General features: G+C 61.8%; 54 protein-coding genes (2 of these 54 running past the window's edge). 25 read left to right on the top strand and 29 right to left on the bottom strand.

What is annotated here, in order from left to right; all coding sequences use genetic code 11:
* From ruvC to aspS, 3 genes are all read right to left on the bottom strand, one after another.
* Positions 1 to 446, bottom strand: partial view of a crossover junction endodeoxyribonuclease RuvC gene (ruvC, locus tag C7A17_RS18160; protein ID WP_106739332.1) — the 5' portion only. 79 nt of this gene lie to the left of the window's left edge; the window shows 446 of its 525 coding nt (coding positions 1-446); it begins with the start codon at positions 444 to 446; the stop codon falls past the left edge of the window.
* Positions 447 to 640: 194 nt separating this feature from the next.
* Positions 641 to 1,387: a YebC/PmpR family DNA-binding transcriptional regulator gene (locus C7A17_RS18155; RefSeq protein WP_106739331.1), complete on the bottom strand. Its 747-nt coding sequence runs from the start codon at positions 1,385 to 1,387 to the stop codon at positions 641 to 643.
* A 94-nt stretch (positions 1,388 to 1,481) separates the two neighbouring features.
* The gene (gene aspS / locus C7A17_RS18150; protein WP_106739330.1) at positions 1,482 to 3,257 is read right to left on the bottom strand and encodes an aspartate--tRNA ligase; all 1,776 of its coding nucleotides are present in this window, start codon (positions 3,255 to 3,257) and stop codon (positions 1,482 to 1,484) included.
* A 198-nt stretch (positions 3,258 to 3,455) separates the two neighbouring features.
* Here aspS and C7A17_RS18145 point away from each other — a divergent pair, with 198 nt between their 5' ends.
* The 4 genes from C7A17_RS18145 (at position 3,456) to C7A17_RS27355 (ending at position 7,211) form a co-directional block, all read left to right on the top strand.
* Positions 3,456 to 4,643 (top strand): HD domain-containing phosphohydrolase, encoded by a 1,188-nt coding sequence (locus C7A17_RS18145; RefSeq protein WP_106739329.1) that lies wholly within the window; start codon positions 3,456 to 3,458, stop codon positions 4,641 to 4,643.
* Positions 4,644 to 4,782: 139 nt separating this feature from the next.
* Complete coding sequence (locus tag C7A17_RS18140) at positions 4,783 to 5,253, top strand: Dps family protein (protein WP_106739328.1); 471 nt, start codon at positions 4,783 to 4,785, stop codon at positions 5,251 to 5,253.
* 96 nt (positions 5,254 to 5,349) lie between these two features.
* Positions 5,350 to 6,417, top strand: coding sequence for a GGDEF domain-containing protein (locus tag C7A17_RS18135; protein ID WP_106743022.1), 1,068 nt, complete (start codon positions 5,350 to 5,352; stop codon positions 6,415 to 6,417).
* A gap of 170 nt (positions 6,418 to 6,587) precedes the next feature.
* The gene (locus tag C7A17_RS27355; RefSeq protein WP_106739327.1) at positions 6,588 to 7,211 is read left to right on the top strand and encodes a cold-shock protein; all 624 of its coding nucleotides are present in this window, start codon (positions 6,588 to 6,590) and stop codon (positions 7,209 to 7,211) included.
* Between the two features lie 112 nt (positions 7,212 to 7,323).
* Here C7A17_RS27355 and C7A17_RS18125 read toward each other — a convergent pair whose 3' ends face one another.
* Together C7A17_RS18125 and C7A17_RS18120 are read right to left on the bottom strand one after the other, a co-directional pair.
* Positions 7,324 to 7,530 carry a SlyX family protein gene (locus C7A17_RS18125; RefSeq protein WP_106739326.1) on the bottom strand — a complete coding sequence of 69 codons (207 nt, stop codon included), beginning with the start codon at positions 7,528 to 7,530 and terminating at the stop codon, positions 7,324 to 7,326.
* Complete coding sequence (locus C7A17_RS18120) at positions 7,527 to 7,958, bottom strand: HIT family protein (RefSeq protein ID WP_106739325.1); 432 nt, start codon at positions 7,956 to 7,958, stop codon at positions 7,527 to 7,529. Before C7A17_RS18120 ends, C7A17_RS18125 begins: the two co-directional genes overlap by 4 nt.
* Positions 7,959 to 8,086: 128 nt before the next feature.
* Here C7A17_RS18120 and C7A17_RS26805 point away from each other — a divergent pair, with 128 nt between their 5' ends.
* Positions 8,087 to 8,371 carry a hypothetical protein gene (locus C7A17_RS26805; protein ID WP_158704681.1) on the top strand — a complete coding sequence of 95 codons (285 nt, stop codon included), beginning with the start codon at positions 8,087 to 8,089 and terminating at the stop codon, positions 8,369 to 8,371.
* A gap of 249 nt (positions 8,372 to 8,620) precedes the next feature.
* Positions 8,621 to 9,922, top strand: a complete 1,302-nt coding sequence (locus C7A17_RS18115; RefSeq protein WP_106739324.1) for an OprD family porin — start codon at positions 8,621 to 8,623, stop codon at positions 9,920 to 9,922.
* Positions 9,923 to 9,995: 73 nt separating this feature from the next.
* Here the strand turns inward: C7A17_RS18115 and C7A17_RS18110 are convergent, their stop codons facing one another.
* Positions 9,996 to 10,403, bottom strand: coding sequence for a PaaI family thioesterase (locus C7A17_RS18110; RefSeq protein ID WP_106743020.1), 408 nt, complete (start codon positions 10,401 to 10,403; stop codon positions 9,996 to 9,998).
* A 162-nt stretch (positions 10,404 to 10,565) separates the two neighbouring features.
* On the opposite strand from C7A17_RS18110, the gene C7A17_RS18105 reads away from it, so the two are divergent.
* Positions 10,566 to 12,281, top strand: a complete 1,716-nt coding sequence (locus tag C7A17_RS18105) for a proline--tRNA ligase (protein WP_106739323.1) — start codon at positions 10,566 to 10,568, stop codon at positions 12,279 to 12,281.
* Between the two features lie 20 nt (positions 12,282 to 12,301).
* Positions 12,302 to 13,258 (top strand): hypothetical protein, encoded by a 957-nt coding sequence (locus tag C7A17_RS18100; protein WP_106739322.1) that lies wholly within the window; start codon positions 12,302 to 12,304, stop codon positions 13,256 to 13,258.
* A gap of 72 nt (positions 13,259 to 13,330) precedes the next feature.
* On the opposite strand, the gene C7A17_RS18095 is transcribed toward C7A17_RS18100, so the two are convergent.
* Genes C7A17_RS18095 through C7A17_RS18085 form a run of 3 tightly spaced genes read right to left on the bottom strand, consistent with a single transcriptional unit; the run spans position 13,331 to position 15,255 of the window.
* Positions 13,331 to 14,152 carry an aldo/keto reductase gene (locus tag C7A17_RS18095; RefSeq protein ID WP_106739321.1) on the bottom strand — a complete coding sequence of 274 codons (822 nt, stop codon included), beginning with the start codon at positions 14,150 to 14,152 and terminating at the stop codon, positions 13,331 to 13,333.
* The gene (locus C7A17_RS18090; RefSeq protein WP_106739320.1) at positions 14,139 to 14,573 is read right to left on the bottom strand and encodes a VOC family protein; all 435 of its coding nucleotides are present in this window, start codon (positions 14,571 to 14,573) and stop codon (positions 14,139 to 14,141) included. Before C7A17_RS18090 ends, C7A17_RS18095 begins: the two co-directional genes overlap by 14 nt.
* A gap of 1 nt (position 14,574) precedes the next feature.
* The gene (locus C7A17_RS18085; RefSeq protein ID WP_106739319.1) at positions 14,575 to 15,255 is read right to left on the bottom strand and encodes a class I SAM-dependent methyltransferase; all 681 of its coding nucleotides are present in this window, start codon (positions 15,253 to 15,255) and stop codon (positions 14,575 to 14,577) included.
* Between the two features lie 196 nt (positions 15,256 to 15,451).
* On the opposite strand from C7A17_RS18085, the gene C7A17_RS18080 reads away from it, so the two are divergent.
* Positions 15,452 to 18,550, top strand: a complete 3,099-nt coding sequence (locus C7A17_RS18080; protein ID WP_106739318.1) for a transglycosylase domain-containing protein — start codon at positions 15,452 to 15,454, stop codon at positions 18,548 to 18,550.
* A 115-nt stretch (positions 18,551 to 18,665) separates the two neighbouring features.
* A complete protein-coding gene (locus tag C7A17_RS18075; RefSeq protein ID WP_106739317.1) occupies positions 18,666 to 19,550 on the top strand; it encodes an alpha/beta hydrolase in 885 nt (294 codons plus the stop codon).
* Between the two features lie 170 nt (positions 19,551 to 19,720).
* On the opposite strand, the gene putP is transcribed toward C7A17_RS18075, so the two are convergent.
* A complete protein-coding gene (gene putP / locus C7A17_RS18070; protein WP_106739316.1) occupies positions 19,721 to 21,205 on the bottom strand; it encodes a sodium/proline symporter PutP in 1,485 nt (494 codons plus the stop codon).
* Positions 21,206 to 21,674: 469 nt separating this feature from the next.
* On the bottom strand, positions 21,675 to 22,799 hold the full coding sequence (locus C7A17_RS18065; RefSeq protein WP_106739315.1) for a GNAT family N-acetyltransferase: 1,125 nt from the start codon (positions 22,797 to 22,799) through the stop codon (positions 21,675 to 21,677).
* A gap of 124 nt (positions 22,800 to 22,923) precedes the next feature.
* Between C7A17_RS18065 and C7A17_RS18060 the strand changes: the two genes are divergently transcribed.
* Positions 22,924 to 23,529 carry an inorganic diphosphatase gene (locus C7A17_RS18060; protein WP_106739314.1) on the top strand — a complete coding sequence of 202 codons (606 nt, stop codon included), beginning with the start codon at positions 22,924 to 22,926 and terminating at the stop codon, positions 23,527 to 23,529.
* 65 nt (positions 23,530 to 23,594) lie between these two features.
* Here C7A17_RS18060 and C7A17_RS18055 read toward each other — a convergent pair whose 3' ends face one another.
* The 7 genes from C7A17_RS18055 to C7A17_RS18025 form a co-directional block, all read right to left on the bottom strand.
* Positions 23,595 to 24,524 (bottom strand): ParB/Srx family N-terminal domain-containing protein, encoded by a 930-nt coding sequence (locus C7A17_RS18055; RefSeq protein WP_106739313.1) that lies wholly within the window; start codon positions 24,522 to 24,524, stop codon positions 23,595 to 23,597.
* A gap of 82 nt (positions 24,525 to 24,606) precedes the next feature.
* Positions 24,607 to 25,911: an OprO/OprP family phosphate-selective porin gene (locus C7A17_RS18050; RefSeq protein WP_106739312.1), complete on the bottom strand. Its 1,305-nt coding sequence runs from the start codon at positions 25,909 to 25,911 to the stop codon at positions 24,607 to 24,609.
* Between the two features lie 193 nt (positions 25,912 to 26,104).
* A complete protein-coding gene (locus C7A17_RS18045) occupies positions 26,105 to 26,533 on the bottom strand; it encodes a hypothetical protein (protein WP_106739311.1) in 429 nt (142 codons plus the stop codon).
* 74 nt (positions 26,534 to 26,607) lie between these two features.
* Entirely contained in the window at positions 26,608 to 27,771 is a 1,164-nt protein-coding gene (locus tag C7A17_RS18040; RefSeq protein ID WP_106739310.1) for an MFS transporter, read from the bottom strand.
* A gap of 100 nt (positions 27,772 to 27,871) precedes the next feature.
* Positions 27,872 to 28,684, bottom strand: a complete 813-nt coding sequence (locus C7A17_RS18035; RefSeq protein ID WP_106739309.1) for an SDR family oxidoreductase — start codon at positions 28,682 to 28,684, stop codon at positions 27,872 to 27,874.
* Between the two features lie 106 nt (positions 28,685 to 28,790).
* Complete coding sequence (locus C7A17_RS18030; protein ID WP_106739308.1) at positions 28,791 to 29,159, bottom strand: DUF2784 domain-containing protein; 369 nt, start codon at positions 29,157 to 29,159, stop codon at positions 28,791 to 28,793.
* A gap of 6 nt (positions 29,160 to 29,165) precedes the next feature.
* The gene (locus tag C7A17_RS18025) at positions 29,166 to 29,495 is read right to left on the bottom strand and encodes a DHCW motif cupin fold protein (protein WP_106739307.1); all 330 of its coding nucleotides are present in this window, start codon (positions 29,493 to 29,495) and stop codon (positions 29,166 to 29,168) included.
* A gap of 192 nt (positions 29,496 to 29,687) precedes the next feature.
* Here C7A17_RS18025 and C7A17_RS18020 point away from each other — a divergent pair, with 192 nt between their 5' ends.
* From C7A17_RS18020 to C7A17_RS18005, 4 genes are all read left to right on the top strand, one after another.
* Entirely contained in the window at positions 29,688 to 29,912 is a 225-nt protein-coding gene (locus C7A17_RS18020; protein WP_106739306.1) for a DUF2061 domain-containing protein, read from the top strand.
* Positions 29,913 to 30,070: 158 nt separating this feature from the next.
* On the top strand, positions 30,071 to 31,369 hold the full coding sequence (locus C7A17_RS18015; protein ID WP_106739305.1) for an alpha/beta fold hydrolase family protein: 1,299 nt from the start codon (positions 30,071 to 30,073) through the stop codon (positions 31,367 to 31,369).
* Complete coding sequence (locus C7A17_RS18010; RefSeq protein WP_106739304.1) at positions 31,362 to 32,132, top strand: MlaA family lipoprotein; 771 nt, start codon at positions 31,362 to 31,364, stop codon at positions 32,130 to 32,132. Before C7A17_RS18015 ends, C7A17_RS18010 begins: the two co-directional genes overlap by 8 nt.
* A gap of 110 nt (positions 32,133 to 32,242) precedes the next feature.
* A complete protein-coding gene (locus C7A17_RS18005; RefSeq protein WP_106739303.1) occupies positions 32,243 to 33,097 on the top strand; it encodes a pirin family protein in 855 nt (284 codons plus the stop codon).
* 96 nt (positions 33,098 to 33,193) lie between these two features.
* Here C7A17_RS18005 and C7A17_RS18000 read toward each other — a convergent pair whose 3' ends face one another.
* Positions 33,194 to 34,375, bottom strand: a complete 1,182-nt coding sequence (locus tag C7A17_RS18000; protein WP_106739302.1) for a patatin-like phospholipase family protein — start codon at positions 34,373 to 34,375, stop codon at positions 33,194 to 33,196.
* 118 nt (positions 34,376 to 34,493) lie between these two features.
* Positions 34,494 to 35,426, bottom strand: coding sequence for a lipid A biosynthesis lauroyl acyltransferase (locus C7A17_RS17995; protein ID WP_106739301.1), 933 nt, complete (start codon positions 35,424 to 35,426; stop codon positions 34,494 to 34,496).
* Positions 35,427 to 35,653: 227 nt separating this feature from the next.
* Between C7A17_RS17995 and minC the strand changes: the two genes are divergently transcribed.
* The 6 genes from minC (at position 35,654) to lpcA (ending at position 40,491) form a co-directional block, all read left to right on the top strand.
* Positions 35,654 to 36,382, top strand: a complete 729-nt coding sequence (gene minC / locus C7A17_RS17990) for a septum site-determining protein MinC (RefSeq protein ID WP_106739300.1) — start codon at positions 35,654 to 35,656, stop codon at positions 36,380 to 36,382.
* A gap of 100 nt (positions 36,383 to 36,482) precedes the next feature.
* Positions 36,483 to 37,298 (top strand): septum site-determining protein MinD, encoded by an 816-nt coding sequence (minD, locus tag C7A17_RS17985; RefSeq protein WP_106739299.1) that lies wholly within the window; start codon positions 36,483 to 36,485, stop codon positions 37,296 to 37,298.
* Positions 37,295 to 37,549, top strand: coding sequence for a cell division topological specificity factor MinE (gene minE / locus C7A17_RS17980; RefSeq protein WP_004423407.1), 255 nt, complete (start codon positions 37,295 to 37,297; stop codon positions 37,547 to 37,549). Before minD ends, minE begins: the two co-directional genes overlap by 4 nt.
* A 211-nt stretch (positions 37,550 to 37,760) precedes the next feature.
* Complete coding sequence (locus C7A17_RS17975; RefSeq protein ID WP_106739298.1) at positions 37,761 to 38,396, top strand: RluA family pseudouridine synthase; 636 nt, start codon at positions 37,761 to 37,763, stop codon at positions 38,394 to 38,396.
* Positions 38,397 to 38,599: 203 nt separating this feature from the next.
* On the top strand, positions 38,600 to 39,889 hold the full coding sequence (locus C7A17_RS17970; RefSeq protein ID WP_106739297.1) for a M18 family aminopeptidase: 1,290 nt from the start codon (positions 38,600 to 38,602) through the stop codon (positions 39,887 to 39,889).
* 14 nt (positions 39,890 to 39,903) lie between these two features.
* Entirely contained in the window at positions 39,904 to 40,491 is a 588-nt protein-coding gene (gene lpcA, locus C7A17_RS17965) for a D-sedoheptulose 7-phosphate isomerase (protein ID WP_106739296.1), read from the top strand.
* Between the two features lie 227 nt (positions 40,492 to 40,718).
* Here the strand turns inward: lpcA and C7A17_RS17960 are convergent, their stop codons facing one another.
* Positions 40,719 to 41,468 carry a helix-turn-helix transcriptional regulator gene (locus tag C7A17_RS17960; protein WP_106739295.1) on the bottom strand — a complete coding sequence of 250 codons (750 nt, stop codon included), beginning with the start codon at positions 41,466 to 41,468 and terminating at the stop codon, positions 40,719 to 40,721.
* 243 nt (positions 41,469 to 41,711) lie between these two features.
* Between C7A17_RS17960 and C7A17_RS17955 the strand changes: the two genes are divergently transcribed.
* From C7A17_RS17955 to C7A17_RS17945, 3 genes are all read left to right on the top strand, one after another.
* A complete protein-coding gene (locus C7A17_RS17955; protein ID WP_106739294.1) occupies positions 41,712 to 42,416 on the top strand; it encodes a hypothetical protein in 705 nt (234 codons plus the stop codon).
* Positions 42,417 to 42,477: 61 nt separating this feature from the next.
* Positions 42,478 to 44,871, top strand: a complete 2,394-nt coding sequence (lon, locus tag C7A17_RS17950) for an endopeptidase La (protein WP_106739293.1) — start codon at positions 42,478 to 42,480, stop codon at positions 44,869 to 44,871.
* 87 nt (positions 44,872 to 44,958) lie between these two features.
* Complete coding sequence (locus tag C7A17_RS17945; RefSeq protein ID WP_106739292.1) at positions 44,959 to 45,351, top strand: protease inhibitor I42 family protein; 393 nt, start codon at positions 44,959 to 44,961, stop codon at positions 45,349 to 45,351.
* 45 nt (positions 45,352 to 45,396) lie between these two features.
* On the opposite strand, the gene C7A17_RS17940 is transcribed toward C7A17_RS17945, so the two are convergent.
* From C7A17_RS17940 to kdgD, 8 genes are all read right to left on the bottom strand, one after another.
* Complete coding sequence (locus C7A17_RS17940; RefSeq protein WP_106739291.1) at positions 45,397 to 46,158, bottom strand: ABC transporter permease; 762 nt, start codon at positions 46,156 to 46,158, stop codon at positions 45,397 to 45,399.
* The gene (locus C7A17_RS17935) at positions 46,155 to 47,084 is read right to left on the bottom strand and encodes an ABC transporter ATP-binding protein (protein ID WP_106743018.1); all 930 of its coding nucleotides are present in this window, start codon (positions 47,082 to 47,084) and stop codon (positions 46,155 to 46,157) included. Before C7A17_RS17935 ends, C7A17_RS17940 begins: the two co-directional genes overlap by 4 nt.
* A gap of 249 nt (positions 47,085 to 47,333) precedes the next feature.
* Positions 47,334 to 48,275, bottom strand: coding sequence for a 2-hydroxyacid dehydrogenase (locus C7A17_RS17930; RefSeq protein WP_106739290.1), 942 nt, complete (start codon positions 48,273 to 48,275; stop codon positions 47,334 to 47,336).
* Positions 48,276 to 48,287: 12 nt separating this feature from the next.
* Positions 48,288 to 49,844 carry a galactarate dehydratase gene (gene garD, locus C7A17_RS17925; protein ID WP_106739289.1) on the bottom strand — a complete coding sequence of 519 codons (1,557 nt, stop codon included), beginning with the start codon at positions 49,842 to 49,844 and terminating at the stop codon, positions 48,288 to 48,290.
* 22 nt (positions 49,845 to 49,866) lie between these two features.
* On the bottom strand, positions 49,867 to 51,225 hold the full coding sequence (locus tag C7A17_RS17920; protein WP_106739288.1) for an MFS transporter: 1,359 nt from the start codon (positions 51,223 to 51,225) through the stop codon (positions 49,867 to 49,869).
* Positions 51,226 to 51,397: 172 nt separating this feature from the next.
* Positions 51,398 to 52,747 carry a glucarate dehydratase gene (gene gudD / locus C7A17_RS17915; protein ID WP_106739287.1) on the bottom strand — a complete coding sequence of 450 codons (1,350 nt, stop codon included), beginning with the start codon at positions 52,745 to 52,747 and terminating at the stop codon, positions 51,398 to 51,400.
* Positions 52,748 to 52,834: 87 nt separating this feature from the next.
* Complete coding sequence (locus C7A17_RS17910; protein WP_106739286.1) at positions 52,835 to 54,271, bottom strand: aldehyde dehydrogenase family protein; 1,437 nt, start codon at positions 54,269 to 54,271, stop codon at positions 52,835 to 52,837.
* Between the two features lie 105 nt (positions 54,272 to 54,376).
* Entirely contained in the window at positions 54,377 to 55,288 is a 912-nt protein-coding gene (gene kdgD, locus C7A17_RS17905; protein WP_106739285.1) for a 5-dehydro-4-deoxyglucarate dehydratase, read from the bottom strand.
* 513 nt (positions 55,289 to 55,801) lie between these two features.
* Between kdgD and C7A17_RS17900 the strand changes: the two genes are divergently transcribed.
* On the top strand, positions 55,802 to 56,899 hold the 5' portion of the coding sequence (locus C7A17_RS17900; protein ID WP_106739284.1) for an enolase C-terminal domain-like protein. Its footprint extends 291 nt past the window's final position; 1,098 of the gene's 1,389 nt are visible here — the first part of the coding sequence; the start codon lies at positions 55,802 to 55,804; its stop codon lies off the right edge, out of view.

The following is a 56,899-nucleotide window of genomic DNA, read 5'->3' as shown; positions in this document are numbered from 1 at the left end:
CACAAGGCGATACCCAGGGCGTCGGAGGCATCGATCTGCGGTTTCTGCACCAACTTGAGCAGGTGCATGACCATCATCTGCACCTGTTGTTTGTCCGCCGCACCAGTACCCACTACTGCCTGCTTGACCTGCGTGGCGGTGTACTCGCTGACCTCCAGGCCCGCCTCTACTGCCGCAACGATTGCCGCGCCGCGAGCCTGGCCAAGTTTCAACGCCGAGTCAGCATTGCGTGCCATGAACACCTGCTCGATACCCATGGTTACCGGCCCATGCGCACGAATCACCTCGCTGACACCACGAAAAACGATCTGCAGGCGCTCGGCCAACGGCCCGTTGCCGGTGCGAATGCAGCCTGATGCCACGTATTCGCAGCCACGCCCGGTATCGCGCACCACACCGTAACCGGTGATGCGCGAGCCTGGGTCGATTCCGAGGATCAAGGTCATATCAGCAACTGTCTATTTATCCAGTTGGCGAGTATACGGGGCGCCCTGCACGCCGTCATCCGCCACTCATGGTTAAAAGTCGCGCCGCCCGACGAAAAAAGCCGGAAACGCTGCGCAGCGCTTCCGGCTTCTTTATTAAATAACCCGACCGCACCCGGAAAATATGTCCCGGATTGCACCCAGGCCAGGCTACCTCAGCCGAGCTGCTCCATGATCTCGTCGGAAACTTCGGCGTTGTGGTAGACGTTCTGCACGTCATCCAGATCTTCGAGCATATCGATCAGCTTGAAGACCTTTTGTGCGGTTTCCAGATCGGTGATCGGCGCACTGATTGACGGAATCATGGCGATCTCAGCCTCGCCGCTCTTGAAACCGGCTGCAGCCAGAGCCTCGATCACCGCGTGGAACTCGGTGAAGCTGGTCGACACCAGGGCAGCGCCCTCCTCGCCCATTTCCACGTCATCGGCACCCGCCTCAAGCGCCGCTTCCATCAACGCATCTTCGTCCACAGAGGTGAAGCTGATCTGCCCCTTGCGCTCGAACATGTAGGCGACCGAGCCGTCGGTACCCAAGTTGCCACCACACTTGGTGAAAGCATGACGCACTTCGGCGGCGGTACGGTTGCGGTTGTCGGTCATCACTTCGACGATGATCGCCACACCACTTGGCGCATAGCCCTCGTAGCTGAACTCGACGACGTTGTCGGCTTCGTTGTTGCCGGCACCGCGGGCGATGGCGCGGTCGATCACGTCGCGGGACATGTTGTTGGTCAGCGCCTTGTCCACAGCCAGGCGCAGACGCGGGTTGTCCGCCGGGATCGGGCCACCGTGCTTGGCGGCGACCGTCAGCTCACGAATCAGCTTGGTGAAGATCTTGCCCCGCTTGGCGTCCTGACGCCCCTTGCGGTGCTTGATGTTGGCCCATTTGGAATGACCAGCCATAACTCACTCCGTTTTTTCCACTGATAAATGCCAGGGCACGGTCGTGCATGCCCCATAACGAAGAAGCCTGGAAATCCAGGCTTCTTGTACAGGCTTATTCGGCCTTGGGTTGCTCGCGCAGGCGGATATGTAGCTCGCGCAGCGACTTGCCGTCCACCACACCCGGCGCCTGGGTCATGACGCAGGCCGCACTCTGGGTTTTCGGGAAGGCGATCACTTCGCGGATCGACTGAGCGCCCGTCATCAGCATCACCAGGCGATCCAGGCCGAAGGCCAGGCCACCATGGGGCGGCGCACCGTACTTCAGCGCGTCGAGCAGGAAGCCGAACTTCTCCTGCTGTTCATCTTCGCTGATGCCGAGCACGCGGAACACGGTCTGCTGCATGGCCTTGTCATGGATACGGATCGAACCGCCACCCAGCTCGGTGCCGTTGAGCACCATGTCGTAGGCACGCGACAGTGCGGCGGCCGGATTGGCTTCCAGCTCCTCGGGGGTGCACTTGGGCGAGGTGAACGGGTGGTGCATGGCGGTCAGGCTGCCATCGTCGTTCTCTTCGAACATCGGGAAGTCGACGACCCACAGCGGTGCCCACTCGCAGGTGAGCAGGTTCAGGTCATGACCCAGCTTGATGCGCAGCGCGCCCAGAGCCTCGCTGACGATCTTGGCCTTGTCGGCGCCGAAGAACACGATGTCGCCATCGACAGCGCCAACGCGATCGAGGATGACATTGATGTTGTCCAGCGGGATGTTCTTGACGATCGGCGACTGCAAGCCTTCGACGCCAGCGGCGCGCTCGTTGACTTTGATATAGGCCAGCCCCTTGGCACCGTAGATACCGACGAACTTGGTGTAATCGTCGATCTGCTTGCGCGGCATGCTCGCCCCGCCCGGTACGCGCAGTGCAGTGACACGGCATTTCGGGTCATTGGCTGGACCTGCGAAGACCTTGAACTCGACGTCCTTGAGCTGATCCTCGACATCCACCAGCTCCAGCGGGTTGCGCAGGTCAGGCTTGTCGGAACCGAAACGACGCATGGCTTCGGCCAGGGTCATGTGCGGAAGCTCGCCAAACTCGACATCCAGCACTTCCTTGAACAGGTTGCGCACCATGGTCTCGGTGATATCCATGATGTCTTTTTCATCGAGGAAGCTGGTCTCGATGTCGATCTGGGTGAATTCCGGCTGGCGGTCGGCACGCAGGTCTTCGTCGCGGAAGCACTTGGCGATCTGGTAGTAACGATCGAAGCCGGCGACCATCAGTAGCTGCTTGAACAACTGCGGCGACTGCGGCAGGGCGAAGAAGCTACCGGCGTGGGTGCGGCTCGGCACCAGATAGTCACGCGCGCCTTCCGGCGTGGCGCGGGTCAGGATCGGCGTTTCCACATCGAGGAAACCGTTGTCGTCCAGGTAGCGACGGATGCTCGAGGTGATGCGCGAACGCAGCTTGAGCTTCTCGGCCATTTCCGGGCGGCGCAGGTCGATGAAGCGATAGCGCAGACGGGTTTCTTCGCCGACATCGGTGTATTCGTTGAGCGGGAACGGTGGGGTTTCCGCTTCGTTGAGTACTTCCAGCTCGTAACCCAGCACCTCGATGGCGCCAGACGCCATGTTCGGGTTGACCGCCCCCGCCGGACGCAGGCGCACCTTGCCGGTGATCTTGACCACATACTCGCTGCGTACGCGGTCGGCCTTGGCGAATGTGTCGGCACGATCAGGGTCGAATACCACCTGGGCCAGACCTTCACGATCACGAATATCGAGGAAGATCACCCCGCCATGGTCGCGGCGACGGTGTACCCAGCCGCAAAGGGTGATTTCCTGGCCATCCAGGCTCTCGTTCAGTTGGCCGCAATAGTGGCTGCGCATCATGATCGTGTTTCGCTTCTCTAAAGGTCTTGGATTGGTCAGGCAGCCCCCAATGCACCGGGCAGAGGCCACACCGCGGCGTGTGTCCAACCGCGCGCCGCGCTTCGATAAAGAGCGGGATTATATAGGGTAAATCGCCGTGACGCAGCCGCCTGGCGGATGGCTTCTATAATGAAGAGGCCTCCATCAGGGAGAACCATCATGCCTTCACCCCGCGCAGCCGACCTCTCCAGCGATCTGCTGGAGGACTTCCGACTGGATGCAGCCGAGCAATTCCCACGTTGCGAACAATTATTGATCGAACTGGAGCGAGCACCGAAGAGCCGCGAGCGCCTGCGCGAACTCTTCCGCCTGGTGCACACACTCAAGGGCAACCTCGGCTACATCGATCTCAGTGTCCTGATGCCGCTACCGCAAGCCATGGAGGATGTGCTCGAAGCACTTCGCAATGAGCAGTTGGAATTCGACAGCCTGCTCGGCGATATCCTGCTATTGAGCCTGGATCACCTGCGTGCACTGATCGATCGCGCACTGGGCAGAACGAACACCCTCCCAAGCTCAATACAGACCGAACAACTGTGCCAGGCGCTGCAGGCACTCGCCATGGCACCAGCGGCGCAACAAGGGCACATTCGCCGCGAACTGCTGCAGCAGATGGATCCCACCACTCATCTGCAAGCCCCTCAAATCCCAGCTGAGAGTCGAACCGACGCGCTGCTGGCCCGACACGGCATCGCCCCACACCCGGATCTGCAATTCTTCGCAGCCCTGACCGAAGCAGCAGAACAGCGCTCAAGCTACTGGCACGGACGCAACCTACGCCTGCTCGACCTGGCACTGAGCATCAACGCCCTGGGCGGCCAGACAGAAAAGCCGGAACAGCTGGCAGCCGCCGTTTGCCTGCATGACCTAGGCATGGCCTTTCTGCCGCTGGAGCTGCTACACAAACAAACTCATCTCAGCCGTGATGAACGACGCTTGATGCAGGGGCATCCACGCCAGGCAAGCGACCTGCTAAAACGCATGCCTGACTGGGCACCGGCCATGGAGATCGTTCTACAGCATCAGGAGCACGTCGACGGTAGCGGCTACCCCAAGGGGTTACGCGAAATGGAAATCACCCCAGGAGCACTCATCCTGCACATCGTCGATACATTCGACGCACGTACCCACGAGCGCGCTCACCAGACCTTGAGCAAGCGTCCCTTGCTCCGCGCAATACTCGAAATCAACAACCTGGCCGGCCAGCAATTCAGTGTGCGCTGGGTCGAAGTATTCAATCGCGCCTTGCAACAGAACCCGGATCTGGCGCATGGCCGAATCCCACCTTACGACAATTCTCTAGAGCAAGCCGCCGGCACACTCACAGCCCGGGAGATTTCTTTGTGAAAAATGAACCGAGCACTGCTGATAGCTTCTAAACATCGCTTTCATTGATACAAGCCAGGATCATCCCGACTTCCTGCATGTTAGGCTTGCCCCAACACTGCGGGATAGACACCCCGGCTCACCTGACAGGAGAATAACCATGGAAATCAATATCGGAATCGCCGAACAGGATCGCGCCGCCATTGCCGAAGGCCTGTCGCGCCTACTGGCCGATACCTACACCCTCTATTTGAAGACCCATAACTTCCACTGGAACGTCACCGGCCCGATGTTCAACACCCTGCACCTGATGTTCGAAGGGCAGTACACCGAGTTGGCACTGGCCGTCGACGCCATTGCCGAGCGTATCCGCGCCCTCGGATTCCCGGCACCGGGCACCTACGCCGCATACGCGCGCCTGTCGTCGATCAAGGAAGAGGAAGGCGTACCCAACGCAGAAGACATGATCAAGCAGCTGGTTCAAGGCCAGGAAGCCGTAGTACGCACCGCGCGCGGCATCTTCCCGCTGCTGGACAAGGTCAGCGATGAACCCACCGCTGATCTGCTGACCCAGCGCATGCAGGTACATGAAAAAACCGCCTGGATGCTACGCAGCCTGCTCGCCTCCTGATCCCGCTCAAGGCCCGGTCATCCGGGCCTTTTCATTAGGCAGGTACGCCCAGCCTGATCTATGCTCTGGCCATTCGCCAGCGAGTTTCCGAAGCACATGAGTCAGCCACCCAAGCCCCCCAGCATCATCGAACTGTATCCAGAGGAAACCCGCGAGGCTGCGGCGCTGCTCAAACAAGCCGTGCCACTGATGATGCGCCACGACATTCCACCCAACCCGGTGCATTACGCGCTCTGGTACACCTACAGCCGAGGCAATGAGCCGGAACTCAATCGTCGCCTGGACAAGGTCGTCGAGGATTTCGATGTATTCCCCCCGGAAACCGCCAGCAAGCTGTTTCGCGATTACATCATCCGCGGCGAACTGGAAGAGGCACGCGCAGGCCAACAGCAGGTAATCGAACTGGTCGACGACATCGAGGGCGATGTCTCACGCAACATGCTCGGCAGCAAGAATTACCAGCAAAGCCTCACTCAGGGATTGAGCGCCCTGCAGGAACCGATCATCGACGACCTGCCCAGCGTGCTCAACGAACTGCAGGAGAGCACCCAGTTGATGCAGGATCAGCAGGAAAAATTCCTCTACCGCCTGCGTGCTGCCCAGGATGAAATCAAGCACCTGCGCAGCCAGCTCGAGCGCGCGCACCTGGCAGCGACACTGGATAGCCTGACGCGCGTGTTCAACCGCAATGCCTTCACCCGCCTGCTGGAGCAGGCGCTGAAAGAGTCCTACCAGGGGCTCGCCCTGGTGATTCTCGATATCGACCATTTCAAGCAGTTCAACGATCAGTACGGCCACCCGCTCGGGGATCGCGTGCTGCAGCATGTCGGGCAGCTGATGCGCGACATGCTCCCGCCTCGTGCCTTCGCCGCGCGCTACGGCGGCGAAGAGTTCTGCGTCGTGTTACGAGACTGCCACGACCTGACCGAAGTGCTCGATTTCGCCGAGCAACTGCGCAACAAGATCCAGGCCTTACGGGTCAAGGTTCGCCGTACCGACCAGGTACTGGATAGCATCACCGCCTCGTTCGGCTGCGCCCTGGCCGAAGTGGACGACACCTTCGAATCATTGCTGACCCGAGCAGATGATGCCCTCTACCAAGCCAAACGTGGCGGGCGCAATCAGGTTCACCCGATCACCAGCGAAACCATGCTAAGCGCTTGATTTGAGAAGCCTCCTGCTTTGCTGTTAAATACGTCGCGCGCCACATTCATATTCTGAGGCGCAACGACGCAACACACCGGCACGCGCCATGACCGTCCATCTGGTCAACGACAAAGCGCGCTCGCCTCGCAAAGCCGTGAGTCATCATTCAATCAGTGAGTTCATCGAAGATGTTGAAGATTGCCCATCTAGTCGCGGGGTTCGCCGCCCTGCTGCTATCTGCCGTACCCAGCCTTTCCACTTCATTGCTCAATACACCTGACGCCATCTACCTGGCCCTTGTCGGCCTGCTCAACCTGCTGCTTGCTGCACAACAACCCGCCAGCCTGAATGGCACCCGCCAGCAACTGCAGGGCCTTGCATCGGCACTGCTGATTCTCGCAGCCGTCGTTCAGGGCCTGATTCTGCTCGCCCCTCTGCCCAATATCGGCGGCCAGCCTGCCATATGGCTGACCTTGCTGATCGCAGTCATCGCCATTGCCCTGCAACTGAGCAGCCAACTGCGCCCACAAGCTGACCACTACGACGTGCGTAGCTCGAGCTCGGCCCAGACCAGCCAGCCCAGCAGCCAGGAAGACCGCGAGACCGGTACGGTCAAGTGGTTCAACACCTCCAAGGGTTTCGGCTTCATTTCCCGTGATTCGGGCGAAGACATCTTCGTGCACTTTCGCGCCATTCGCGGGGAAGGTCACCGCGTGCTGATCGAAGGACAGCGCGTGGAATTCTCGGTCATGCAGCGCGACAAGGGTCTGCAAGCCGAGGATGTGATCGCCGCAGCGCCCTCACGCCGCTGAATCACACCGAAAAACGAAAGCCCGCGATCTCTCGCGGGCTTTTTTGTTGTCTGCATCCGTAATCCTTCGGCCCTTCGCTTGCCCCAGATCACTCCCGGCGCATTGGTTTGCCTCAGTAATGCGGTGGCGGTGCTTCGTCTATAGCGATACTCGCCTGCCCCTGGGCCTCCTCCTGACGTCGCGCGAGAGCCATTACCTGCAATTGCAAGCGCTCGATGCGTTTCTGCTGCTCGATCAGCTCATCGTTCAAGGCCTGAATGGTGTCATCCTGGAAAGCCAGACGACTCTCCAGCTCCATCACACGAGCGTCGAGACTCATGCCGGCTCTCCCGCGAACTGAAAATCCTCGGTCAGTACCAGGCGCAGCTTGTCCTTGAGGCGGCGCACCTGCTCATCCGCATAGGCCTGCGCGGGGTGCCGCCCCCACACAGGAGCAGGCCAGGCAGCGTCGTCACGCCGGCGAACGATGACATGCATATGCAACTGACTGACAACGTTACCCAGCGTGGCCACGTTCATCTTGTCGGCAGCGAAGGTGTCCTTGAGCGTCTCGGCCAGCAATGTGGTTTCGTACCAGAGCTGGCGCTGATCGGCGGCATCCAGCTGAAACAACTCGCTGACCTCCTCGCGGCGCGGCACGAGGATGAACCAGGGGTAATGGGAGTCGTTCATCAACAACAAACGACACAGGGGGAAATCCCCGATCAGCAGACAGTCCTGCTGCAAACGCGAATCCAGGGCGAACATGGCGGTTCTCCTCACTCAATCCCAACACGCAAACGCAGTGCCTGACCGACACAACGCGATGGGAGCGAAGCATACGTGGCTGCAGACGACAATTCACCCAGGCCACACGCACCATGGCAAGGCAGTCCGTGCATATTCGCACCGCCGGCGTGCACCATTTTGTTTCCTCCCGTAATAGCCGCATCCAGCCGTTACCGCTGACGGTATCGCGCAAGGCGTCATCGCCGACCGTCTGGCGGGTATCAATCGCGCACAGCAACACCGGGCAAACCCTTGAAAAACCCAGCCCCGGTGACACGCGAAGCACGATCGCGCGCCGAAAAATCAAGGTTTTAGCGACGACCGATGAATTTGAGCACGACTTTTGCTACCTCCCTCGTCAATGCTCGGCACGCCGTGCAGTCGATCAATAACAGCGGTCCCAGGCACCTCAGAACCGCGAAGGCGTCGGCATTAACGGAACGCAAGTGCAGAACTACAGATTTGCGACATTCTTCATAAGGCCATGCGACAGAGCCATAAACGAAGCCGCAATGAATAGACTGCAACTATCGCCAATATTGGCTGCGTGCTATAAGTTACCGCCGACACAAAAAGAAAGAGCCGCCCATATAACAAAACAGTGGGCAGCGCAACTCTTCTAAACCAAAGGAGCAATCACGATGCAAGTGATGAAGTGGAGCGTAATCGCCCTGGCAGTAGCCGCGGGCACCAGCCAAATGGCAGTGGCTTCCAGCCAGTCCGAGTCGAACGGTTTTATCGAAGACAGCAGCTTCAACATTTTCACCCGCGCCCTGTACTTCAACCGCGACTACCGTAATGGTGGTGGCAACATTGAAGATCCCAGCAAATCTAGCGGCTACAAGAGCGGCTACCGTGAAGAAAGCGGTCTAGGCCTGCGTCTGCTGTACGAGTCCGGCTTTACTCAAGGCACCGTGGGTGTAGGTTTCGACGCTCACTCCCTGTCCAGCGTTAAACTGGACAGCGGCAAGGGCCGTACCGGCACCGACCAGTTCGCTACTGACAGCGACGGCACTCCTGAAGATACTCAGAGCGAAGTTGGCGGCGCTATCAAATTCCGCATCTCCGATACCGTTCTGAAATACGGCAACCAGTTCGTGGCCAGCCCGGTATTCTCCACCGACGACAGCCGCATCCTGCCGGAAGTTGCCACCGGTACCTATCTGGTCAGCAACGAAATCAAAGGGCTGGAGCTGAGCGCTGGTCGTTTCACCGGCCTGAGCAGCCAGGTTCAAACCGCCCGCGACTCCGTTGAACTGACCTCGACCAACCTCGTAGGTGCAAACTACCAGTTCACCGAGAACTTCAGCGCCGGCTACCACTTCGCCGACACCGAAGACTACTGGAAAAAGCACTACATCAACGCCAACTACACCATCCCATTCAGCGATGATCAGTCCCTGAACTTCGATCTGAATGCCTACCGCACCAAGAGTCAAGAGAAAGAGCTTGGCGACAAGGTCGACAACAAGCTGTGGAGCTTGGCTGGTGCTTACAGCTTCGGCGCTCACACTGTCACCCTGGCTTACCAACAATCTAGCGGTGAGACCCCCTACGCCTATGGTGTAGATGGTGCTGGTACCGTCTGGGTAGCTAACGCCGTGACCAACGAATTCTGGAGCGAAGACGAGAAGTCCGCACAGGTTCGTTACGACATCGACATGAGCAGCTACGGCGTACCTGGCCTGAGCTTCATGGCTCGTTACGTCAAAGGCTGGAACGTTACCTCCGACGCCGGCACCGACGGCAAGGAACACGAACTGGGCTTCAGCGCCAAGTACGTGATCCAAGACGGCGCCGCGAAGGATCTGTCCCTGCGTCTGGCACTCAACCGTGCCCGCGCCGACCAAGTTGCAGCCAACGGCGCAGCTAACTTCGGTGGCGCTAGCGGTGACTTCAACGAAGTTCGCTTCTTCATCGACTACCCGCTGAGCGTTCTGTAACTTCAGCGTTACTCGATAGCAGCACCAAAGAAACCCGGCCTTGGCCGGGTTTCTTTATTTCTGCTCTGCTTTATTAAAGAGGTAAGGCATAAGTCCCTGTCACATGTGCAACCAACTCGCTCTCATTACCCGCCGAATATAACGACACTTCACAAACTGCCTGACGTCGGCTCAAGCGTAATATCCGTGCATCAGCCAGCAAATCCACCGGCTTGGGTTTGACCAGAAAGTTGATATTGAGATTGGAGGTTACCGCCATCTCCACTCGGCCGAGCCGCCCCAGCACGACGGCATACATGGCTGCATCACCCAACGCCATGATGGTCGGGCCAGAGAGCGTTCCACCTGGACGCACCAATTTGGCCTGAAACGGCACCCGTGCCAGCACACCCTCGTCATCGAGCCGGTCGATCCGCAGATCGATGTCTTCGGCCATTGGTAGCCCCGCCCGAATCAGCGTCTGAACGTCAAGCGCAGTCAATCCTGCCATCTTCCACCTCCCCTACCGCGATGATCTGGCGCCCGCCCTCTGGAACCTCGGACACATCGAACTTCATCGACTGCCCCGTCCTGTACGCCACTGTATAGGCACCGTACAATGCCGGCCTATTCCAAGCCCTAGCAACCGACAGAACGGCCAAACATGCGTACCAGTCAGTTCCTGCTCTCGACCCTGAAAGAAACCCCTTCCGATGCCGTGGTGATCAGCCACCAGCTGATGCTGCGTGCCGGCATGATCCGCAAACTGGCCTCCGGCCTGTACACCTGGCTACCGATGGGCCTGCGCGTGCTGCGCAAGGTCGAGACCGTGGTGCGTGAAGAAATGAACGCCACAGGCGCGCTGGAAGTGCTGATGCCAGCCATCCAGCCTGCCGAGCTGTGGCAGGAATCTGGCCGCTGGGTGCAGTACGGCCCCGAACTGCTGCGCGTGAAGGATCGTCATGATCGCGAGTTCTGCGTCGGCCCGACCCACGAAGAAGTGATCACCGACCTGGCCCGTAACGAGCTGAACAGCTACAAGCAACTGCCGATCAACATGTACCAGATCCAGACCAAGTTCCGTGACGAAATCCGTCCACGCTTCGGTCTGATGCGCGGCCGTGAGTTCATCATGAAGGACGCCTACTCCTTCCATGCCGACCAGGCTTCCCTGCAGGAAACCTACGACCGCATGCATCAGGCGTACTGTAATGTCTTCAGCCGCCTGGGCCTCAACTTCCGTCCGGTACAGGCCGATACTGGCTCCATCGGTGGCACCGGCTCGCACGAATTCCATGTGCTGGCAGAGTCTGGTGAAGACGATATCGCCTTCAGCAATGTCTCCGACTACGCCGCCAACATCGAGAAGGCCGAAGCTATCCCGCGTGAGAAAGCGCGCCTTGCAGCGGCCGAAGACATGCGCCTGATCGATACGCCCAACACCAAGACCATCGACGCGCTGGTACAGGGCTTCGGTCTGGCCATCGAGAAGACCATCAAGACCCTGGTGGTGCACGCGGCCGAAGAAGGCAAGCTGATCGCCCTGATCGTGCGCGGTGACCATGAACTGAACGAAATCAAGGCCGCCAATCTGGAACAGGTTGCCAGCCCGCTGCAGATGGCCAGTGAAGCCGAGATTCGTGCCGCTATTGGCGCCGGCCCCGGCTCCCTCGGTCCGGTCAACCTGCCGATCCCCTGCATCATCGATCGCAGCGTCGCACTGATGAGCGACTTCGCTGCTGGCGCCAATATCGAAGACAAGCACTATTTCGGCGTCAACTGGGAGCGCGATCTGCCCCTGCCTGAGGTTGCCGATCTGCGCAACGTCGTCGCTGGTGACCCCAGCCCGGATGGCCAAGGCACCCTGGAAATCAAACGTGGCATCGAAGTCGGTCACATCTTCCAGCTCGGTACCAAGTACAGCGAAGCGATGAACTGCCAGGTACTTGGCGAGAACGGCAAGCCAGTGACCCTGACCATGGGCTGCTACGGCATCGGCGTATCCCGCGTGGTAGCCGCCGCCATCGAGCAGAATTTCGACGAGCGCGGTATTCGCTGGAACGACGCCCTGGCCCCCTTCCAGATCGCCCTGGTACCGCTGCGCTATGAGACCGAGCAAGTACGCGAGGCCACCGACAAGCTGTACGCCGAGCTGACTGCCGCCGGCTACGAGGTGCTGCTGGATGATCGCGACAAGAAAACCAGCCCCGGTATCAAGTTCGCCGACATGGAGCTGATCGGTATTCCGCACCGCGTGGTCGTCAGTGACCGTGGTCTGGCCGATGGCAACCTGGAGTACAAGAGCCGCGCCGAAACCGAAGCGCAGGCTGTGCCGCTGGCCGACATCCTGCCGTTCCTGCAAGCCCGTATCAGCCGCTGATCACGCCGCACCGAGACATCATGCACACGAGCAACAAACTTCGCCTGACCGGCGCCGCCTTGTGCGGCGCCCTCTTCCTCAGCGGTTGCGCCAATCAGTTGCCGCAACGCAGCGAACACGAGGAGCGCGTCGAACGCAAACTACTGGATCACCAGTTGCAGATCGACGTGGGCGAGCCAAAGGTGCTGGAGCTGCCACAGCGACGGATTCGTGTGCATGATCAGAAGAGCTACGAGGTCACGGCGTTCGAGGTCACTCGTCGTTATGACCGCTACACCCCCTATCAACCCTGGCGCGAGCTGTATGAAGTGCCGCTGGGGGCAGTTGCCGTGGTCGCAGGCGTCGGCGCCAACGTACTCAACGTGGTATTGCTCGGCAGCCTGCCGGAGACTGTCACTCGTGACTGGATCAGCTACGGCATGGCGGGCCTCAACCCGTTCATGAACGTCGAGTCCAATGGTCGCGCCGAGCAGAACCTGGCGAGCATCGAGGAACTCCAGCGCGACCGACGCATGGAGTACATCAACCTGCCCTGGTCCGAGCGCCCGGTACTGATCAAGACAGCCGACCAGCAGTTCGAGCTGCTTACCGACAATACCGGCGTTCTGCGCCTGAATCTGCTGGATAGCCCGTTTACCGAGCAGAACATGGCCCGCCTGAACACGCTGCAACTGAGCGTAGAGGATCGCTTGGGTGAAGAGTCGGTCCAGGCGACGGCAACGCTGATGGTCAGCCACACGCTACGTGGCAAGCTGCGCGAGGCCCATGACCTGATCTTCGACGACCTCGAAGGTGACGACGTGGCGCAATGGGTACACCGGGTCAAGCGCTTGTCGGATCTAGGCCTGGAAGAGGAAGCCAGCGAACTCGAGCAGAGCCTGATCGAACTGACGCGCAACGATCCGGAGCTGCAGGAAGCCTTCCTCAAGGCCTTGCTCAAAGACGCCGGGCGCCTGGCTGCCGATCCGGCCAACTGAGCCCGCATGACATGCGACAGGGCACGCGCTCTGTCGCTTCGCAGGTTCCCGATGTGCACGGCGCACCTAGCTTCAGACCATCTCTAGTCTCTGCTTGCCTCGCGGCGGTGCAAACGCCGCATCCAGCACCTCCAGATCACCTCTATCCAGAATCAGTGAAGCCGCCGCAGCGTTGTCACGTAGATGTTGGCGGCTCACCGCCTTGGGAATGGCGATCACGCCTTCCTGCCTGAGCGTCCAGGCCAGCGCTACCTGAGCAGGTGTAACGGCATGACGCCTGGCCACTTCCAACAGCGCCGGCTCATGTAGCAGTGCCCCTGCCTGGCTCAACGGACAGTAGGCCATCAATGGCAGGGTCGCCTGCTGTTGCCAGGGCAGCAGGTCATATTCGATGCCGCGGGCTTCGAGGTTGTATAGCACCTGATTGGTCGCGCAGGCTGGCTGATCCAGTTCGAGCAGGTCATCCAGATCGAAGTTGGAAACGCCCCAGGCGCCGATCTTGCCCTGTTCGCGCAGGCGCTCGAAGCCCTCCACCGTTTCTGCCAGCGGATAGCGCCCGCGCCAATGCAGCAGATAGAGGTCGATAGACTCACAACCCAGGCGCCGTAGGCTACGCTCGCAAGCGGCCTGGACACCCTGCAGGCTGGCATTGTGTGGGTACACCTTGCTGACCAGAAACACCTCGTCGCGCCGCCCAGCGATAGCGGCGCCGACGACTTCCTCGGCGCCACCCTCACCGTACATTTCAGCGGTGTCGATCAGCGTCAGCCCCAAATCGATGCCTTCTTGCAGGGCTGCGATCTCACGCGCGCGCTGGCGCTGATCCTCGCCCATGCGCCAGGTGCCCTGCCCTATTACCGGCACCGCAACGCCAGCCAATTCAATCGTACGCATCACTCTCTCCTGAACGGGTTGTGACCTGCCCGTAACCATCGCCACACCATTGCAACAGGCACAGACCATGGCCGAAGGGGTCGCTAAGCGTTACCAGGCGCCCCCATTGCTGCTCACTGATTTCGCCTTCCTGACGCGCACCTGCTGCCAGCGCGCGGGCCAGTGCAGCATCGAGATCCTCGACGATGAAATCGAGGTGTAAAGGCATCCAGTGACGCTCGTAATCACGCGGCGATGGCACACCCGGGCAAGGAGGCGACCCGGCAGCCTTGTGCAGAAGGTAAATCGGCACCGGGGCACCGAGCATTTCGACTACGCTGCCCTCGAACAGATAGCGTCCCACACGCAGATCGAGTGCCTGCCGATAGAACGCGACAGCCGCCTGCAGGTCGGGCACGTCAAGATTGAGCAGCAATTGCATGTCAGAGCGGCTTGAGCAGCAGCAACAATGACACAGGCTGCACGCTTTCCGGGTGCAGCGGCTCCTGCAACCACTCCAGACGCCAACCGGTCTCGCCCATCAGGGACAACCAGGACTGCAAGGTGCGGAAGAACCAGGGCATGGGCGCCTGGAAACCCTCACCGAAACCGGCGAAGTCCTCTACCCGCCAGCCATCCTGATAAGGCTCACCATGGCTGGCGCGCCACGGATGCAGGGTCTGAATCAGCAGACTGCCGCCCGGCGCCAACAGCCCGTGCAGGCTGCGCATCACCGGCTCCAGCGGCTCTTCGAGCAACGCGAAGTTGCACACCAGCACTTCGAAGCGACCGAGTTGCTCGGCATGCTCCTCCAGCTCGGCATAACCGCAAACACGATACTGGCTGCGGCCATCACAGGCGGCGCGGGCTGCTTCGATCAGCGGTGCGGACGCATCCACCCCGACTGGCTCGATGCCATGTTCGGCCAATCCTCGGCACAGCCACCCCTCGCCGCAACCGACGTCCAGCACGCGCTTGGGCGCCAGTGCCAGCACCGCCTGCAGAATCGCCGCGTCGGTGACCAGGCGCCGGCTCTCGATGCGCTGTTCGCGCACCGCGGCAGCCCAGGCATCGGCGTTGGCCTGCCAGCTCTGCTGAAGCTGTTCTCGGTGATCGCGCTGCATGCCGGTTACCTGCATTTTGCGTTGTCGCCGAGTCTAGCAGGCCATCGCCCAGCCTTGATATGTCCATCCGGCCTGTCGGATACGTGCATAGCGACTAAGCTTGTAAGGGACAGGCGAGACGGTCGTAGCTTGGTCAAGATTCAGCGAACGACAGTTTCGCGGCCTTTGTGAAGCAGACAGGTCAGGCCGGGGGATTATGGGCGCATTATGGCAATCCGACCCTGAGCAGCGCGATTTACGCTCGAGTGCTCTCCCCATTGCGGGTACGGCGCGGGGCTCGAAGTCACGACGTTGGCGCCTGCTGCTGTATCTGCTGCTGATTGCCCTGCTGCTGGTCGCTGTTGCGCTGTTCGTATTCGAATTGCGCAGCGCCCACTTCCAGGCACGTGAGCTGAGCCGCTACGCCGCCAGCCTGACCTATCAGGTCGAACCCGGGCCCAGCCCGAGCATCCTCTATCCCAGCGATGGCCCCTTTGATAAACGCCAGGGCTATGCCTATCTGCCATTGATGCTGGAGCGCCTGCAACAGCGCGACTTCCTGATCAGCGCACAATCGCGCTTCTCCCCGGAACTGATGGCGTACAGCAGTCACGGCCTGTTTCCCCCCTTCGTCGAGAAGAGTCAGAGCGGGCTGAGCATCAGCGACTGCCGTGGCACACCGTTCTACGAATTTCACTACCCGCAGCAAGGCTATGCCGATTTCGCCAGTATCCCGCCGCTGGTCGTCAGCAGCCTGCTGTTCATCGAGAACCGCTATCTGCTCGATCCCGCCCAACCTCAGGCCAACCCGGCGGTGGACTGGCCACGCTTTGCCATGGCCGCGCTGTCGCAGCTCGGCAAGGTACTCGACATGCAGGATCAATCCGCGGGGGGCAGCACCCTGGCCACCCAGCTGGAGAAATACCGCCACTCCCCCGACGGCCTGACCCTGTCGGCAGGCGAGAAGCTGCGGCAGATGATTTCCGCCAGCGTGCGCGCTTATCAGCAGGGGCCGCAGACCCTCGAGGCTCGGCAAAACATCGTGCGTGACTACCTCAACAGCGTGCCGCTGTCGGCAGCCCCAGGGCATGGCGAAGTTCACGGCCTGGCCGACGGCCTGCGCATCTGGTACGGCGCCGACTTCGAGCGCAGCAACGCCCTGCTCGATCCGAGTCGCTCGCCCGATGCCAGCCTGGCCGAACGCGGCCTGGCCCTGCGCCAGATGTTGTCACTGATGATCGCCCAGCGCCGCCCGTCCTATTATCTGGCGCAGGGGCGCAAGGAAATGGAGACCCTGACCGAAAGCCACATCCGCCTGCTGGCGAGTGGCGGGCTGATCGACACGAAACTGCGCGACGCAGCCTTGAGCCAGAAACTGCATTATCGCGACTGGCAGCAGGAACCCAACCTGCGCCCGGTGGAAAGCGACAAGGGCATCAGCGTCGCCCGTTCACGCTTGTCCAATCTGCTGGGTATGCCTCTTTACGATCTCGACCGTCTCGACCTGGCCGCGCGCAGTACTCTGCAACGCGACCTGCAGCAGCAGACCAGCGCTTATTTGCAACACCTGGCCGACCCCGAGTTCGCCGGCAAGATTGGCCTGTTCGGTGATCGCCTGCTGTCACCGGAGAAAACCGCCGAAGTGCGCTACAGCTTCACCCTGTTCGAACGCACCGCAACGGGCAGCCTAGTTCGCGTGCAGACCGACAGCACCGACCAACCCTTCGACATCAACGAGGGCAGCAAACTGGAACTGGGCTCGACCGCCAAGCTGCGCGTGCTCGCGACCTACCTGGAAATCATCGCGGAACTGCATCAACGCCATTCAGGCAAGACACCCGCCGAGCTGCGTGCGCTGGAGATCGCCGAACAGGATCACCTCAGCCGCTGGGCCGTGGATTACCTGCGCAGCAATCCAGGCGTCGACCTCGCGAGCATGCTCGACGCCGCACTGGAGCGACGCTACTCCGCCAACCCGCATGAGCGCTTCTTCACTGGCGGCGGCGTGCACACCTTCGGCAACTTCCGTCGCGAGGACAATGGCCGCAACCCCACACTGCGCGAGTCCCTGCGCGAGTCGATCAACCTGCCATTCGTGCGCCTGATGCGCGATCTGGTGCGTTACAGCACCTATCAGAGCAGCGCCGAACTGCTCAAGGACGACAAGGATCCTCGGCGCCAGGAGTACCTGCAGCGCTTCGCCGACCGGGAAGGTCGCACCTTCCTTCTGCGTTTCTGGCGCAAGTACCAGGGCCAGCCCGAACAGCAACGCCTGGAGACCTTTCTCAGCGGCCTGCGGCAGACCTCGGCACGCTTGGCTGCCGTGCATCGCTACCTGATACCGAATGCCGACGAGGCGACGTTCGCCGCCTTCCTGCGCGCCCAGGTACCGCAGGAGAACCTCAGCGATGCACGCATCACCCGGCTCTACAACGACTACGGCCCCGGCGCCTACAGCCTGCCGGATCAGGGCTACATCGCCCGCGTTCACCCGTTAGAGCTGTGGCTGCTGGGCTTTCTCATCCAGCAACCACAAGCCAGCTTCAGCGATGCCGTGGCCGCCAGCGTCGACGAGCGCCAGGAGGTCTACGGCTGGCTGTTCCGCAGCCGGCACAAGAGTGCCCGCGACAGCCGCATCCGCATCATGCTTGAGGTGGAGGCGTTCTCCGACATCCACCGCCGCTGGAAGAATCTCGGCTACCCCTTCCAGCACCTCGTGCCGTCGCTGGCGACTGCCTTGGGCAGCTCTGGCGACCGCCCGGCGGCGCTGGCCGAGTTGATGGGCATCATTCAGAACGACGGCATTCGCCAGCCGGTGCAACGCATCGATGAACTGCACTTTGCAGCCAACACCCCCTACGAAACGCGAGTCGAACGTGATCCGCAGAGTGGCAAGCGGGTCATGCCATCGGAGGTCGCTGCGGCATTGCGCGGCGCGCTTTCCCAAGTCGTCGAAGGTGGCACGGCACGTCGCCTGCAAGGCAGTTTCCGACTGGCAGACGGCCAGGCGCTGACCCTTGGCGGCAAGACCGGCACCGGTGACAACCGCATCGAAAGCGTCGGCGCTGGCGGACGGGTGCTGAGTTCACGGGCGATGAACCGCACCGCCACCTTCGTATTCTTTCTCGGCCCTCGTCACTACGGCACCCTGACGGCTTTCGTGCCGGGGCGCGAGGCCGAGCGCTTCACCTTCACGTCGGCACTACCGGTGCAGGTACTCAAAGGCATGGCGCCGATCCTCACGCCCTACCTCGAACCCGGCAGCGCCACCCTGTGCCAGGCGCCGTTATCGGCGCAGCAGGCCAGTTGGCAGTAACACGCGGTAACCAGGCTACAGGCACAGCAACGAAACCGGGCGACGAATGACCGGTCAATGCCCCCAGCAACGCAGTACTGTCCTTGTGCTTTGACCTTCACTTTCTGGAGCCGCCATGCCCGCATCCTGGATCGCGCTGATGCGCCGTCGCCGTTTCAGCCTGATCGCCCTGCTGAGTCTGTTGATCCTGCTACCCGTGGGCTGCGCGAAGCTGGAAGAAACCGAACGCAAGCTGGTGTTCCGGATCGAGCCGGGCACTGCCCGTTGGTTCAGCGGCATACCGAACGGCTTGCAGGAGATGGATCTGCAATCACCGGATCTGGCGCCTGGCGAAAGCCTGCATGCCTGGTGGTGGCCAGCAGCCCGCGCCGAAGCCCCTACCCTGCTCTACCTGCATGGCTCACGCTGGAACCTCACCGGCCAGTTGTTTCGCATCGAGCAGTTGCACGCCATGGGCTACTCGGTGCTCGCGGTCGACTACCGCGGTTTCGGCCAGAGCCTTGGCCAGTTGCCTTCGGAGCGCACCGTCTACCAGGACGCGCATATCGCCTGGCAACATATCGAGCGCCTGCAACCCGACCCAGGCAAGCGTTTCATCTACGGCCACTCGCTCGGAGGAGCAGTAGCCGTGCACCTGGCCTACGAGCTGGCCCGCGAGCACGACTCGCCCCAGGCCGGTGGATTGATCGTCGAGTCCAGCTTCACCAACCTGGGCGATGTCGCCGCAGCCGTCACCCAGACATCGCTCCCCATACGCTGGCTGCTGTCCCAGGAGTTCGATTCGTTGAGCAAGATCGGTGACGTCGGCGTACCCGTATTGATCGCCCACGGCCGCGATGACCGCTACGTGCCTTCGCGCTTCAGCGAAGAGTTGTTCGCAGCCGCCAGCGAGCCCAAGCGCCTGTTGCTGATCGACGGTGCCAACCACAACAACAGCCTGCGCATGGCGGGCAGCGACTATCGACAGGCCCTGCAGGATCTGAGCAAGCGCCTGAATTGAAGCGTTCCGTAGGCTGTGCTGTGAACCATCGGTGCGCACGGCGCACCCTACATGCCCCCGTAGATGCTAGCGTCGCGCAGCGACGGCTCGCAGGGCGGCCGGCATAAATGGCAGGCAATAAAAAAGCGGCGACTGCCATGCAGTCGCCGCTTTTTCACATCAGGAGACAATCAGACCGCTTTGTATTCCTGATCGGCCTCGTCGAAGCGCTTCTGGATCGAAGCGGAAGGCTCCTTGTCCAGCAGGCTGAAGACCACGATGCACAGGCTGCAGAGGATGAAGCCCGGAATGATCTCGTACAGACCCAAGCCGATGAACTCCTTCCACACCACCACGGTGACGGCACCGACCACCATGCCAGCCAGCGCGCCGTTACGGGTCATGCGCTTCCACAGCAGGGAGAAGATCACCACCGGACCGAAGGCAGCACCGAAGCCCGCCCAGGCGTAGGCCACCAGGCCAAGCACCTTGCTCTCGGGGTTGTAGGCAATGGCGATAGCAACCAGCGCGATGGCCAGCACCATGAAGCGACCGACCCATACCAGCTCGGACTGCGAGGCGTTCTTGCGCAGGAAGGCTTTGTAGAAGTCTTCGGTCAGGGCGCTGGAGCACACCAGCAGCTGGCAGCTCAGGGTACTCATCACGGCAGCCAGGATGCCCGACAGGACGATACCAGCGATCCACGGGTTGAACAGGATCTTGGTCAGCTCGATGAACACGCGCTCACCGTTCTCGTTGACCGCGCCTGCCAGCTCCGGGTTGTTGTTGAAGTAGGCGATACCGAAGAAACCGGCAGCGACCGCACCACCCAGGCAGAGAATCATCCAGGCCATACCGATGCGGCGCGCCGCCGGAATGGTCTTGACCGAATCAGCGGCCATGAAGCGCACCAGGATGTGCGGCTGACCGAAATAACCCAGGCCCCAGCCCAGCAGGGAGACGATGGCGAGGAAGGACAGGTTGCGGAACATGTCGAAGTTGGCCGGGTTGGCCTGCTCGATGGTGGCCATGGCCGCGTCGTAGTTGCCCAGCGCCAGGATCACGAACACCGGGGTGATCAGCAGCGCGAAGAGCATCATCGCCGCCTGCACGGTGTCGGTCCAGCTCACGGCGAGGAAGCCGCCGACGAACACGTAGAGGATGGTCGCCGCAGCGCCGATCCACAGCGCGGTGCCGTAGGAAATGCCAAAGGTGCTTTCGAACAGGCGCGCGCCTGCCACCACGCCCGAGGCGCAGTAGATGGTGAAGAACACCAGGATCACCAGGGCCGAGAAGATGCGTAGCAGGCGACTGCTGTCTTCGAAGCGGTTGGTGAAATAGTCGGGCAGCGTCAGGGCGTTGTTGTTGTGCTCGGTGTGCACACGCAGACGCCCGGCAACGAACAGCCAGTTGAGGTAAGCACCGACGATCAGGCCGATGGCGATCCAGCTCTCGGAAATACCAGCAACGAAAATCGCGCCCGGCAGGCCCATCAGCAGCCAGCCGCTCATGTCGGAAGCGCCAGCCGACAGGGCGGTGACCACGCTACCGAGGCTACGACCGCCGAGGATGTAATCGGAGAAATTCTTGGTGGCTCGGTAGGCGATGAATCCAATCAGCACCATGGCCATGATGTACACCACGAAGGTGACGAGCATCGGAGTACTAGCTGTCATTGGGGGGCTCCCCTCTCATTTGTTGTTATCGGGCAGCGGGAAATAACCCGTATGCCCCGATTGTGAAACGCACTTGCTTGTGGCGAGCGTTGGGCATCGTCTACTTCCCTCTTCACGCAGGCAGCCCGGAGGTTGTCGGCAAAGGCAGGTAGACCCGAGCGGTTCTCCACCGCAGCCGTTGCGCGTCGGCGAGCGCATCACGCACGCTGCCAATCTCCTTGCGAACACCGCATCACACCGACTGCCATGTACATGCCCCTCGTATCGGTCTAGCCCAGTTACGCTGGTCTTACCAATCGAAGATCACCACAGCAGGCACTGCAAACGTGAAGAGCGGAATTTAGTGGCATCGTGACAGACGCTTCTTGCAGAAAGCTCTGAACTTTTTTCAGGAAACTCCAACGAAGGGAACTTCCGCCAGCCGGCTCGCTACATCAGACGCCCGCGCAAGACGCGGCATCACGCCCCGTCAGTCGTGTCGATAAGGAAGGTGCTGAGCTGCCTGCTCGGCATAGGCGAGCACATCGATGCGCTCCTGCTGCAGATAATCCGCCACAGCCTCCCGTAACCCGGGGTGACAGAGGTAGTGCCAGGATCGGGTGATCACCGGTTCGAAACCGCGAATCAACTTGTGCTCCCCCTGGGCACCGGCGTCGAAACGAGCAAGCCCAACCTCGATGGCCCAGGCAATGCCCTGGTAGAAGCAGGTCTCGAAATGCAGCCGGTCGAACTCGGCCAGGCAACCCCAGTAACGGCCGTAGAGCGTATCACCATCGAGCAGGCTGAAAGCCATGGCTACTGGGCGGCCATGTTGATGCGCCAGCACCACGCGGATCGACTCGGGCATGCGCTCGGCCAGCAGACTGAAGAAAGCCCGCGTCAGGTAGGGCGCCTGCCCACGAACATGGTAGGTGTTGGCGTAGCAGTGATAGACGAAGTCCCACTGCGCCTCGCTCAATTCATGGCCGCCTAGCCAGTCGAACTCGATGCCCTGCCCCGCCACCTGCTCCCGCTCCTTGCGCATCTGCTTGCGCTTGCGCGAAGCGAGTGCATCGAGAAAATCCTGAAAGTCGCGATAGCCGCGATTGCGCCAGTGATACTGACAGCCAATCCGCTCCAGCCAGTTCTCACGGCCTTGCAACACTTCATCGCAGGCCGGTTGGGTGAAGTTGATATGCAGGCTGGAAAGCCCCTCCTCATGCAGCGCAGTGGTCAAGGCATCGATCAGACTGGCACAGCCCTGGCGATCGCCGAGCAGGCGCGCACCACCGACCGGGGAAAAGGGAATGGCCCCCAGCAGCTTGGGGTAATAGGCGATACCCGCACGGCGACAGGCATCGGCCCAGCCATGATCGAACACATACTCGCCATAGGAATGCTGTTTGACGTAAGCCGGCATAGCCGCCTGCAACTGCCCGTGCTCGTCGAACCAGAGCCGATGCGCAGGCTGCCAGCCCGTGCGCCCGCCGACACTGCCACTGTCCTCCAACGCACTGAGAAATGCGTGGCGCAGAAAGGGCTGCGGGCTGGGTAAAAGGGCATCCCAGTCAGAGGGAGGTACCTGATGCAGGGTGGCGATGCATTGGAGCGGCATGACGAGTTCCAGACCTTCTCAAGCACGAATGGCGGCAGCGCTTCGGCTGCAATATATCTCTAACAATGGCCACGCAATATGAGCACTCCAACACTTATAACCTCATGCTTTTGAAGGAGTTCTCATGCACAAGTCGCTCGTCGCCATCGGTGTGGCCATGATCCTGGGTAGCAGCGCCGCCATGGCGGACAAATCCATCGTCCATCCCTTTTACGCAGAACAGGCGGAAAATGCACCGAACGATGTGCACATGGCGGTGGAGATCCCGGCGGGTAGTTTCACCAAATACGAGATCAACGAGCAGGGCTTGGTGTTCGTCGATCGCTTTCAGTCGATGCCGGTCGTCTATCCGGCCAACTATGGCTCTCTTTCCCGCACCCTGGGCGGCGACAACGATCCGCTGGACGGCCTGGTACTGACGCGCGAGCCTCTGCACCCCGGTGTGCTGATCAAGTTCCGCCCCATCGGCTACCTGAAGATGATCGACGGCGGTGAAGCCGACGAGAAGATCATCGGCGTGCCGAGCAGCGACATCGATCCGAGCTATGACAAGATCCAGGACATCACTGATCTGCCGGAAATCGAGCGGCAGCGCATCGAAGCCTTCTTCCGCGTTTACAAACAGTTGCCGGAAGGCCGCAAGAAGGTCGAGCTGAACGGCTATGGTAATGCCGCCGAAGCACGCCAGATGATTCAGCAGGCACTGGACAACTTCAAGAAAAACAACTGATTCCAATCTGAATAAAAAGCCCGGAGCGATAGCCGGGCTTTTTTATTTCTCGCCACAGAGCCGACTCAGCTTCTGCTGGCCAGGCTCTTCTTGTAGCTGGTAGCGTAATTCAGCTTGCGCCCGGCGACCTTGTTCAGTTCTTTGCGATCCAGCGACGAATAACCACCCAGCTCACGCGCCTTGAAACCACTGTCTCCCACGTTCTCGTCAGGAGCCAGCGCCACCATTTTCTTCGCGGCAGCTTCGACCGCATCGCGGTAATCACCGCGATCACTCAGATCATAGCCGTCCAGTGGCAGCACCGAACGCAGCCAGTTACCCCAATAGAACTCGAGAAACTCAGGCGCCACTTCGCCGGAGCGGGGCTTGTCATAACCCACCTCGCGGGTGAAATACACCAGCGCACGATAAGGATCGTTGGTCAGGTGCTGCAGACCGAGTTGCGCCGGTATCTGACCTGAGTCGATGGGTTGACCATTGCCGTCTTTGAGCCAGACCTTGCGCGCCAGCTGCATCCGCTGCCAGAAGCTGGCCAGGTCGGCACTGTCGCTGAAATTATCAGTCACCCGAACCCACATGCTCAGGTTCTCGCCACCGCCGGGGTGTTCCATCAGCACGGTGAAAGTGTGATGTCCATCGGTGAGAAACAGTTTGCCGCCAGGGCCAACCACTACGGTCTTCATCTCGCTGCTGCGTGCACCGACCTTGTCCTGACAGGTGAAACTCTCAGGTTTGTGCAGATCGGCATCACCAGGCACCTTGGCACTCTCGCCCTGGCCATTGGCTTCGCAGTATTCGTCGAACAGCTTGTTGCGTTCCTGCGCGAAGCGGCCGAGCTTGTAATAGATCTGATCATAACCAACCGCTGCCTGGGTCGGATGCAGGGCCTGCAGGGGCACCTGGAGCAGCTCGCCGGGCTTGGCCGTGCTGTAATCCTCGGCCAGAACAGCCGAACTCAGGCCGAGCGCGACCAGCAACAGAGTGATGTGACGCATCGAACAATCTCCAAAGGACTTGGCGATAAAAAAGCCCCGCCAGGGGCGGGGCTCAATCAGGAGCAACGGATGAAGGTGTTGCTTAGAACACGTACTGCAGGCGCGCGATGATGGCCTTGCCGTCATCCTGAACACCCTTGCCATCGACCTGGTTGGAGGTGTTGATGTTGTCAACCTGGTAATCGACGTAGTTCAAGCTGGTACGTACGGATGGCGTGACGAAGTAGTTCACACCCACCACCATGGCCTTGGTCTCGAACTCGTCGTTGACATCATCAGCGACGATACCGGCCAGGCCCAGGTTGCCCGGAATGGCCCCTGCATCGGAGTCGATGGTGGCGCTCTCGTAACGCGCGAAGACTTCCCAGGAGCCTTTCATGTTGTCCGGCTTGTCCCACTTGCCGTCAGCGGCCTTGTATTGGCGCACGCCATTGAACATGTAGGAAACCTGAGCGTAGTAGCCGCTGAGGTCGACGTCGGATTTGGCACCGGCCAGTGTTTCACCGCTGATCTGACGCTGGAAGTATTCCGCTTGTGCGCGGAAGGCACCGAACTGAGCACCGGATTCCAACACCCACTCGACGTCTTTGTCAGCCACACGCACGTCGCCGAAGGTCAGGCGAAAATCGTTGTCGCTGCGAATGCCCATGCGGGTACGAGCGCGGGCACGGTTATCGTCGGACTCACTGTTGTGGTAGTTGGCAGCAAGGTGAATGACGTCGGTGCCATTGAGGTAAGGCGCCCAATGGGCACGCAGGGTGTAACCGTAGAGCTCGTCGTTGTCTTCGCTCTTGTAGTTGTTGTCACCCTCGTAGGTGGCAACCTGAGCCATCAGGCCGTAGTTGTCGCCGGAGTGCTTGAAGTTCACGCCGAACTGGGTGTCTTCATCGCCGTTCAGGAAGTCGTACATGAACGGACGCTCGATGGCGGTGATCCAGGAGGAGCTGGTGGAGTTTTCCAGACCGTAGTCGACACCAAAACGGCCGACGGTAAAGGTGCCGATATCCAGACCGGTATATGCGATGAAGGCACGGTCGACGCTGGTGTCATCACCTTCGTCATAGCTCAGACGCAGACCCCAATCCCAATCGCTGTAGGCAGTGCCTTCCAGACCGAACTCACCGCGGCGGATGAAGGTGTTGAAGGTATCGTCGAACGGCTTGTTCTGGTCGGCAGCCATCAGGCCATCGAACTGAGTGGCGTCCCATTGCAGTTTGCCGCTCAGCTTGAAGCTGAAGGCCTTGTCGGTGGTGGCGACTTCCAGGCCACCTTTGGTCTTGATCACGAGGTCGGCGCCGTCAGTGGTGACGGTACCGGCGAAAGCCTGGGCGGAGACGGCCAGAGCCAGGGCGCTGGCTGCGAAACCGGCGAAGTGCTTACGGATCATCGAGGATTCCCCTGTTGGACTTTAAGTGTTGAAAACACCCGAGCGGAGCGCTCGTTCGTGTTGGGGGGAATCTTGGCGAGGGGTTATTTCAGCGCAGTTGCCGATATATAAATATTTGATGACAGCGGAACTTTTTACTCCGAACGTCTATAAGGCGAATCACAGCCCGCCGCTCTGTGACAGCGGCTAGGTTTCAGCCGCGCAGCACACCTTCACGCTCCCAGGCGCAGCGCACCCGCAGGGCACCTTCCTGCGGGCTGTGAAATCCGCTATCGGACTCCCAGCGGAAGGTGTGAATGCCGTTGAGTTCGGTTTCCAGGTGCACCACCGCGCTGGCCCAGTACAGGCGCTTGAGCAGCGCCTCGAAGGCCTCGATCCACAGGTTCCATTCGTATTCCACAGCGCCGTAGCTGGCACCGAAATGGATCACCTGGGTCTGATACAGGCCTGCGCCAGGCAGGTCGCAGAAGGAGAACATCTCGCGGCCAAGAAACGGCCAGAGATCGCCAGCCGGCAATTCGGCGAGCACGCCATGGTTGGTTTCACGACGCTGGCGACGTTGCTCGGGGTCATCCGAGGGCCAGTCGCGGATGCAGCCATAAACAATGGATTCGGACTCCACACCGGCACTCCTGAAAAAGCAGAACGCCTTCTAACACAGCCCGCCAGGGCAAGAAAGGAACTGGCGCGAATTCTTCAGCGTTGAACCTGCCGACGCCGCCCAAGCAGCCAGGCCAACACCGTCATCACCAGCGCCAGGCCGGTGAGAACGGCGAACGGCAGCTGATAGCTGCCCGACAGATCACGCGCCAGGCCGGTGAGAATCGGCGTCAGGCAACCCAGGCTGTAGCCGGTGAACAGCATCATCGCGGTCCAGCGGCTGACCGCCAACGGCGAGCCCGCCTCGTACAACGGCAGCACCAGCGACAAGGCGAAGGAACCGCCCAGGGAGAAGCCCATGATCACCGCCCACATCTCCGGCACCAGCCGCGGCATGAACGTCACCATCACCAGGCACAGGCAGGTGGTCGCGCCGCAGGCCAGCAGCAACGGATAGCGCGCGTTGTAGCGCTGCGCCAACCAGGGCAGCAGGAACGAACTGGGCAAGCCCATCAGCATCGCGATGCTCAGCAATGAATTGCTGCGCAGCATGCTCAATCCGGCTTCGTGATAACGCGCCACGGCCCAGGTCGCGATGGCATAGAACAGACCGGCCTGAATGGCGAAGAAACAACTGATCAACCAGGCGCGTGGCTGGCGCCAGGGCAGCCCGCCGCTCTCCTGCTCGCCGGCACTACCCGCCTGATTCGGCAACCATACCCACAACAGCACGCCCAACACCGCAGGCGTTGCCCATACGGCCAGCCCCAGGTGCCAGGCATCGCCGAATAGCGCCGTGGCCGGGGCCGTCAGTACCGCGCCGCCCGCGCCACCGATGGCCATACCGAGTGAATACCAACCGACCACGCGGCCCATCTGGCTGGCGAAATGACGCTTGATGAACCCCGACAGCAGCGGTCCGGCAACGGCGATGGCAGCCCCCAGCGCGATAGCACTGCCGATCAGCACCACGCTTTGATGCGCCGCCAGTCGCGCTAGCAGCGCCAGCCCGATCAAGCCCAGGCACAGGACGATGGTGCGCTCCAGCCCCCAGCGCACTGCCAGGCGCGGCGCCAGGGGCGCGAGCAGGCCCATGCACAGCACCGGCAAGGCCGTGGTCAGACTGATGAAGCTGCGGCTCAGCGACAGCTCGGCGGCAATACGCTCGATGAGCGGTGCAAGGGACGTGATGCCGGGGCGCAAATTGATCGCCGCCAGCACCAGGGCCACCAACAACAGGGCCCGAGGGACTGGTTTCACAGGTATTCCATGGTCAGGACGGCAGGCAGGCCGGGGCGGCCACCCTACCCCCGCAGACTGCGGCAGGCAAGCCTACGGGTATAAATAGCTGACCTACCGGTCAGCTAGCAGGTTTGACCTTGCCACGCATCTTCTCGGCCATGCCGGCCATCTCGTCGTACAGCACCTGCGGGTTCTTCTGCTTGATCGCCCAGGCCATGCGCCCCATCTCGTGGGGCAGGATCATGAAGCTGCCCTTGGCCATTTCGTCATGGATGTAGTTGGCAATGTCCGCCGCACTGATCGGCGAGCTTTCCAGCAGCTTGCCAACCTGCGCCTTCATCGCCGGGGTCGGGCCACGGAAGGAATCCAGCAGGTTGGTCTGGAAGAACGACGGGCAGACCACATGCACGCCGACCTCCAGCTGGCGCAGTTCGACCAGCAGGCTTTCCGACAATGCCACCACACCGGCCTTGGCCACGTTGTAGTTGCTCATCCCCGGCCCTTGCATCAACGCCGCCATCGACGCGATGTTGACGATCTTGCCTTTGCTCTTTTCCAGCAACGGCAGGAAAGCCTTGCAGCCCTTGACCACGCCCATCAGGTTGATGGAAATCTGCCAGTCCCAGTCCTCCAGCGACAGTTCGCTGAAGAAGCCACCGGAAGCGACACCGGCGTTGTTGACGATGACATCGATACCGCCGAACTGCTCCTCGCAAGCCTGCGCCAGCGCCGTCAGTTGGCTGTAATCACGCACGTCGCAACGGCGGGTGAAGCCATCGCCGCCCGCTTCCCGCACCAGCTTGAGGGTTTCGGCGAGGCCGGTTTCGTTGACATCGGCCAACGCCAGGTGCCAGCCCTCGCGAGCCCAGCGTAGAGCGATTTCACGCCCCAATCCGGAACCAGCGCCAGTGATCATCATGCGGTTTTGCATAGCGGGCCTGCCTTTCGATATTCGGTTTCAATGGCTCGCAGTGTAGCCAAGGAAATAGTGCCCAAGCCCCTTAATCAGACTTATGAATGGCCAGGGCAAATCAGCGCTACGTGCGTTGCAACCAGCGCTTGAGCAGACAGGCATAGACCGTGACGTTGATCAGCACCACGACGCCGCCGAGCCAGAGCTGTATCTGCGGTGTCAGCCCTGCCGGATAGATCAGCGGAATCAGGTAGTGCTCGATGAAGCCACCTTCGTAACCCGCATCACCGGCAGCTCGCCGCAACTGGTTTTCCCAGGGGGTCAGCGGGCACAGAAGATGGAAGAACTCCACCGTTGCGCCCCACGCCACTGCCGGCAGATGCAGCCAGAGCAAACGCGGCCAGCGCAGCAGCAACAGGCCGCCAAACAACACGAAAAGGATGAAGCCAAGGTGGATCACCACCAGCGCATCGGCCGCCAGACGCCAGCCCATCGTGGCTCAGTCCACCACGAACAGGCGCGCACCGGACGATGTCGAGGAGCGATGAGCCTCGGCACCGTCCGCCACCTGATAGCTCATGCCGGGTTTGAGCACGAATACCCGGCCATCCTCCAGCTCGGTGCTCAGCTCCCCCTCCAGGCACAACAGCACATGCCCCTTGTGGCACCAGTGATCAGCCAGGTAACCCGGTGAATACTCGACCATGCGCACACGCAGCGAACCGAACTGACAGGTGCGCCAGCGCGCCACGCCACGCTCCCCCGGATGCTCGGTCGCAGGGATCGCAGCCCAATCCGTCACACCGAAGGGAATATCACTGATCTGCATGAATCGGCTCCATTGAAATAGAGCGTCACCTTAACGCAGCCTCCCACCCGGGGAATAAATAGAAAGGAACTCTCGAAAACACAGAACCAATTCACCCTGACTATCAGCCCCATGCAAAGGCCATATTTCCCTGACTTCGGCAGGCGCACTAGCCTTGCACTCAATGCGAAATGATTCTCATCGAGGTGCATCATGCTCAAGACCCTGACCTTCACCCTCATGCACTTCTGCATCGCCTTCGGCGTGACCTACGCACTGACCGGCAGCATCGCGGCGAGTGGCCTGGTAGCGGCCATCGAGCCGCTGTGCAACTCCGTGGGTTTCTACTTTCACGAGAGAATCTGGCAGCGCTTCGAACGGCGCCAACGGCCGGCGGCAGAGCGTCCCAAGCACGCCTGGCTGCACCACCACGCCTGAGTGAAAAAACCTGCAAAGGGTTCGGCGTACGGCAACCTCATTGCCACTACTCAAGTGTCCCTGCGATAAGGCAGGATAGTCTGGCACTTTGCCCCGCTTGCTGCTGTCATAAGCCAGCTGTTCAATCCAGACGTTCTCTTATTAAAGGGACTTGCCAAATGCCCAGCCTTGCCCGACTCGCCGCCTTGCTCGGCGGCCTGGTCTTCTGTGCCTCCGCGATGGCCGCCGATGTGGATGCGGAAAGCTACGGTTATCCGCTGGCCAACCCGTTCGAAGCGACCATCGCCACCACACCGCCCGATCTGCGCCCTGCGCTACCGGCCGACGGTGACATCAAGCAGCGCGACTATTCGGTGCGTCTGCGTCCGGATCGTGAGTTCGAGTTGCTGGACAACTTCTGGCCGGTGACCAAGCTGCGTTACCGCCTGGCAGAGCAGAAAGGCCGAGCGCCGCTGATCTTCATCATCTCGGGCACCGGCGCGCATTACGCCAGCGGCACCACCGAATACCTGAAGAAACTGTTCTACGGCGCCGGCTTCCACGTCGTGCAGCTGTCCTCTCCAACCAGTTATGACTTCATGGCTGCCGCCTCGCGCTTCGCCACCCCAGGCTATAGCCCGGACGATGCCGACGACCTGTACCGCGTGATGCAGGCCGTGCGTGCTCAGCACCCGAAACTCGACGTCAGCGAATTCCTGCTCACCGGCTACAGCCTGGGTGCGCTGCATGCCGCCTTCGTCAGCCAGTTGGATGAAACCCGCCGCGCCTTCGACTTCAAGCGCGTGCTGCTGCTCAACCCGCCGGTCAATCTCTATACCTCGATCAGTAACCTGGACAAGCTGGTGCAGACCCGGGTTCAAGGCATCGACAACAGCACCAACTTCTATGACCTGGTACTGGGCAAGCTGACCCGCTACTTCAATGACAAAGGCTATCTGGATATCAACGACGCCATTCTCTATGACTTCCAGCAGTCAAAAGAGCGGCTATCCGACGAACAGATGGCCATGCTGATCGGCACGTCATTCCGCTTCTCGTCCGCCGATATCGTGTTCACCTCGGACTTGCTCAACCGCCGCGGACTGATCACCCCGCGCGACTACCACATCACCGAAGGCACCAGCCTCACGCCCTTCTTCCAGATGGCACTGCGCTGCGACTTCGACTGCTACATCGCCGAACAACTGATGCCCATGTGGCGCGCGCGCTACGACGGCGGCAGCCTCAACCAGTTGATCGAAAAGAGCAGCCTCTACGCGCTGGAGGATTACCTCAAAGGCAGCGACAAGATCGCGGTGATGCACAACGCTGACGACCTGATCCTCGGCCAGGGCGACATCGGCTTCCTGCGTCGCACCTTCGGCGAGCGCCTGACCCTGTATCCGCGCGGCGGGCACTGCGGCAACCTCAACTATCGCGTCAACAGCGACGCCATGCTGGAGTTCTTCCGTGGTTAAGCACAGCACTCTCATCATCGCCCTGCTGCTGGCCAGCGGGCAGGCTCTGGCCGAACACCAGGCCGACACCGACGGCTTCACCAACCCGCTGCAATACCTGCAGTTCAACCCTGGGCTGGATCAGCAGGAGTTCGAGCGCGCCTCCAACGATGCGTTGCAGGTCTATGACCCGCTGGAGTCGTGGAACCGCCGCGTCTACCACTTCAACTATCGCTTCGATCAGTGGGTGTTCCTGCCGGTGGTCGACGGCTACCGCTACATAACACCAAACCTGGTGCAGACCGGCGTGCACAATTTCTTCAACAACCTGGGCGAGATTCCTACCCTGGCCAACAGCGTTTTGCAGCTCAAGGGCCAGCGGGCGATGAACAGCACGGCACGACTGCTGTTCAATACCATCATCGGCGTGGGCGGCCTCTGGGATCCGGCCACGCACATGGGCCTGCCCCGGTTGAGCGAGGACTTCGGCCAGACCCTGGGCTACTACGGCGTGCCTGCCGGGCCTTACCTGATGCTACCGCTGCTCGGCCCGTCGAACCTGCGCGATACCGGCGGCCTGGTGGCGGATTACAGTCTCGAAAACGCCGTCAACTACCTCGACGTGGCCGACGCCAGCCGCAGCAACCCCGGTATCACCGTGTTGCGCGTCGTCGACACCCGCGCCAATACCGGCTTTCGCTATGGCCAGCTCAACTCACCGTTCGAGTACGAGAAGCTGCGCTTCTTCTATCACGAGTCACGCAAGCTGAAGATCGCCGACTGACCCCTGGGCCACTCATCGAATTATCCGATGCGTGGCCCAGAAATTTTCCACCCAAACATCGATTCAATGCGCATAGCATGGCGCCATTCCTACCATTCAAGGAGCCCGCCATGACCTCGCAACGTCGCGTCATCAGCATCCAGCCTGGCCAACCCGCCTCCGACGGCGCCGGTGTACGCCTCAACCGTGTGATCGGCGGGCCTGGCCTGGAACGCTTCGACCCGTTCCTGATGCTCGACGAGTTTTCCACCGACAACCCAGACGACTATATCGCCGGCTTCCCGCCGCACCCGCACCGTGGTTTCGAAACCATCACCTACATGCTCGAAGGGCGCATGCGCCACGAAGATCACCTGGGCAACGTCGGCTTGCTCGGCAGTGGCGGCGTGCAATGGATGACTGCTGCGCGCGGCATCATCCACAGCGAGATGCCTGAGCAGGAGTCCGGCGCCATGCGCGGCTTCCAGCTGTGGCTCAACCTGCCGGCCAAGGACAAGCTGGGCGAAGCGGGCTATCGAGACATCCCTGCCGCGGAAATCCCACGCATCACCAGCGCATCCGGTGTGCAGGTCGTGGTGATCGCTGGCGAGTTCGATGACGGCGAAATCCGCCAGGCCGGCGCCGTGCAGCGCCCGCATACCCAGCCACAGCTGTTCGACCTGCATTTGCCGGCCGGCAGCCAGGTCGCACCCCGCCTGGCTGATGGCCAGCGCGTCATGCTGTACGTCTACGAGGGCTTGCTCGAACTGCCCGAGGCCAGCGCACAGCCGATCAGTGCCGGGCGCCTGGTGCGGCTATCTGACGAGGGCGAGTTGCACCTGGCCAGCGCCCATGGCGCGCGAGTGCTGCTGATCGCCGGCACGCCACTGAATGAGCCCATCGTCCAGTACGGGCCGTTCGTGATGAACAGCCGCGAGGAAATCGAGCAGGCCCTGCGCGATTTTCGTGATGGCGTGCTGGCCTGACAGAGCCGAAGTAGGGTGCGCCATGCGCACCACAGCACGACCCGCAACCGATTTGGTTGCGCATAGCGCACCCAACCGACTATCAAACAATGCAGCTCAGGCCGGCTGCGCCACTTCGGCCAGACCGAGAAAACGGCAAAGGTCGGCCTTGCGCTTCATCGCGTCCTGATAACCCAGCTCGATCAACTCGCTGCAGTAACCGGGCTCGAACAGCAAGTAACTGAGCACGCCGGCACCACCGGTCTTGGTCGCACCGGGCCCGCGCAGGAACAGGCGCAAGGCCCTGGGCAGTTCACGCTGATGGCGTGCGGCGATCTGATCCAGCGGCTGACTCGGGGCGATCACCAGCACGTCCACCGGATTCAAGCCCAATCCACGCGGGCGCGACTCCGGCGGCACCAATGCGCTCATCTGATTGAGCCGTTCGAGCAGTTCGATATCGGTTTCCAGATTGTCGATGAAGGTACTGTTGAGCATATGCCCGCCGATCTGCGCCAAGCTGGGCGGACGGTTGGACGGGCTGATCGGAGCAGGCTGATGTGGATCGCTGTGCGCGTTGCCGCTGACCCCGATCACCAGCACACGGCTGGCGCCCAGATGCAGCGCCGGGCTGATCGGCGCCGACTGACGCACCGCGCCATCACCGAAGTATTCGCGGTTGATCTTCACCGGCGGGAAGATCAGCGGAATCGACGCGCTGGCCAGCAAATGGTCGAGCTGCAGACGCGTCGGTACCCCGACGCGGCGATGACGAAACCAAGGGTCGATCGTGGCGCGCCCCTGGTAGAAAGTCATCGCCTGGCCGCTCTCGTAGCCGAAGGCGGTCACCGCCACCGCACGCAACTGACGGTGGCGCACCGCTGCGGCAATGCCGGAAAAATCCAGCTCACGCGCCAGCAACTCACGCAAGGGGGAACTGTCGAGCAGGGCCACCGGGGCGTTACGGCCCAAGCCAAGCAGGCTGTGCCCGACGAAACGCGTGGCCTGACGTAGCACGCCGGGCCAGTCGCTGCGGTACACCATATGGGTATGAAAGCCCTGCCAGACCGAGGTCAGGCGGCGTACGGCCTCACCGAACTGCAGCGCGCCACAGGCCAGGCTGACAGCATTGATCGCCCCGGCCGACGTGCCGACTATCACAGGGAAAGGGTTGTGCGAGGCGTCCGGCAGCAGGTCGGCAATGGCCGATAGAACGCCCACCTGATAAGCCGCCCGCGCCCCACCACCAGAGAGGATCAACCCAGTGACGGGCAAATGAGGGCGGGCAATAACGGTCATCGGGCAGTCCTGTTTTTCGTTTCAGTATAGGAAGGCCAACGGCCAATACCGATCACATCTGACGCGATTGACTCCCGCACGCATGTCATCCGCTGCGTACCAAACGTCTGCAATCGACCTACTTACGCTTCCCGTACAGCTTCGCTTCGCCCGCTGGGCGCGTCTTGAAGCGGCGATGCGCCCACAGGTACTGCTCGGGGCATGCGCTGACCACCTGCTCGATCCACTGGTTGATGCGCAAGCAGTCGGCCTCTTCGCTTTCACCTGGGAAATTCTCCAGCGGCGGATGAATGACCAGGCGATAGCCTTTGCCATCAGCCAGGCGTTGCTGGGTGAAAGGAATGATGCGCGCCTTGCCCAGGCGCGCGAACTTGGTGGTGGCTGTGACGGTAGCAGCAGGAACGCCGAACAACGGGACGAAAATGCTGTGCTTGCGGCCATAATCCTGATCCGGCGCATACCAGATAGCCCTCCCAGCACGCAGCACCCTGAGCATGGCTCGGATATCCTCACGCTCGATGGCGCTGGCGTCGAGGTTGTGGCGCTCACGGCCACGGCGCTGAATGAAGTCGAACAGCGGGTTCTTATGCTCCCGATACATGCCGTCGATGGTGTGCTGCTGCCCCAGCAGTGCCGCACCGATTTCCAGGGTGGTGAAATGCACCGACATGAGGATCACGCCCTGCCCTTCAGCCTGCGCCTGGCGTAGATGCTCCAGACCTTCTATGTGTCCCAGTGGAGTCAGGCGTCTGCGTGGCAACCACCAGCCCATGGCCGTCTCGAAGAAGGCCATGCCCATGGAAGCGAAGTTCTCACGCAGCAGATACTGGCGTTCGGCAGCGCTCTTACTGGGAAAACAGAGCTCCAGATTGCGCGTAACGACATGCCGACGTGAACGTGCAGTGCGATACATCAGCCACCCCAGCGCGCGGCCAAGCTTGAGTTGCAAGCCATAGGGCAACTGCACCACCAGCCACAGCAGCCCCAAGCCAAGCCACAGCGGCCAGAAGCGCGGGTGAAGAAAATAGGCGCGAAAGTGGGGGCGATCCATGAAGCATTTCCGATCACTGGCAAAGCCGCGCATTCTAGCGCAGTTTTCCAAGCCGCTCGGTGGCATCGGCGCAGGCCACAAAGGTCACGACAGCGAATCGACAGGCAAAGGCCCGACCTCGCGTCGCCTTCCGGCGGTCTTGCCGATGCAGGTGTCTTGCGGCATGCGGGCTATGTCGTTATAAGTCCGGGCATCTTTCGACTCGCCAGAAGGCCCATCGCACCACCATGAGCCAAGCCGACCTCCTTGCCCAAGACCCCGTATTCCAGCTCAAGGGCAGCATGCTCGCCATCACCGTGATGGAACTGGCACACAACGACCTCGAGCGCCTCGACGCGCAACTGACGGAAAAAGTCGCCCAGGCCCCCGCCTTCTTCAGCAACACACCGCTGGTACTGGCGCTGGACAAACTGCCGGAAGGCGAAGGCGAGCTGGATCTGGCCGAGCTGATGGCCGTCTGCCGCCGCCACGGCCTGCGCACCCTGGCCATCCGGGCCTCGCGGGACAGTGACATCGCCGCCGCCGAAGCCATGGACCTACCGGTACTGCCACCCTCCGGTGCGCGCGAGCGCCCTATCGACCCAGCGCCCAAGAAAGTCGAAGAGAAACCCGCCGAACCCGAGCACAAACCCAGCCGCATCATCACTACCCCGGTACGCGGTGGCCAGCAGGTCTATGCCCAGGGCGGCGACCTGATCGTGCTGGCCCCGGTCAGCGCCGGGGCGGAACTTCTCGCCGATGGCAACATCCATGTTTACGCGCCCATGCGTGGCCGCGCCCTGGCAGGCATCAAGGGCAACACCAAGGCACGGATTTTCTGTCAGCAAATGGGCGCCGAAATGCTGTCGATCGCCGGCCATTACAAGGTCGCCGAAGACCTGCGCCGCGACCCGCTGTGGGGCGATGCGGTACAGGTCAGTCTGTCGGGTGACGTGTTGAACATCACCCGCCTTTAACGGATACTGCGGCCACTTTTTACGGACACAAAAAGGGCATCTGGAAGCCTCGAATGGCCTCAGATTCCCGCGTTATTTTCATTTTTTGGGGTGAATCACCTTGGCCAAGATCCTCGTAGTCACTTCCGGCAAGGGTGGCGTCGGTAAAACCACCACCAGCGCTGCCATCGGTACCGGCCTCGCCCTGCGCGGGCACAAGACCGTCATCGTCGACTTCGACGTCGGCCTGCGTAACCTCGACCTGATCATGGGCTGCGAACGCCGCGTGGTGTACGACTTCGTCAACGTCGTCAATGGCGAAGCCACCCTCACCCAGGCCCTGATCAAGGACAAGCGTCTCGAGAACCTCTACGTGCTGGCCGCCAGCCAGACCCGTGACAAAGACGCCCTGACCCTGGAAGGCGTGGAAAAGGTCATCGCCGAGCTGTCGCAGAACTTCGAGTTCGTGGTCTGCGATTCGCCAGCCGGTATCGAGAAAGGCGCGCACCTGGCGATGTACTTCGCCGACGAAGCCATCGTCGTGACCAACCCGGAAGTGTCCTCGGTACGTGACTCCGACCGTATGCTCGGCCTGCTGGCGAGCAAATCGCGCCGCGCCGAGAAAGGCGAGGAGCCGATCAAGGAACACCTGCTGCTGACCCGCTACAACCCCGAGCGCGTCACCAAGGGCGAAATGCTCGGCGTCGAAGATGTCGAGGAAATCCTCGCCATCCGCCTGCTCGGCGTGATCCCCGAATCCCAGGCCGTGCTCAAGGCATCCAACCAGGGTATCCCGGTCATCCTTGATGACCAGAGCGATGCTGGCCAGGCGTACAGCGACGCAGTCGATCGACTGCTGGGCAAGGAAGTCGCACACCGCTTCCTGGATGTGAAGAAGCAGGGCTTCCTGCAGCGCCTGTTTGGAGGTCGAGAATGAATATTTTTGACTTCTTGCGTTCGCGCAAGAAGGAAACCACCGCATCCATCGCCAAAGAGCGCCTGCAGATCATCGTTGCCCACGAACGTGGCCAGCGCACTCAGCCCGACTACCTGCCTGCCTTGCAGCAGGAGTTGGTGGAAGTGATCCGCAAGTACGTCAACATCGACTCCGACCAGGTGCAGGTCGCACTGGAAAACCAGGGCAGTTGCTCGATCCTGGAGCTGAATATAACCCTGCCAGATCGTTAAAAATCTATCTGGACTTGCTGCGCGTCGGTTCTGCTGCGTTAAAAACAGGCTCGGAATGCTCATGTACAAAAGTACACTCCGCTTCCTCACCTTTTTTGCCTTGCATGGCTCTAGCTCGCAGCGCCCAGGATAGATTTTCTGGCTCATATACACGAATGGCGGCCTTGCGGCCGCCATTCGTTTTTATCGCCCAGTCCAACCAGAACACACCATGCCGCTTAGCCAGATCGAAATTCTCCACCAGGACGCCGCCCTGCTGGTCATCAACAAGCCTACCCTGCTGCTGTCGGTGCCCGGCCGCGCCGATGACAACAAGGACTGCCTGGTCACTCGCCTGCAGGAAAACGGCTATCCGGAAGCGCGCATCGTCCACCGCCTGGACTGGGAAACCTCGGGCATCATCGTGCTGGCCCGCGACGCCGACAGCCACCGCGAACTGTCGCGCCAGTTCCACGACCGCGAAACCGAGAAGGCCTATACCGCGCTGTGCTGGGGCCAGCCGCAAGCCGATAGCGGCAGCATCGACCTGCCACTGCGCTACGACCCACCCACCAAGCCACGCCATGTGGTCGACCATGAACAGGGCAAACACGCCCTGACGCATTGGCGCATCGTCGAGCGCTGTGGCGACTGGTGCCGGGTCGAGCTCACGCCCATCACCGGTCGCTCGCACCAGTTGCGCGTGCATATGCTGTCCATCGGCCATCCACTGCTGGGCGACCGCCTCTACGCCCATGAACTGGCCCTGGCCGCCCATGAGCGCCTGTGCCTGCATGCCAGCATGCTCGCCCTGACCCACCCGCAGAGCGGTGAGCGCCTGCGTTTCGAGTGCCCGGCGCCGTTCTGACGGCTCCCGGCCCTCATGTCCCGTAGAGTGCGCCGTGCGCATCAGCAAAGGCGGCGAGGCAATCTCAGATAACAAACGCGAAGCGGTGCGCACAGCGCACCCTACCCGCAGATAGCCTGAGACTATGGCCCCAAACAAGTGCGTAGCCGGCACAGCGCGATGCAAATTGGTTACACTCGCGCCATCGCTGTCTGGAGCCCTGCATGCGCGAAGAACTGATTCAAGGCTTGCTCGATTTTCTCAACGCCTCGCCGACCCCCTTCCATGCCACCGCCAGCCTGGCCATGCGCCTGGAAGCTGCGGGTTACCGTCACCTCGACGAACGCGCGCCCTGGCATACAGAAGCTGGTGGCCGCTACTACGTGACCCGTAACGATTCCTCGATCATCGCCTTCAAGCTCGGCAAGCGGCCGGCCGTCGACGGCGGTATCCGCCTGGTCGGCGCACATACCGACAGCCCGTGCCTGCGCGTCAAGCCCAACCCCGAACTGCAGCGCCAGGGCTTCTTCCAGCTCGGTGTGGAAGTCTACGGCGGTGCCCTGCTCGCGCCCTGGTTCGACCGTGACCTGTCGCTGGCCGGCCGTGTGACCTACCGCCGTGATGGCAAGGTAGAAAGCCAGTTGATCGACTTCTACCAGCCCATCGCCGTGATCCCCAGCCTGGCCATCCACCTCAACCGCGAAGCCAACCAGGGCTGGGCGATCAACCCGCAGAACGAGCTGCCACCAATCCTCGCCCAGCTCGCCAGCAGCGAAACGGCCGATTTCCGTGCCCTGCTCGCCGAGCAACTGGCCATGGAGCACGACTTCAACCCGGATGCGGTGCTGGACTACGAGCTGAGTTTCTACGATACCCAGAGCGCCGCCATCGTCGGCCTCAACCAGGACTTCATCGCCAGCGCGCGTCTGGACAACCTGCTGTCGTGCTACGCCGGCCTGCAGGCGCTGATCGACGCCAATGACGAGGAAACCTGCGTGCTGGTCTGCACCGACCACGAAGAAGTGGGTTCCTGCTCGGCCTGCGGCGCCGATGGCCCCTTCCTCGAACAGGTGCTGCGCCGCGTGCTGCCGGAAGGCGACACCTTCGTCCGCGCAATCCAGCGCTCGCTGCTGGTATCGGCAGACAACGCCCATGGCGTGCACCCGAACTACGCCGACAAGCATGACGGCAACCACGGGCCCAAGCTCAACGCCGGCCCGGTGATCAAGATCAACAGCAACCAGCGCTACGCCACCAACAGCGAAACAGCCGGCTTCTTCCGTCACCTGTGCCTGGAAAACGAAGTACCGGTACAGAGCTTCGTGGTGCGCAGCGACATGGGCTGCGGCTCCACCATCGGCCCGCTTACCGCCAGCCAGCTGGGCGTGCGCACGGTCGACATCGGTCTGCCCACCTTCGCCATGCACTCGATCCGCGAACTGGCCGGCAGCCATGACCTGGATCACCTGGTGAAGGTGCTGACTGCCTTCTACTCCAGCCCTGAACTCCCCTGAGGTTCTGAAACGCGATGATCGAACATATCCGCAACAGCCTGCAGGAAGCCCAGCGCGCGCTGGAGGCCTTCCTCGCCAACGAACAGACCCTGGGCAACATCCAGAAGGCCGCCGAGCTACTGGTCGAGAGCTTCGAGAACAAGGGCAAGGCCTTTTCCTGCGGCAACGGCGGCTCGATGTGCGACGCCATGCACTTCGCCGAGGAGCTGACCGGGCGCTACCGCAAGAACCGCCCGGGCATCGCCGCCGTATCGATCAGCGACCCCAGCCATATCAGCTGCGTAGCCAACGATTTCGGCTACGACTTCATCTTCTCGCGCTACATCGAATCGCACGGCCGTGAGGGCGACGTACTAATCGCCATCAGCACCAGCGGCAAGAGCCCCAATGTGGTCAAGGCCGCCGAAGCAGCCAAGGCGCTGGGCGTGAAGGTGATCGCCCTGACCGGCAAGCCCGGCTCGCTGCTGGAGAGCCTGGCCGACGTGTGCATCTGCGCACCGGGCGGCGACTTCGCCGACCGCGTGCAGGAGCTGCACATCAAGACCCTGCACATCCTCATCGAGCTGATCGAGCGCAAGCTGAGCCCGCAGAATTACGCCTGAGAATGGGTAGGATGGGCCGGGCGGCGATCCGCTTCAGCCCATCGTTGACTGCCTGGCATGTGGGCTGACTGGTGGGCTGAAGCCCACCCTACTCGACTGCAAGTGTGGTGGCGTGATCAACAAGATGACAGGCGACTAACCCACCCTACGTATAGAGCCCGCAGAATTAAGCCTGACCCTGTAGCCCGGATTGCATCCGGGCTACGCAATGGTGGAACACCGGATATTCAGGCGCTACGCAGACGCTTCGGGGTCAGGCCCATATAGCGGCGCATGGCCGTGGTCAGGGCACTCTGGCTGGAGAAACCACACTCCTCGGCAATACGCACCAGCGGCAGGTTGCTTTCACGCAACATGCGCGCAGCGCGGTCGAGACGGGTCTTGAGCAGGTACTGGTGTGGTGTGAGGCCGACGCAGTCCTTGAACTGAGCATGGAAGTGGCTGGGGCTCAGGCACATTTCATGAGCCAGCTCGGCGACACTGATACGCCGCGCCAGGTGCTCACCGATATAGTCATCCAAACGCTGCATATCCATCGCCCCCTGCGGCGGCCGGCGTTGTTCGCCAAACAGGCGCAGATGCAGAGCACGCAGCAATACGCCGCCTAGAGAGCGAGCAAGGATGGAGTCGCTGCCATAACGCTCCAGCTCTGCACCGGCATAGGTCAGCAGGTGCTGGAAGTCGACATCGAGGGCAGGATAACGGGGCGTTTCGAACAGGCGATGAAGCAGCTCCAGGTCTTCGCTGGGGGTGTCCTGCTCGTCCAGATCGAGGATCAGCATGCGGTTGTCGCCCATGCCGGCGAACTGGTGAGCCGCATCGCCCGGTACCAGGCAAGCGCGCATACGGCAGACTTCTCCGCCACGCCCACCAACTTCGAATTCGGCGCGGCCGACCAGAGACATCACCAACTGGTGATGGTCATGGGCATGTTCATGGGCCTGTTCATCCAGGCGGATCACACGGGCTTGCAGCATCGCTAAAGACTGGCGGCACGAAACAAGGGTTGCACTTTACTCCTTTCCACAGAAAAACGCCGCAACCACCTATCAGCGAAATGGTTGCACCTATAGCAACCTACGCATCTAATCACACCAATGAAAGTATCCAGGCTCCATTAACGCGCCCCATGAAACCCTGCTAGCCATATTACGCAGCGCCAGGTAGCTGGCAGGAGAGTTGCTTCGCTCCTCTCGACCCAGCACAACAAGCGAGCACCAATGAGCGATACCGCCCTGATACTCCTGACCCTGCTGGTCATACTGCTGGCGCTGGGCTACTGGCTCGCCCAGCGCACGGAGAATCGTCAACGCACAGCCAGCAAGCAGGCGGACACCGAATTGGTGCAGCGCTGTCTCGACCTGCTCCAGGCCTTGCAGAAACACCGCGGCCTGGGCGCACAACAGGATGCTGCCAGCGTCACGCAGCGCCTCGCGTTGGCACAGCAACTGGATGCACTCTGGCTGAACTGGCCCGGCGCCAGCCTGCAGTTACCGCCCCTGCAACAGCACTGGCCGCAATTGCGTCGCAAGCCCGCCGACTTCGATGCGCACTGTCGCGTGATCGAAACGCTGCTGGAAGTGATCGAGCACCTGGAAGATCGCCTCTATCGCCAGGATCACCACAGGATTCGCGGCCTCGGCGAAGCCTGTCGCTCGCTCGAAGACCTCGCCAGGCTGCGCGGCCTGGCAGTACGCGCTGCCAATTACGAACGCTGCCCGCCTGGGTTGCAGATGCAACTGCGCTTTCTCTGCAACCGACTGCTCGATCAGGAGCAGGATCTGCCACTGCTCGCCTTGATCGAACGCCTGCAGAGTGACCTGATCGAGCCGGCACAGATCCGCCTGGCACCTGCTGACTGCTTCGCCCTGCTCACTCCCCTGATCGAACAACGCCTGCAAGGCATTCGCCTGAGCCTTGATTGAAACGTTGAAATAGCGCCGACGTCGCCCCATGTAGCAACCAACGTGCAAGCAAAGGTGCTCCATGAACGATCAGGACATCCACTCCGAAGCAGTCGAAGACAACGCGCAATCCACCACCGGCCTGGTACTGCCCGCGCAAAGACTGCCGGACAAGCTCTACATCATCCCTATCCACAACCGCCCGTTCTTCCCGGCGCAAGTGTTGCCGGTGATCGTCAACGAGCATCCCTGGGGACGTACGCTCAAGCGTGTGGACAACACCGATCACAAGTGCCTGGCGGTGTTCTACGTCGACAACCCGCCTGACGAGAACGGCGAGTTCGACCTCGAGAGCCTGCCCGAGCACGGCACCCTGGTGCGCGTGCACCACGTCAGCGAAGAGGGCGGCAAGCTGCAGTTCGTCGCCCAAGGCCTCACTCGCGTGCGCATTCGCGGATGGCTCAGCCGCCGCGGCCCTTACCTGGCTGAAGTGGATTACCCGCAGGCGCCCGCCGACCCGCGTGATGAGGTCAAGGCCTATGGCATGGCGCTGATCAACGCCATCAAGGAGCTGCTGCCACTCAATCCGCTGTACAGCGAAGAGCTGAAGAACTACCTCAATCGTTTCAGCCCCAACGATCCATCGCCGCTCACAGACTTCGCCGCCGCGCTGACCACCGCGCCCGGCCGCGAGCTGCAGGAAGTGCTGGACACCGTGCCCATGCTCAAGCGCATGGAGAAGGTGCTGCCACTGCTGCGCAAGGAGGTCGAGGTCGGCCGCCTGCAGAAGGAGCTGTCGGCCGAGGTGAACAAGCAGATCGGCGAGCGCCAGCGCGAGTTCTTCCTCAAGGAGCAGCTCAAGCTGATCCAGCAGGAGCTGGGCATCAGCAAGGACGACAAGAGCGCGGATCGCGAGGAATTCCTCGCCCGCCTCGAAGGCAAGACCCTGCCTGCGCCGGCGCAAAAGCGCATCGACGAAGAGTTGAACAAGCTGTCGATCCTGGAGACCGGCTCGCCGGAGTACGCCGTCACGCGCAACTACCTGGACTGGGCCACCGCTCTACCCTGGGGCATTCACGGCGAAGACAAGCTCGACCTCGGCCGCGCGCGTAAGGTGCTGGACAAGCACCACGCCGGCATGGACGACATCAAGCAGCGCATCACCGAGTTCCTCGCCGTCGGCGCCTTCAAGGGCGAGATCGCCGGTTCCATCGTGCTGCTCGTCGGTCCGCCCGGCGTGGGCAAGACCAGCATCGGCAAGTCCATCGCCGAATCGCTCGGCCGGCCGTTCTACCGTTTCTCGGTCGGCGGCATGCGTGACGAAGCGGAGATCAAGGGCCATCGCCGCACCTACATCGGCGCCATGCCCGGCAAGCTGGTGCAGGCGCTGAAGGAGGCCGAGGTGATGAACCCGGTGATCATGCTCGACGAAATCGACAAGATGGGCACCAGCTACCAGGGCGACCCCGCCTCGGCACTGCTGGAGACCCTCGATCCGGAGCAGAACGTCGAATTCCTCGACCACTACTTGGATCTGCGCCTGGATCTGTCCAAGGTGCTGTTCGTCTGCACCGCCAACACCCTCGATTCGATTCCCGGGCCGCTGCTCGACCGCATGGAAGTGATCCGCCTGTCCGGCTACATCACCGAGGAAAAGCTGGCCATCGCCAAACGCCATCTGTGGCCCAAGCAGTTGGAGAAGGCCGGCGTGCCGAAGGCGCGCCTGTCCATTAGCGATGCGGCGCTGCGCGCGGTGATCGAAGGCTACGCGCGTGAGGCCGGCGTGCGTCAGTTGGAGAAGCAACTGGGCAAGCTGGTGCGCAAGTCGGTGGTCAAGCTGCTGGAAGATCCCGACACGAAGATCCGCATCGGCGCCAAGGATCTGGAGGAAGCACTGGGTATGCCGGTGTTTCGCAACGAGCGTGTGCTGGCCGGTACCGGGGTAATCACCGGCCTGGCCTGGACCAGCATGGGCGGCGCCACCCTGCCGATCGAAGCCACGCGCATCCACACGCTCAACCGCGGCTTCAAACTCACCGGCCAACTCGGCGACGTGATGAAGGAATCGGCGGAAATCGCCTACAGCTACGTCAGCTCGCACCTCAAGCAGTTCGGCGGTGATCCGACCTTCTTCGACCAGGCCTTCGTCCACCTGCACGTGCCGGAAGGCGCCACGCCCAAGGACGGCCCCAGCGCCGGCATCACCATGGCCAGCGCCCTGCTCTCCCTGGCGCGCAACCAGGCGCCGAAGAAAGGCGTAGCCATGACCGGCGAGCTGACCCTCACCGGCCAGGTGCTGCCCATCGGCGGCGTGCGCGAAAAGGTGATCGCGGCGCGGCGGCAGAAGATCCACGAGCTGATCCTGCCGGAGGCCAACCGCGGTAGCTACGAGGAACTGCCGGACTACCTCAAGGAAGGCATCACCGTGCATTTCGCCAAGCGCTACAGCGATGTGGCCAAGGTGTTGTTCGACTGACCAAGGTGCTCGCAGCACACCCTATGGCTCGCATGCCGCACCCCGGTGCGGCTATGCTGGGCCAGGTTTCGTCGACTGGAGTTCGTCATGCACGCCACCTTGCGCCTGCTTACCCTACCCGCCCTGGCCCTGCTCACCGCCTGCGCCCATCAATCCGGCACGCTGGAGTTGAAGAAGGATCGACAGTGCCCGCTGACGCTGAACAAGGGTCAGCAACTAATTCTCAGCCTGCCGAGCAACCCGACCACGGGCTTTCGTTGGGAAGTGCGCGAGGCCGCCGCAAACGTGTTGCAGAGCCTCGGCCCCGAGGTCTACAGCAACCCGGAAGACGCCGGGCTGGTGGGCGCTGGTGGCATGTCCACCTGGCGTTTCACGGCGCGCGAGCCTGGCGAAGGTCGCCTGCTGCTGACCTATCAGCAACCGTGGGAGCCGAATGTGCCGCCGGCAGAAACCTTCGAGTGTGAACTGCGGGTTAAGTGACCCGAACGGCTTCTGTGGGAGGGGCTTTAGCCGCGAATGCCAAGCTCAGCTCTTGAGCCGGTAACCGGTCTTGAAGATCCAACCCACCAGCGCGATGCACAGTGCCAGGAAGCCCAGCACCATGGCCAGGCTGACGCCGACGTTGACGTCGGACACGCCGTAGAAACTCCAGCGGAACGCGCTGATCAGGTACACCACCGGGTTGAACAGGGTCACCGTCTGCCAGGCTGGCGGCAGCATGCTGATCGAGTAGAAGGCGCCGCCGAGGAAGGTCAGCGGCGTGACGATCAGCGCCGGGACGATCTGCAGCTTCTCCCAGCCATCGGCCCATACGCCGATGATGAAGCCGAACAGGCTGAAGGTCAGTGCGGTGAGCACCAGGAACGCTGCCATCCACACGGGATGTTGAATCTCGAAATCGACGAACAGCCGCGCCGTGATCAGGATGATGATGCCAAGGATCACCGACTTGGTGGCCGCTGCGCCGACATAGCCGATAAGGATTTCCAGGTAGGACACCGGCGCCGACAGCAACTCGTAGATGCTCCCCGAATACTTGGGCATGTAGATCCCGAACGAGGCGTTGGAAATGCTCTCGGTCAGCAGCGCCAGCATGATCAGCCCTGGGATGATGAAGGCGCCGTAGCTCACGCCCTGCACCTGGGTCATGCTCGAGCCGATGGCCGAGCCAAACACCACGAAGTACAGCGAGGTGCTGATCACCGGCGTGGCGATGCTCTGCAACAAAGTGCGCCAGGTACGCGCCAGCTCGAACAGGTAGATGGCCTTGATGGCATACAGGTTCATGCACGCGACTCCTTGATAAGACCGACGAAGATCTCCTCCAAGGAACTCTGGCTCGACTGCAGATCCTTGAAGTCGATGCCATGCTGGGCCAGATCACGCAGCAGCTCGGCGATACCAGTGTTCTCATGCTGGGCATCGAAGGTGAACACCAGGGCATGGCCCTGATCGGCCAATTCCAGGCCGTAGCGCGACAGCTCGGCCGGCACGCAGGACAGCGGCTGCTGCAACTGCAGGGTCAGCTGCTTCTTGCCCAACTTGTGCATCAGCACCTGCTTGTCTTCCACCAGAATGATCCGCCCCTTGCTGATCACCCCGATGCGATCCGCCATTTCCTCGGCTTCTTCGATGTAGTGGGTGGTGAGTATGATGGTCACGCCACGCTCACGCAGGCGCCTGACCATGTTCCACATGTCGCGGCGCAGCTCCACGTCGACGCCAGCGGTGGGCTCGTCGAGGAAGAGAATCTGCGGCTCGTGCGAGAGCGCCTTGGCGATCATTACCCGGCGCTTCATGCCGCCGGACAGTTCCATGATCTTGGCGTTGCGCTTGTCCCACAGCGACAGATCCTTGAGCAGTTGCTCCAGGTAGGCCGGGTCGGGCTTCTTGCCGAACAGGCCACGGCTGAACTTGACCGTCGCCCATACCGTTTCGAACACGTCGCTGACCAGCTCCTGCGGCACCAGGCCGATCTGCGAACGGGCCGCGCGGTAGTCGCGGACAATGTCCTTGCCGCCGACCAGCACCCTGCCCTCGCCAGGATTGACGATGCCGCAGATGATGCTGATCAGGGTGGTCTTGCCGGCGCCATTGGGGCCGAGCAAGGCGAAGATCTCGCCCTGGCGAATATCCAGGTCGATGCCCTGCAACGCCGGATGCCCGGACGCGTAGGTCTTGTTCAGTTGCGCGATGGAAATGACCGACTGCACGGTGGGTTGTCCCTTGCCTGCGGAAAACACCACAGTCTACAGGGCTCGGGCAGCATCATCACCGCGCACCATGAAAAACGGCGCACTTGTGGTGCGCCGGGGATGCAGCAGGTGAGGTAAGGAACGATTGCACCGCTTGTGGCAGTGCAACGATAGGCCAGGCAGCACGTGCTACCCAGCATATTCGGTGGTGAACAGAACCGTAGGGCGGGTGAAACCCGCCGCCTCAGTTGGCGGGTTGCACCCGCCCTACAATGGGGTCAGCAACTTGCCGGTGGCGATGAAGCTCTGCAGATTGTCCAGCACCAGATCGGCCATCTGCTGGCGGGTCTCGACGCTGGCACTGCCGACGTGCGGCAGCAGCACCACGTTGTCCAGTTCGCGCAATGCAGCAGGCACCTGGGGTTCGCGTTCGTAGACGTCCAGGCCGGCACCGGCGATCACGCCCGTTTGCAATGCCGTGATCAGCGCCGCCTCATCGACCACCGAGCCGCGCGCCACGTTGATCAGAAAACCATCAGCCCCCAGCGCTGCGAGCACCTTGGCGTCGATCAGGTGATAGGTGGCCTGGCCACCTGGGCAGGTCAACACCAGGAAATCCGCCCAGCGCGCCAGTTCCAGCAGATCCGGCTCGTGCTGATAGCGGCTGCCCGCGACCGGACGGCGATTGTGGTAACGCACCGGCATGGAAAAGCCCGACGCCCGCTGCGCCACCGCCTCACCGATGCGACCGAGGCCGACGATGCCCAGACGCTTGCCACTGACCCGCCGCGCCAAGGGGAAACCCGTGGTGCTGTTCCAGGCACCACTGCGCACGAAGCGATCCGACGCAGACAAAAGCCGCGCGCTGTCGATCATCAGGCCCATGGCCAGATCCGCCACGCAGTCGTTGAGCACATCCGGCGTGGTGCTGAGGGCGATGCCGCGCTCGCGCAGCAACTCCAGCGGGTAAGGGTCGTAGCCGACACCGAAACTGCAGATCACCCGCAGATTGGGCAGCAGCCGCAGTTGATCAGCCGTACAACCGAAGCGCGCCGAAGACACCATGTAGATGAACTGCTCGCCCTGCTCACGCAGAAACGCCAACGGATCGGCCTGTTGCCACAGGGCGCTCACCTCATAGCGTTGCGCCAGCTCTTGGTTGAAGCGATCGCTTAGCGGGCCAATTTGCAGCACGCGGGGTTTGTTCATGAAGACTCCTGATCAGGTCACTGGCGCCGGGTTGAACAGCACCAGATCGTTATGCAGGCGCAGGCGTTCAGCGCAGGTCTGCTTACGGCCGCTGGCGACATCCAGGTACAGCTGGAAAATCGCCCAGCCCATTTGCTCCAGGGTCATGCGCCCGGAGACGATCTGCCCGGCATCGACGTCGATCAGATCCGGCCAACGCTCGGCCAATTGCGTACGCGTGGCCACCTTGATCACCGGCACCATGGACAGGCCATAGGGCGTGCCGCGACCGGTGGTGAAGATATGCAGGTTCATGCCCGCTGCCAACTGCAAAGTGCCGCAGATGAAATCACTGGCCGGAGTGGCGCAGAACCACAGGCCCTTGCCGCGAATACGCTCACCCGGCGCGACGACACCGGCAATGGTGCTGTTGCCGGATTTGGCGATCGAGCCCATGGCCTTCTCGACGATGTTGTTCAGCCCGCCCTTCTTGTTGCCCGGCGTGGTGTTGGCGCTGCGGTCGGCCATGCCACGCTGCAGGTAGCGGTCGTACCAGTCCATCTCGCGGATCAACGCATCGGCCACCTCGACGCTGGCGGCGCGCGGCGTCAGCAGATGGATACCGTCACGCACCTCGGTGTTCTCGGAAAACATCACCGTAGCCCCGGCACGCACCAGCAGATCCGCCGCCACGCCCAGCGCCGGGTTGGCGGTGATGCCGGAAAAGGCGTCACTGCCGCCGCACTGCATGCCGACCACCAGTTCGGAGGCCGGCACCGTCTCGCGGCGACGCTGGTCGAGCACCTTCAGGCGATCCTCGATCATGCCCATGATCTGCTCGACCATGCCGGTGAAACCAGTGCCGGAATCCTGCAGGCGGAACAGCCAGTCTTCCTCGTCCATGCCGTTGGTGAGCTGATCGCCATCCATCAACTGGCTGGCCTGCAGCTTCTCGCAACCGAGACTGATCACCAGCGCCTGGCCACCGAAGTTGGGGTTGCGACTGATGTTGTACAGGGTACGAATCGGCACCACGGCATCCGGCGCGCTGATCGCCACGCCGCAGCCGTAGCTGTGCGACAACGCCACCACGTCGTCGACGTTGGGGTACTTGGGCAGGACTTCCTTGCGCACGCGCTCGACCACGTGATCGAGCACACCGACCACGCATTGCACGGTGGTGGTCACGCCGAGGATGTTGCGCGTACCGACGCTGCCGTCCGGGTTACGGAAACCCTCGAAGGTATAACCCTCCAGCGGCTCGCCAGGCGAGGTTTGCAGGGTTGCCTTGGGCAGGTTGTCCAATACCGGCGGCTCGGGCATGCGCAGCACCTGCTCGGTCACCCAGCTGCCGGCGGCGATGGGCTTGAGTGCATAGCCGATGATTTCACCGTAGCGCACGACTTCGCCACCTTCGGCGATGTCCTGCAGCGCCACCTTGTGGCTCTGCGGAATGCCTTCGACGGCCTTGAGGCCATCGTCGAACTGGCCGCCGGCGGCCACGCCCTGATCGTTGACCACCACGCCGACGTTATCGGTCGGATGCAGGCGGATATAACGGGGCGAGTCCTGATGGGGAATCAACTGCATGAATGCTTCTCCTCTTGTGCGATCAGGATACCGAGCCGGAGTCCGAGCGGGAGGCGCCTGGTTCGGCCCCTGGCTGCTCGTCCAGCTCGATCCTGTGAATACGGCCAACGATGAACAGGAAACTCACGACCGCCAGCAGTGCATTGGCGGCGACATAGGCCAGCGCCCAGTCGAACGAACCGGTGCGGCTGACCAGATAGCCGATGACGATAGGCGTGCTGATCGCCGCCAGGTTGCCGAAGGTATTGAACAGCCCAGCGGACAGGCCGAGGATCTGCCGCGGCGAGGTATCGGCCACCAGCGTCCAACCCATCGAGCCCAGCCCCTTGCCGAAGAACGCCAGCGCCATCAACGCCACCACCGCAGCATCGCTCTCGGCGTAGATGCACAGCACCAGGCTGCCCGACAGCAGCAGGCCGACCACGACCGGCAGCTTGCGAGCCAGGGTCAGCGAATAACCACGACGCAGCAGACCGTCGGACAACAGGCCGCCCAACAGACCGCCGACACAACCGGCAATCGCTGGCACCGATGCGGCAAACCCGGCACCGATGATGCTCATGCCGCGCGCCTGCACCAGATAAACGGGAAACCAGGTCAGGAAGAAATAGGTAATGGCGTTGTTGCAGTACTGACCAAAATAGATGCCCAGCAAGGTGCGCTGGCCAAGCAGCAGACGCAGATGACGCCACTGCGGGCCGGCCTTGCTTGTCGCCTGGGTTTCCAGATCGATCAGGCCGCCGCCACTCTCGATGAACGTTCGTTCCGCCTCGCCCAGGCGCGGATGCTCGCGTGGGCTGTGCATCTCCCGGAGCCATACCAGCGACAGCGCGAGCCCCATGCAACCCAGCACGATGAACACCTGCTGCCAGCCGAACGCGTAGACCACCCAGCCCATCAACGGCGCGAACAACGCCGTGGCAGCGTATTGCGCCGAGCTGGAAATGGCCGTGGCAGTCGCACGCTCCGCCGTGGGAAACCACGACGCGATGATCCGTGCATTGCCAGGGAAACAGGGCGCCGCGGCAAAGCCCACCGCCAGGCGCAATAGGAACATGGTCGTTATCGCCCAGGCCACCGGCAACAGATCGACGAAACCCTGCAACAGGGTCAGCAGCGACCAGGCGAACAAGGCCAGGATATAGACCGGCTTGGTACCGAAGCGATCGAACAGCCAGCCACCCGGAATCTGCCCGAGCACGTAGGCCCAGCCGAACGCCGAGAAGATGTAGCCGAGCGTCAGCGCATCGATGCCCAGCCCTTCCTGCAGCGCCGAACCGGCGATCGACATGCTGGAACGGTCAGCAAAGGTGATCGTCGTGGCCAGGAACAGCACCAGCAGGATGGAGTAACGCGCTCGGCCCGGTTTGGCTGCTTGCATCGAGAAGACTCGCGTGTGGAAAGACTATATCTGCGCCAAGCACTGAAAAACTGCTGCAAAGCTCCGCAGGGCCAGCCGGCGGTGTCCCGTTTCAGCCCGTAGGGTGGGCTTCAGCCCACCAACTCTAGTCAGCGTGGGCTAAATCCCACCCTACGGAAACGCGACTCCCGGATCAGCGCACCATGCAGGGCCGCTTGTTGTTGAACGTCCAGTTGGGGATCAGGTACTGCATGGCGATGGCATCGTCACGTGCGCCCAGGCCCTTGGCCAGATACAGCTCATGCGCCTGCGCCAGTGCATCCCAGTCCAGCTCGACACCCAGGCCCGGCGCCTTCGGTACCTGCACCAGACCACCCTCGATACGCAACGGATTGCGCGTCAGGTGCTGGCCATCCTGCCAGATCCAGTGGGTGTCGATGGCGGTGACGCGCCCCGGCGCCGCAGCGGCGACGTGGGTGAACATGGCCAGGGAAATGTCGAAGTGGTTGTTCGAGTGCGAACCCCAGGTCAGGCCCCAGTCGTTGCACATCTGCGCCACGCGCACGGAACCGGCCATGGTCCAGAAGTGCGGGTCGGCCAGCGGAATGTCCACTGACTGCAGGGAGATGGTGTGGCCCATCTGCCGCCAGTCGGTGGCGATCATGTTGGTGGCGGTGGGCAGGCCGGTGGCGCGGCGGAACTCGGCCATCACTTCGCGGCCGGAATAACCGTTCTCGGCGCCGCAGGGGTCTTCGGCATAAGCCAGCACGCCATGCAGGTCACGGCACAGGGCGATGGCCTGATCCAGCGACCAGCCGCCGTTGGGGTCGAGGGTCACACGGGCCTCGGGGAAGCGTGCGGCCAGGGCGCGAATCGCCTCGACCTCGGCCTCGCCGTGGAGCACGCCGCCCTTGAGCTTGAAGTCGTTGAAGCCGTAGCGCGCATGCGCAGCCTCGGCCTGGCGGACGATGGCCTCCGGGGTCAGAGCGGTTTCGTTGCGCGTGCGGAACCAGGCGTCGTCGGCATCACGCTCGTCGCGGTAATCGAGGTCGGTCTTGTCCTTGTCGGCGATGAAGAACAGGTAGCCGAGCATTTCCACCGCATCGCGTTGCTGGCCTTCGCCAAGTAGCGCAGCGACCGGCACGCCCAGGTGCTGGCCGAGCAGGTCGAGCAGAGCCGACTCCAGCGCGGTGACGGCATGGATGGTGATGCGCAGGTCGAAGGTCTGCAGGCCACGGCCACCGGAGTCGCGGTCAGCGAAGGCACGGCGTACCTGGTTGAGCAGTGCGTTGTAGTTGCCGACCGGCTGGCCAACGAGAATCGAGCGGGCGTCTTCGAGAGTCTTGCGGATACCCTCGCCACCGGGAACTTCGCCTACACCGACATGGCCGGCGCTGTCCTTGAGAATGAGGATGTTACGGGTGAAATAAGGGCCGTGAGCCCCGCTCAGATTGAGCAGCATACTGTCCTGGCCGGCGACCGGCACGACTTGCAGCTCGGTGATCAACGGGGTGCCGACGGCGGCAGTGGTCTGTGAATTCATGAACGTTACCCTGTTTGTTTTTATACGGGTTTGACTGAATTGCATGAGCGACAAGGCGGATGACCAATCGTCACCCGCCCTGCGCGATCAACCGATGTAGGTGGTCTTCACCGTGGTGTAGAACTCCTGGGCGTAGCGCCCTTGCTCGCGCGGGCCATAGGACGAACCTTTGCGGCCACCGAACGGCACGTGGTAATCCACACCGGCAGTGGGCAGGTTGACCATGACCATGCCAGCCTGGGCATGACGCTTGAAGTGGTTGGCGTACTTCAGCGAGGTGGTGCAGATACCGGCGGAAAGACCGAACTCGGTGTCGTTGGCCATGGCCAGCGCCGCCTCGTAGTCGGCCACTCGAACCACGTTGGCCACCGGGCCGAAGATTTCCTCACGGCTGATGCGCATGTCGCCGGTGCTACCGGCGAACAGCGTCGGCGCGAGGAAATAGCCTTCGGTATCACAGGTCACCAGCGCGCCGCCGGATACCAGCTCGGCGCCTTCCTGCTTGCCGATCTCGATGTAGCGCAGATCCTGATCCAGCTGAGCCTGCGACACCACCGGACCGATATCGGTGCCAGCCTTGAGCGCATGGCCGACGCGGATCGAGCGCATACGCTCGACCATGGCCGCGACGAAACGGTCATGGATGCCATCGGTGACGATCAGCCGGCTGGACGCCGTACAACGCTGGCCAGTGGAGTAGAAAGAGCTTTGCACCGCCAGCTCCACGGCGACGTCAAGGTCGGCGTCGTCGAGGATGATCTGTGGATTCTTGCCGCCCATCTCCAACTGCACCTTGGCACCACGGGCAATGCAGTTGGCGGCGATGGTTCGACCGACGCCAACCGAACCGGTGAAGCTGATGCCGTCGACGCGCTTGTCGCCGACGAGGGTTTCGCCGACCTCACGGCCGGTACCCATCACCAAGTTGAACACGCCGGCCGGGAAACCCGCACGCGAGATTATCTCGGCGATGGCCCAGGCGCTGCCCGGCACCAGATCGGCCGGTTTGAACACCACGCAGTTACCGTGGGCCAGGGCCGGAGCGATCTTCCAGGAGGGAATGGCTATGGGGAAATTCCACGGCGTGATCAGGCCAACCACACCCAGCGGCTCGCGGGTGATCTCGACCGATACCCCAGGGCGTACCGACGGAATGATCTCACCGCTCAGGCGCAGGCACTCACCGGCGAAGAACTTGAAGATATTACCGGCGCGAGTCACCTCACCGATGGCTTCGGCCAGGGTCTTGCCTTCTTCACGAGCGAGCAGTTCACCGAGTTCCTGGCGGCGCGCGAGAATCTCGCTGCCGACCTTGTCCAGCGCATCGCTGCGCGCCTGGATGCCGGAGGTAGACCAGGCCGGGAAAGCCGCGCGGGCCGCCTCGATAGCCAGCCCGACCTGGGCAGCATCGGCCTTGGCATATTCACCGACCACATCGCTCAGATCCGATGGATTGATGTTGAGCGCGTAGTCGTTGCCAGCAACCCATTGGCCACCGATGTAATTGTCATAACGCCGAGTCATGGGATTCTCCCGTTACACACGAGGTGAAAACCAACACGTTCGGCCAAGTGGCGTCGAACTCTGTTCAACGCCTTGCTTGGCCGCCGCTTACACCGTTTTCAGGCCTTACTGAGCGCCTTGCGCCTTGATCAGTGCAGCCAGTTGCTCGACTTCTGCCGGCAGCAGGTCGGTCAGCGGAGCGCGAACCGGACCGGCGTCATAACCGGAGATCTTGGCGCCAGCCTTGACGATGCTCACCGCGTAACCGGCCTTGCGGTTGCGGATGTCCAGGTACGGCAGGAAGAAGTCATCGATGATCTTGCCAACAGTGGCGTGATCGTCACGCGCGATCGCGCGGTAGAAGTCCATGGCGGTCTTCGGAATGAAGTTGAACACGGCCGAGGAATAGACCGGAACGCCCAGGGCCTTGTAGGCAGCGGCGTAGACTTCAGCGGTCGGCAGGCCACCCAGGTAGGTCAGACGCTCGCCCAGACGACGACGGATGGAAACCATCAGTTCGATATCGCCCAGACCGTCCTTGTAGCCGATCAGGTTCGGGCAACGCTCGGCCAATTGCTCCAGCAGCGTGGCATTCAGGCGACAGACGTTGCGGTTGTAGACCACCACACCGATGTTCACCGATTTGCAGACCTGCTCGACGTGAGCGGCAACGCCGTCCTGGGAGGCTTCGGTCAGGTAGTGCGGCAGCAGCAGCAGACCCTTGGCGCCCAGGCGCTCGGCTTCTTGTGCGTACTGGATGGCCTGGCGGGTGGAGCCACCGACGCCGGCGAGAATTGGCACGCTCTTGGCGCAGGTGTCTACGGCAGTCTTGATGACGGAGGAGTACTCATCAGCGGCCAGGGAGAAGAACTCACCAGTGCCACCAGCTGCGAACAGGGCAGATGCGCCATACGGGGCCAGCCACTCGAGGCGACGAACGTAGCCTTCCGGGTTGAATTCACCATTGGCATCGAAATCGGTCAGCGGGAAAGACAGCAGACCGGAGGAGAGGATGGACTTCAGTTCTTGTGGATTCATTATGCGAACACCCTGTAAAGCGAGTTGTGAGGAATAACGTCAGCCGTAGCTGTAGAGATACGTTATCGTACAACAACAAAAAAAACACCTCTTTTCGCACCATCCGTTCGTCGAATGTTCTTCTCCACCCACTCGACGGGCTTTCCTGCATGCCGCTAAACAGCGCTTTAGAACAGTTCAACGACTAGTTCACGCAGGCCTGGTAGCGCAGTACAGAAGACACCGCGAGCGTTGACAGGGAAAAACCGCACTGGTACTAATCCACACCAAGTCATACGACAACATATAACAATATCCAAGGCCCAGGTCATGCCCTCGACCTCCCCTGCACGTTTCGGCTCATGGCCACGTCCATGCCTTCCCGCCAACGCCAGCTCCACTGGCTCGCGCCCTGCTCGTCGCAACGAACGCCACACCCTGCTCGTCTCGTTTCGTGCACCAGCCACGACAGCCGCCCTGATCAGCACCTTCGCCACAACGGCCATCGGCCGCATCACGCTCGGAGCCCTCTAGATGCACGTTACCTCTGCCACGCCTCTGATCACCGACATGCACGTCATCCCCGTCGCCGGTCACGACAGCATGCTGCTCAACCTCTGCGGTGCCCACGCGCCCTACTTCACCCGTAACCTGGTGCTGCTCAAGGACAGCGCCGGACGTACCGGCTGCGGCGAAGTGCCAGGCGGCGAAGGCATTCGTCAGGCGCTGGAACGCTGCCGCGATCTGGTGATCGGCCAGCCCGTCGGGCGCTACAACCGCATCCTCAACAGACTGCGCCAGGCCATCGCCGGGCCGGCCAAGGGGCCGCAGACCACCCAGCACCAGGTCACCTCGGAGTCCGAAGCGCGGGTGCTGAAGCAACCACATGAGATCAACCTGCGCCTGGACAACGTGATCACCGCCGTCGAAGCCGCCCTGCTCGACTTGTTGGGCCAGCATCTGGACGTCCCTGTTGCCGAGCTGCTCGGCAGCGGTCAGCAACGCGACAGCGTGCCCATGCTCGCTTACCTCTTCTATATAGGAGAGCGCCAGCGCACCGACCTGCCCTACCTCGCCGGCCAGGGTTCACCGGATGACTGGTATCACCTGCGCCACCAGGCCGCGATGACGCCCGAGGCCATCGCTCGCCTGGCCGAGGCCGCGCATGCCCGTTACGGCTTCAACGACTTCAAGCTCAAGGGCGGCGTCATGCGTGGCGAAGAGGAGATGGACGCCATCCGCGCGATCAAGGCGCGCTTCCCCGATGCCCGCGTCACCCTCGACCCCAATGGTGCCTGGTCGCTGGACGAGGCCATCGCCCTGTGCAAAGGCCAGGGCCACGTACTGGCGTATGCCGAAGATCCCTGCGGCCCGGAGAACGGCTATTCCGGCCGCGAGGTAATGGCCGAGTTCAAACGCGCCACCGGCATTCCCACCGCCACCAACATGGTCGCCACCGACTGGCGGCAGATGGGCCACTCACTACGCCTGGAGGCCGTAGACATACCGCTGGCCGACCCGCACTTCTGGACCATGCAGGGCGCCGTACGCCTCGGTCAGGTATGCGAGGAGTTCGGCCTGACCTGGGGCTCGCACTCCAACAACCACTTCGACATCTCCCTGGCCATGTTC

This window comes from Pseudomonas mendocina (assembly GCF_003008615.1).
Classification (GTDB): Bacteria; Pseudomonadota; Gammaproteobacteria; order Pseudomonadales; family Pseudomonadaceae; genus Aquipseudomonas; species Aquipseudomonas mendocina_C.
Note: the sequence above shows the minus strand (reverse complement) of the source record. Positions and strands in the feature narration are given on the sequence as shown.

Bases quoted from the DNA above. Each gene is read 5' to 3' on its own strand.
- C7A17_RS18015 (WP_106739305.1), top strand. From the start codon at position 30,071: ATGCCCAGCCTTGCCCGACTCGCCGCCTTGCTCGGCGGCCTGGTCTTC.
- C7A17_RS18155 (WP_106739331.1), bottom strand. From the start codon at position 1,387: ATGGCTGGTCATTCCAAATGGGCCAACATCAAGCACCGCAAGGGGCGT.
- minC (WP_106739300.1), top strand. From the start codon at position 35,654: ATGAGCCAAGCCGACCTCCTTGCCCAAGACCCCGTATTCCAGCTCAAG.
- garD (WP_106739289.1), bottom strand. From the start codon at position 49,844: ATGCAGTTGATTCCCCATCAGGACTCGCCCCGTTATATCCGCCTGCAT.
- C7A17_RS17960 (WP_106739295.1), bottom strand. From the start codon at position 41,468: ATGCTGCAAGCCCGTGTGATCCGCCTGGATGAACAGGCCCATGAACAT.
- C7A17_RS18025 (WP_106739307.1), bottom strand. From the start codon at position 29,495: ATGCAGATCAGTGATATTCCCTTCGGTGTGACGGATTGGGCTGCGATC.
- C7A17_RS18145 (WP_106739329.1), top strand. From the start codon at position 3,456: ATGCCTTCACCCCGCGCAGCCGACCTCTCCAGCGATCTGCTGGAGGAC.
- C7A17_RS18035 (WP_106739309.1), bottom strand. From the start codon at position 28,684: ATGCAAAACCGCATGATGATCACTGGCGCTGGTTCCGGATTGGGGCGT.
- kdgD (WP_106739285.1), bottom strand. From the start codon at position 55,288: ATGAATCCACAAGAACTGAAGTCCATCCTCTCCTCCGGTCTGCTGTCT.
- minE (WP_004423407.1), top strand. From the start codon at position 37,295: ATGAATATTTTTGACTTCTTGCGTTCGCGCAAGAAGGAAACCACCGCA.
- aspS (WP_106739330.1), bottom strand. From the start codon at position 3,257: ATGATGCGCAGCCACTATTGCGGCCAACTGAACGAGAGCCTGGATGGC.
- C7A17_RS18050 (WP_106739312.1), bottom strand. From the start codon at position 25,911: ATGATCCGTAAGCACTTCGCCGGTTTCGCAGCCAGCGCCCTGGCTCTG.
- C7A17_RS17975 (WP_106739298.1), top strand. From the start codon at position 37,761: ATGCCGCTTAGCCAGATCGAAATTCTCCACCAGGACGCCGCCCTGCTG.
- lpcA (WP_106739296.1), top strand. From the start codon at position 39,904: ATGATCGAACATATCCGCAACAGCCTGCAGGAAGCCCAGCGCGCGCTG.
- C7A17_RS17920 (WP_106739288.1), bottom strand. From the start codon at position 51,225: ATGCAAGCAGCCAAACCGGGCCGAGCGCGTTACTCCATCCTGCTGGTG.
- lon (WP_106739293.1), top strand. From the start codon at position 42,478: ATGAACGATCAGGACATCCACTCCGAAGCAGTCGAAGACAACGCGCAA.
- gudD (WP_106739287.1), bottom strand. From the start codon at position 52,747: ATGAATTCACAGACCACTGCCGCCGTCGGCACCCCGTTGATCACCGAG.
- C7A17_RS18020 (WP_106739306.1), top strand. From the start codon at position 29,688: ATGCTCAAGACCCTGACCTTCACCCTCATGCACTTCTGCATCGCCTTC.
- putP (WP_106739316.1), bottom strand. From the start codon at position 21,205: ATGACAGCTAGTACTCCGATGCTCGTCACCTTCGTGGTGTACATCATG.
- C7A17_RS18140 (WP_106739328.1), top strand. From the start codon at position 4,783: ATGGAAATCAATATCGGAATCGCCGAACAGGATCGCGCCGCCATTGCC.
- C7A17_RS17955 (WP_106739294.1), top strand. From the start codon at position 41,712: ATGAGCGATACCGCCCTGATACTCCTGACCCTGCTGGTCATACTGCTG.
- C7A17_RS17910 (WP_106739286.1), bottom strand. From the start codon at position 54,271: ATGACTCGGCGTTATGACAATTACATCGGTGGCCAATGGGTTGCTGGC.
- C7A17_RS18065 (WP_106739315.1), bottom strand. From the start codon at position 22,799: ATGCCGCTCCAATGCATCGCCACCCTGCATCAGGTACCTCCCTCTGAC.
- C7A17_RS18120 (WP_106739325.1), bottom strand. From the start codon at position 7,958: ATGTTCGCCCTGGATTCGCGTTTGCAGCAGGACTGTCTGCTGATCGGG.
- C7A17_RS27355 (WP_106739327.1), top strand. From the start codon at position 6,588: ATGTTGAAGATTGCCCATCTAGTCGCGGGGTTCGCCGCCCTGCTGCTA.
- C7A17_RS17930 (WP_106739290.1), bottom strand. From the start codon at position 48,275: ATGAACAAACCCCGCGTGCTGCAAATTGGCCCGCTAAGCGATCGCTTC.
- C7A17_RS17940 (WP_106739291.1), bottom strand. From the start codon at position 46,158: ATGAACCTGTATGCCATCAAGGCCATCTACCTGTTCGAGCTGGCGCGT.
- C7A17_RS18095 (WP_106739321.1), bottom strand. From the start codon at position 14,152: ATGCGTACGATTGAATTGGCTGGCGTTGCGGTGCCGGTAATAGGGCAG.
- C7A17_RS18115 (WP_106739324.1), top strand. From the start codon at position 8,621: ATGCAAGTGATGAAGTGGAGCGTAATCGCCCTGGCAGTAGCCGCGGGC.
- C7A17_RS18075 (WP_106739317.1), top strand. From the start codon at position 18,666: ATGCCCGCATCCTGGATCGCGCTGATGCGCCGTCGCCGTTTCAGCCTG.
- C7A17_RS18085 (WP_106739319.1), bottom strand. From the start codon at position 15,255: ATGCAGCGCGATCACCGAGAACAGCTTCAGCAGAGCTGGCAGGCCAAC.
- C7A17_RS18080 (WP_106739318.1), top strand. From the start codon at position 15,452: ATGGGCGCATTATGGCAATCCGACCCTGAGCAGCGCGATTTACGCTCG.
- C7A17_RS17970 (WP_106739297.1), top strand. From the start codon at position 38,600: ATGCGCGAAGAACTGATTCAAGGCTTGCTCGATTTTCTCAACGCCTCG.
- C7A17_RS18005 (WP_106739303.1), top strand. From the start codon at position 32,243: ATGACCTCGCAACGTCGCGTCATCAGCATCCAGCCTGGCCAACCCGCC.
- C7A17_RS18055 (WP_106739313.1), bottom strand. From the start codon at position 24,524: ATGCGTCACATCACTCTGTTGCTGGTCGCGCTCGGCCTGAGTTCGGCT.
- C7A17_RS17995 (WP_106739301.1), bottom strand. From the start codon at position 35,426: ATGGATCGCCCCCACTTTCGCGCCTATTTTCTTCACCCGCGCTTCTGG.
- C7A17_RS18030 (WP_106739308.1), bottom strand. From the start codon at position 29,159: ATGGGCTGGCGTCTGGCGGCCGATGCGCTGGTGGTGATCCACCTTGGC.
- C7A17_RS18105 (WP_106739323.1), top strand. From the start codon at position 10,566: ATGCGTACCAGTCAGTTCCTGCTCTCGACCCTGAAAGAAACCCCTTCC.
- C7A17_RS18000 (WP_106739302.1), bottom strand. From the start codon at position 34,375: ATGACCGTTATTGCCCGCCCTCATTTGCCCGTCACTGGGTTGATCCTC.
- C7A17_RS17945 (WP_106739292.1), top strand. From the start codon at position 44,959: ATGCACGCCACCTTGCGCCTGCTTACCCTACCCGCCCTGGCCCTGCTC.
- C7A17_RS18100 (WP_106739322.1), top strand. From the start codon at position 12,302: ATGCACACGAGCAACAAACTTCGCCTGACCGGCGCCGCCTTGTGCGGC.
- C7A17_RS18060 (WP_106739314.1), top strand. From the start codon at position 22,924: ATGCACAAGTCGCTCGTCGCCATCGGTGTGGCCATGATCCTGGGTAGC.
- C7A17_RS18135 (WP_106743022.1), top strand. From the start codon at position 5,350: ATGAGTCAGCCACCCAAGCCCCCCAGCATCATCGAACTGTATCCAGAG.
- C7A17_RS18125 (WP_106739326.1), bottom strand. From the start codon at position 7,530: ATGAGTCTCGACGCTCGTGTGATGGAGCTGGAGAGTCGTCTGGCTTTC.
- C7A17_RS18090 (WP_106739320.1), bottom strand. From the start codon at position 14,573: ATGCAATTGCTGCTCAATCTTGACGTGCCCGACCTGCAGGCGGCTGTC.